Source organism: Enterococcus termitis (genome assembly GCF_001730305.1).
Classification (GTDB): domain Bacteria; phylum Bacillota; class Bacilli; order Lactobacillales; family Enterococcaceae; genus Enterococcus_L; species Enterococcus_L termitis.
The window spans coordinates 173015-224079 of sequence record NZ_MIJY01000046.1 but is presented as its reverse complement, the minus strand read 5'-3'; the positions used below and the strand labels follow the sequence as shown (position 1 = coordinate 224079).

The 51065-nt window shown below is 36.1% G+C and carries 57 protein-coding genes (1 of these 57 cut by a window edge); 7 read left to right on the top strand and 50 right to left on the bottom strand.

Annotated features, from left to right (window positions below):
• Nucleotides 1-413: 413 nt before the first annotated feature.
• The 10 genes from BCR25_RS20245 to BCR25_RS18830 all read right to left on the bottom strand — a co-directional run bounded on the left by BCR25_RS20245 (nucleotide 414) and on the right by BCR25_RS18830 (nucleotide 6644).
• The gene (locus BCR25_RS20245; RefSeq protein WP_139124627.1) at nucleotides 414-620 is read right to left on the bottom strand and encodes a hypothetical protein; all 207 of its coding nucleotides are present in this window, start codon (nucleotides 618-620) and stop codon (nucleotides 414-416) included.
• A gap of 2 nt (nucleotides 621-622) precedes the next feature.
• The gene (locus BCR25_RS18870; RefSeq protein ID WP_069665153.1) at nucleotides 623-808 is read right to left on the bottom strand and encodes a hypothetical protein; all 186 of its coding nucleotides are present in this window, start codon (nucleotides 806-808) and stop codon (nucleotides 623-625) included.
• 107 nt (nucleotides 809-915) lie between these two features.
• A complete protein-coding gene (locus BCR25_RS18865) occupies nucleotides 916-2067 on the bottom strand; it encodes a replication initiation factor domain-containing protein (protein WP_069665152.1) in 1152 nt (383 codons plus the stop codon).
• Nucleotides 2068-2189: 122 nt separating this feature from the next.
• A complete protein-coding gene (locus BCR25_RS18860; RefSeq protein ID WP_069665151.1) occupies nucleotides 2190-2462 on the bottom strand; it encodes a hypothetical protein in 273 nt (90 codons plus the stop codon).
• Nucleotides 2463-2471: 9 nt separating this feature from the next.
• Nucleotides 2472-3230, bottom strand: coding sequence for a hypothetical protein (locus BCR25_RS18855; protein ID WP_069665150.1), 759 nt, complete (start codon nucleotides 3228-3230; stop codon nucleotides 2472-2474).
• 72 nt (nucleotides 3231-3302) lie between these two features.
• Complete coding sequence (locus tag BCR25_RS18850; RefSeq protein WP_069665149.1) at nucleotides 3303-3554, bottom strand: hypothetical protein; 252 nt, start codon at nucleotides 3552-3554, stop codon at nucleotides 3303-3305.
• Nucleotides 3554-5377 carry a hypothetical protein gene (locus tag BCR25_RS18845; RefSeq protein WP_139124626.1) on the bottom strand — a complete coding sequence of 608 codons (1824 nt, stop codon included), beginning with the start codon at nucleotides 5375-5377 and terminating at the stop codon, nucleotides 3554-3556. Before BCR25_RS18845 ends, BCR25_RS18850 begins: the two co-directional genes overlap by 1 nt.
• A 271-nt stretch (nucleotides 5378-5648) precedes the next feature.
• Nucleotides 5649-5861 (bottom strand): hypothetical protein, encoded by a 213-nt coding sequence (locus BCR25_RS18840; protein WP_069665147.1) that lies wholly within the window; start codon nucleotides 5859-5861, stop codon nucleotides 5649-5651.
• Nucleotides 5862-5879: 18 nt separating this feature from the next.
• The gene (locus tag BCR25_RS18835; RefSeq protein ID WP_139124625.1) at nucleotides 5880-6356 is read right to left on the bottom strand and encodes a hypothetical protein; all 477 of its coding nucleotides are present in this window, start codon (nucleotides 6354-6356) and stop codon (nucleotides 5880-5882) included.
• 33 nt (nucleotides 6357-6389) lie between these two features.
• Entirely contained in the window at nucleotides 6390-6644 is a 255-nt protein-coding gene (locus tag BCR25_RS18830; RefSeq protein ID WP_069665145.1) for a hypothetical protein, read from the bottom strand.
• A gap of 283 nt (nucleotides 6645-6927) precedes the next feature.
• On the opposite strand from BCR25_RS18830, the gene BCR25_RS18825 reads away from it, so the two are divergent.
• Nucleotides 6928-7269, top strand: coding sequence for a helix-turn-helix domain-containing protein (locus BCR25_RS18825; RefSeq protein ID WP_069665144.1), 342 nt, complete (start codon nucleotides 6928-6930; stop codon nucleotides 7267-7269).
• The gene (locus BCR25_RS20525) at nucleotides 7262-7435 is read left to right on the top strand and encodes a hypothetical protein (RefSeq protein ID WP_169819041.1); all 174 of its coding nucleotides are present in this window, start codon (nucleotides 7262-7264) and stop codon (nucleotides 7433-7435) included. The genes BCR25_RS18825 and BCR25_RS20525 overlap by 8 nt, the downstream gene beginning before the upstream one ends.
• A 360-nt stretch (nucleotides 7436-7795) precedes the next feature.
• On the opposite strand, the gene BCR25_RS20240 is transcribed toward BCR25_RS20525, so the two are convergent.
• From BCR25_RS20240 to BCR25_RS18780, 10 genes are all read right to left on the bottom strand, one after another.
• Complete coding sequence (locus BCR25_RS20240) at nucleotides 7796-8002, bottom strand: hypothetical protein (protein ID WP_139124627.1); 207 nt, start codon at nucleotides 8000-8002, stop codon at nucleotides 7796-7798.
• 2 nt (nucleotides 8003-8004) lie between these two features.
• Complete coding sequence (locus BCR25_RS18820) at nucleotides 8005-8190, bottom strand: hypothetical protein (protein WP_069665153.1); 186 nt, start codon at nucleotides 8188-8190, stop codon at nucleotides 8005-8007.
• 107 nt (nucleotides 8191-8297) lie between these two features.
• Nucleotides 8298-9449: a replication initiation factor domain-containing protein gene (locus BCR25_RS18815; protein WP_069665152.1), complete on the bottom strand. Its 1152-nt coding sequence runs from the start codon at nucleotides 9447-9449 to the stop codon at nucleotides 8298-8300.
• 122 nt (nucleotides 9450-9571) lie between these two features.
• A complete protein-coding gene (locus BCR25_RS18810) occupies nucleotides 9572-9844 on the bottom strand; it encodes a hypothetical protein (protein ID WP_069665151.1) in 273 nt (90 codons plus the stop codon).
• Between the two features lie 9 nt (nucleotides 9845-9853).
• Nucleotides 9854-10612, bottom strand: a complete 759-nt coding sequence (locus BCR25_RS18805; protein ID WP_069665150.1) for a hypothetical protein — start codon at nucleotides 10610-10612, stop codon at nucleotides 9854-9856.
• Nucleotides 10613-10684: 72 nt separating this feature from the next.
• Nucleotides 10685-10936: a hypothetical protein gene (locus tag BCR25_RS18800; RefSeq protein WP_069665149.1), complete on the bottom strand. Its 252-nt coding sequence runs from the start codon at nucleotides 10934-10936 to the stop codon at nucleotides 10685-10687.
• Nucleotides 10936-12759 (bottom strand): hypothetical protein, encoded by a 1824-nt coding sequence (locus BCR25_RS18795; protein ID WP_139124626.1) that lies wholly within the window; start codon nucleotides 12757-12759, stop codon nucleotides 10936-10938. The genes BCR25_RS18800 and BCR25_RS18795 overlap by 1 nt, the downstream gene beginning before the upstream one ends.
• A gap of 271 nt (nucleotides 12760-13030) precedes the next feature.
• Entirely contained in the window at nucleotides 13031-13243 is a 213-nt protein-coding gene (locus BCR25_RS18790) for a hypothetical protein (RefSeq protein ID WP_069665147.1), read from the bottom strand.
• A gap of 18 nt (nucleotides 13244-13261) precedes the next feature.
• Nucleotides 13262-13738, bottom strand: coding sequence for a hypothetical protein (locus BCR25_RS18785; protein WP_139124625.1), 477 nt, complete (start codon nucleotides 13736-13738; stop codon nucleotides 13262-13264).
• Nucleotides 13739-13771: 33 nt separating this feature from the next.
• Complete coding sequence (locus tag BCR25_RS18780; protein WP_069665145.1) at nucleotides 13772-14026, bottom strand: hypothetical protein; 255 nt, start codon at nucleotides 14024-14026, stop codon at nucleotides 13772-13774.
• A gap of 283 nt (nucleotides 14027-14309) precedes the next feature.
• Here BCR25_RS18780 and BCR25_RS18775 point away from each other — a divergent pair, with 283 nt between their 5' ends.
• Together BCR25_RS18775 and BCR25_RS20520 are read left to right on the top strand one after the other, a co-directional pair.
• The gene (locus BCR25_RS18775; RefSeq protein ID WP_069665144.1) at nucleotides 14310-14651 is read left to right on the top strand and encodes a helix-turn-helix domain-containing protein; all 342 of its coding nucleotides are present in this window, start codon (nucleotides 14310-14312) and stop codon (nucleotides 14649-14651) included.
• On the top strand, nucleotides 14644-14817 hold the full coding sequence (locus tag BCR25_RS20520; RefSeq protein WP_169819041.1) for a hypothetical protein: 174 nt from the start codon (nucleotides 14644-14646) through the stop codon (nucleotides 14815-14817). Before BCR25_RS18775 ends, BCR25_RS20520 begins: the two co-directional genes overlap by 8 nt.
• A 148-nt stretch (nucleotides 14818-14965) precedes the next feature.
• Here BCR25_RS20520 and galU read toward each other — a convergent pair whose 3' ends face one another.
• The 11 genes from galU to BCR25_RS18720 all read right to left on the bottom strand — a co-directional run bounded on the left by galU (nucleotide 14966) and on the right by BCR25_RS18720 (nucleotide 24903).
• A complete protein-coding gene (gene galU, locus BCR25_RS18770) occupies nucleotides 14966-15844 on the bottom strand; it encodes a UTP--glucose-1-phosphate uridylyltransferase GalU (protein WP_069665143.1) in 879 nt (292 codons plus the stop codon).
• A gap of 25 nt (nucleotides 15845-15869) precedes the next feature.
• The gene (locus BCR25_RS18765; protein WP_069665142.1) at nucleotides 15870-17039 is read right to left on the bottom strand and encodes a nucleotide sugar dehydrogenase; all 1170 of its coding nucleotides are present in this window, start codon (nucleotides 17037-17039) and stop codon (nucleotides 15870-15872) included.
• Complete coding sequence (locus BCR25_RS18760) at nucleotides 17036-18451, bottom strand: oligosaccharide flippase family protein (RefSeq protein WP_069665141.1); 1416 nt, start codon at nucleotides 18449-18451, stop codon at nucleotides 17036-17038. Before BCR25_RS18760 ends, BCR25_RS18765 begins: the two co-directional genes overlap by 4 nt.
• Entirely contained in the window at nucleotides 18452-19582 is a 1131-nt protein-coding gene (locus BCR25_RS18755) for a polysaccharide pyruvyl transferase family protein (RefSeq protein WP_069665140.1), read from the bottom strand.
• Between the two features lie 3 nt (nucleotides 19583-19585).
• Complete coding sequence (locus BCR25_RS18750; RefSeq protein ID WP_139124624.1) at nucleotides 19586-20716, bottom strand: hypothetical protein; 1131 nt, start codon at nucleotides 20714-20716, stop codon at nucleotides 19586-19588.
• A gap of 77 nt (nucleotides 20717-20793) precedes the next feature.
• Nucleotides 20794-21531, bottom strand: a complete 738-nt coding sequence (locus BCR25_RS18745; RefSeq protein WP_069665138.1) for a glycosyltransferase family 32 protein — start codon at nucleotides 21529-21531, stop codon at nucleotides 20794-20796.
• A gap of 7 nt (nucleotides 21532-21538) precedes the next feature.
• A complete protein-coding gene (locus BCR25_RS18740) occupies nucleotides 21539-22618 on the bottom strand; it encodes a glycosyltransferase (RefSeq protein WP_069665137.1) in 1080 nt (359 codons plus the stop codon).
• A 29-nt stretch (nucleotides 22619-22647) separates the two neighbouring features.
• Complete coding sequence (gene pssE, locus BCR25_RS18735) at nucleotides 22648-23127, bottom strand: PssE/Cps14G family polysaccharide biosynthesis glycosyltransferase (RefSeq protein WP_069665136.1); 480 nt, start codon at nucleotides 23125-23127, stop codon at nucleotides 22648-22650.
• On the bottom strand, nucleotides 23124-23582 hold the full coding sequence (gene pssD / locus BCR25_RS18730; RefSeq protein ID WP_211272524.1) for a PssD/Cps14F family polysaccharide biosynthesis glycosyltransferase: 459 nt from the start codon (nucleotides 23580-23582) through the stop codon (nucleotides 23124-23126). Before pssD ends, pssE begins: the two co-directional genes overlap by 4 nt.
• 45 nt (nucleotides 23583-23627) lie before the next feature.
• Nucleotides 23628-24281, bottom strand: coding sequence for a sugar transferase (locus BCR25_RS18725; protein WP_069665134.1), 654 nt, complete (start codon nucleotides 24279-24281; stop codon nucleotides 23628-23630).
• A complete protein-coding gene (locus BCR25_RS18720) occupies nucleotides 24265-24903 on the bottom strand; it encodes a YveK family protein (protein WP_069665133.1) in 639 nt (212 codons plus the stop codon). The genes BCR25_RS18725 and BCR25_RS18720 overlap by 17 nt, the downstream gene beginning before the upstream one ends.
• A 222-nt stretch (nucleotides 24904-25125) precedes the next feature.
• Here BCR25_RS18720 and BCR25_RS18715 point away from each other — a divergent pair, with 222 nt between their 5' ends.
• Entirely contained in the window at nucleotides 25126-25725 is a 600-nt protein-coding gene (locus BCR25_RS18715) for a response regulator transcription factor (protein WP_069665132.1), read from the top strand.
• A 120-nt stretch (nucleotides 25726-25845) separates the two neighbouring features.
• On the opposite strand, the gene cls is transcribed toward BCR25_RS18715, so the two are convergent.
• Nucleotides 25846-27306: a cardiolipin synthase gene (cls, locus tag BCR25_RS18710; protein ID WP_069665131.1), complete on the bottom strand. Its 1461-nt coding sequence runs from the start codon at nucleotides 27304-27306 to the stop codon at nucleotides 25846-25848.
• Between the two features lie 202 nt (nucleotides 27307-27508).
• On the opposite strand from cls, the gene BCR25_RS18705 reads away from it, so the two are divergent.
• A complete protein-coding gene (locus BCR25_RS18705; protein ID WP_069665130.1) occupies nucleotides 27509-28042 on the top strand; it encodes a DUF2179 domain-containing protein in 534 nt (177 codons plus the stop codon).
• An 83-nt stretch (nucleotides 28043-28125) separates the two neighbouring features.
• Here the strand turns inward: BCR25_RS18705 and BCR25_RS18700 are convergent, their stop codons facing one another.
• The 7 genes from BCR25_RS18700 to BCR25_RS18670 all read right to left on the bottom strand — a co-directional run bounded on the left by BCR25_RS18700 (nucleotide 28126) and on the right by BCR25_RS18670 (nucleotide 38620).
• Nucleotides 28126-29112, bottom strand: a complete 987-nt coding sequence (locus tag BCR25_RS18700; RefSeq protein ID WP_083242754.1) for a DUF1803 domain-containing protein — start codon at nucleotides 29110-29112, stop codon at nucleotides 28126-28128.
• 24 nt (nucleotides 29113-29136) lie between these two features.
• Nucleotides 29137-30063 carry a manganese-dependent inorganic pyrophosphatase gene (locus tag BCR25_RS18695; RefSeq protein ID WP_069665129.1) on the bottom strand — a complete coding sequence of 309 codons (927 nt, stop codon included), beginning with the start codon at nucleotides 30061-30063 and terminating at the stop codon, nucleotides 29137-29139.
• Nucleotides 30064-30159: 96 nt separating this feature from the next.
• Nucleotides 30160-30924, bottom strand: coding sequence for a pyruvate formate-lyase-activating protein (gene pflA, locus BCR25_RS18690; RefSeq protein WP_069665128.1), 765 nt, complete (start codon nucleotides 30922-30924; stop codon nucleotides 30160-30162).
• Nucleotides 30925-30991: 67 nt separating this feature from the next.
• Nucleotides 30992-33238: a formate C-acetyltransferase gene (gene pflB, locus BCR25_RS18685; RefSeq protein ID WP_069665127.1), complete on the bottom strand. Its 2247-nt coding sequence runs from the start codon at nucleotides 33236-33238 to the stop codon at nucleotides 30992-30994.
• 285 nt (nucleotides 33239-33523) lie between these two features.
• Nucleotides 33524-35989, bottom strand: coding sequence for a DNA topoisomerase IV subunit A (parC, locus tag BCR25_RS18680; RefSeq protein WP_069665126.1), 2466 nt, complete (start codon nucleotides 35987-35989; stop codon nucleotides 33524-33526).
• A 13-nt stretch (nucleotides 35990-36002) separates the two neighbouring features.
• Nucleotides 36003-38072, bottom strand: a complete 2070-nt coding sequence (gene parE, locus BCR25_RS18675; protein ID WP_069665125.1) for a DNA topoisomerase IV subunit B — start codon at nucleotides 38070-38072, stop codon at nucleotides 36003-36005.
• 122 nt (nucleotides 38073-38194) lie between these two features.
• Nucleotides 38195-38620: a CoA-binding protein gene (locus BCR25_RS18670; RefSeq protein ID WP_069665124.1), complete on the bottom strand. Its 426-nt coding sequence runs from the start codon at nucleotides 38618-38620 to the stop codon at nucleotides 38195-38197.
• Between the two features lie 117 nt (nucleotides 38621-38737).
• On the opposite strand from BCR25_RS18670, the gene plsY reads away from it, so the two are divergent.
• Nucleotides 38738-39370 carry a glycerol-3-phosphate 1-O-acyltransferase PlsY gene (gene plsY / locus BCR25_RS18665; protein WP_069665123.1) on the top strand — a complete coding sequence of 211 codons (633 nt, stop codon included), beginning with the start codon at nucleotides 38738-38740 and terminating at the stop codon, nucleotides 39368-39370.
• Between the two features lie 49 nt (nucleotides 39371-39419).
• Here the strand turns inward: plsY and BCR25_RS18660 are convergent, their stop codons facing one another.
• From BCR25_RS18660 to lepB, 11 genes are all read right to left on the bottom strand, one after another.
• Nucleotides 39420-40295, bottom strand: a complete 876-nt coding sequence (locus BCR25_RS18660; protein WP_069665122.1) for an aldose 1-epimerase family protein — start codon at nucleotides 40293-40295, stop codon at nucleotides 39420-39422.
• A 12-nt stretch (nucleotides 40296-40307) separates the two neighbouring features.
• Entirely contained in the window at nucleotides 40308-41099 is a 792-nt protein-coding gene (codY, locus tag BCR25_RS18655; protein WP_069665121.1) for a GTP-sensing pleiotropic transcriptional regulator CodY, read from the bottom strand.
• Nucleotides 41100-41156: 57 nt separating this feature from the next.
• Nucleotides 41157-42560, bottom strand: a complete 1404-nt coding sequence (gene hslU, locus BCR25_RS18650; protein ID WP_069665120.1) for an ATP-dependent protease ATPase subunit HslU — start codon at nucleotides 42558-42560, stop codon at nucleotides 41157-41159.
• A 16-nt stretch (nucleotides 42561-42576) separates the two neighbouring features.
• Nucleotides 42577-43125 carry an HslVU peptidase proteolytic subunit gene (gene hslV, locus BCR25_RS18645; protein WP_069665119.1) on the bottom strand — a complete coding sequence of 183 codons (549 nt, stop codon included), beginning with the start codon at nucleotides 43123-43125 and terminating at the stop codon, nucleotides 42577-42579.
• 377 nt (nucleotides 43126-43502) lie between these two features.
• On the bottom strand, nucleotides 43503-44402 hold the full coding sequence (gene xerC, locus BCR25_RS18640) for a tyrosine recombinase XerC (RefSeq protein ID WP_069665118.1): 900 nt from the start codon (nucleotides 44400-44402) through the stop codon (nucleotides 43503-43505).
• A 216-nt stretch (nucleotides 44403-44618) separates the two neighbouring features.
• Nucleotides 44619-45938 (bottom strand): FADH(2)-oxidizing methylenetetrahydrofolate--tRNA-(uracil(54)-C(5))-methyltransferase TrmFO, encoded by a 1320-nt coding sequence (trmFO, locus tag BCR25_RS18635; RefSeq protein ID WP_069665117.1) that lies wholly within the window; start codon nucleotides 45936-45938, stop codon nucleotides 44619-44621.
• A gap of 91 nt (nucleotides 45939-46029) precedes the next feature.
• Nucleotides 46030-48108: a type I DNA topoisomerase gene (gene topA, locus BCR25_RS18630; RefSeq protein WP_069665116.1), complete on the bottom strand. Its 2079-nt coding sequence runs from the start codon at nucleotides 48106-48108 to the stop codon at nucleotides 46030-46032.
• Nucleotides 48109-48228: 120 nt separating this feature from the next.
• Nucleotides 48229-49110: a DNA-processing protein DprA gene (dprA, locus tag BCR25_RS18625; protein ID WP_069665115.1), complete on the bottom strand. Its 882-nt coding sequence runs from the start codon at nucleotides 49108-49110 to the stop codon at nucleotides 48229-48231.
• Nucleotides 49111-49176: 66 nt separating this feature from the next.
• Nucleotides 49177-49944, bottom strand: coding sequence for a ribonuclease HII (locus tag BCR25_RS18620; RefSeq protein ID WP_069665114.1), 768 nt, complete (start codon nucleotides 49942-49944; stop codon nucleotides 49177-49179).
• Entirely contained in the window at nucleotides 49934-50797 is an 864-nt protein-coding gene (gene ylqF / locus BCR25_RS18615) for a ribosome biogenesis GTPase YlqF (protein ID WP_069665113.1), read from the bottom strand. Before ylqF ends, BCR25_RS18620 begins: the two co-directional genes overlap by 11 nt.
• Nucleotides 50798-50805: 8 nt before the next feature.
• Nucleotides 50806-51065: the end of a signal peptidase I gene (gene lepB, locus BCR25_RS18610; RefSeq protein ID WP_069665112.1), read on the bottom strand. It continues 295 nt past the right edge of the window; 260 of the gene's 555 nt are visible here — the last part of the coding sequence; its start codon lies beyond the right edge, outside the window — the gene reads right to left on this strand; the stop codon is at nucleotides 50806-50808.

Genomic DNA, 51065 nt, shown 5'->3' with positions numbered 1-51065 from the left:
TTATAACGGATAAAATATACGGCATTTTTTCATTAACTAGACTAAGGAATGTTATTTTAAAGGACTTTATTTGTCGCATTTGATACTGAAATTCAGCAAATGAATCTACTTTGTATAATGTATATTATGTTAACTAGAATAAATTGAAATCCCCACAGTAGCAAGCTTTATGGTTTGTTGCCTGTTTTCATGTCCAAGTAGATTAATAATAGAAAAATAATAGAAAAAAACAGTCCGACAGATAAAGCAATATACAAAATAAATTCTTTCCAAAACATTTATTTCCCTCCTGAAATTCGTGCTTAGATCAAAAAAGTTTAGTGCCGGTTAAATCATTGTACGTGTTTTATATCGTTTTGATCGTGAGATCTTCGACTGCAGCAATCAAAAATGGTGTAAAAACACGAACGTTATCAACTAGCTTTTTCATGATATTTGCATGATTCGCAGTCGCTAGGATCACGCTTGATCCCGACACCACAACCGCAAGTTGGACATTCGGGCACACGATCAGCAAGCACAAGCAATTCTAGGCAGTAATCGCATAGAATTGCGCCGATTGTATAATCAAATACTTTTTCGCTTTCTTTTAGTTGTCTTCTGCAATGTTCACAATTCATTTTTAGCCCTTCCCTTCTATCTTCCTGATCACCCTATCGTCAGCAATCATTTTCGCTAAAACGTCACTTTTCGTGAATTTCCCTCGGTAGAAATAACCATTTTTCTCTGATGCACGTTTCTCTAAATACTCCCAATCTGCATTGTCTAGCGTGATACATTGCCTTTTTCTTCCCTCTGAAACCGCCATTCTTTTTCCTCCTATTCCTGGTTAAAGTGAATCACTTGTTCTTCAGCAAAGGTGATTCGCACCCCCTGGGATGGTGATTCACTAAAATCGATTAAAAAAAATATACTTCAGTTGAAAACTTTTGATCGTTTTTTATGATCTTGCCAAAAATCAGCATGATTATTTTCCCAGCTATAGCCCGTATTTTGGTTGATAGAATCAAGTTTCTTTTGATTTTCGAGCATAGTGAAATGTTTCTCGGTCATTTTTTCTTTTCCAATTTGAATAATTGCGTCAAGTCCTTCTCGTCCTGAATATTCGCCGATCATAGCAAGTACAGCACTAACTTGATCAATCACCCATTCTTGAGAGTGCATAAGTGTTTGTTCGGGATATTCCATGGTTAAGTGTAACGGTTCAACCTCATTAATAAAATCCGTCCAAAACTTACATTCTGCCCACCTAGAGCGGTTACTATCGTTTTTATTGGGTACCCTAAAAGACAAATATTCCGTCATAAGTCCTTTGGCAATTTCACCGATAGTCCGCCCACCGTCAGCGATCGCCAACATTAATTCGTGGGCTTGTTCGTGTCTAACCTGTATTTCGTAACGTTGCCAACTATTGATATTATGATCTACTGCAAAGCCTTTAGATTCACGTTCCTGTAATTTATTATAAAATCTAAACTGGATTCGCTTAGCACTGCCGATATAAAGCGTTTCGCCATGTACTTTTTTACGCTTATAAATGTCACCTGAAAGAAAATATTTCCAGTTGCGAAAACGTGTCACAAGTTCGTCACGATCAGCCTTTTTAAAAAGTGTTTTGATCTTTAAGCGTTCCTTAAAATCGTCAAGCGCTAGATCGACACGAGTTGCCTTTTTGAGATCATACAAGAAAGAAAGTTGGAAGAAATCAGCCCAAGAAAACTCGTTTTTCCAATTGGTTTCCAAGAAACGGCACCCTTGACCACTGATTTCTAAATGTATGCCCATGTCTTCGGTAGCTTTTGGCGGTGTGCCGTAATGAATATGGATAATATCAAGGTAACTAGCTTTTTCCATATAGCCTAAGTTTGAACCGATCGTTATTTTAAAGTCGAAAAAATCTAAGTGTAAGAGTTCAATCAGCTTTTTCCAGTTTATTTTACTTGAGAAAGTAAGTCCGACCCAATCTATTAAAGCGTTTAGCTTGTTTGTATCTAGAGTAGTTCTAGTATTAGCTGGGGGGGTGTTACAGCACCCCCCACATACAGGAATTAACGTTTCTTTTGTCATTTTTTCCCAACTCCGAATGTTATTTATTTAGTATCGGCTTAACGCCGAGGCACCGACTTTTCAAATTCAAAAATAAATTTTTAAATTTGAAAAATCAGCGAATTGGACAAAGTGAATCGCCATTACTGCAGTAGTTCAACAGCGAGTATTTTGATCTCTGCTTTGCGGTTATATCCTCTAGTAAAAAGATCAATGATTAACCGTACTTTGTCATTACGGCGCAATTCAGGCACCTCTATGGATCTATTAAGAATGAAGCTGTAAGTTTTAACTGATTTAGGCGGACGAATCACAAGATACCGATAAGAGCGATCCACAGCATACCCCGCTTTATTCTTCCTTGCTTGATAGCTGACAAACTTTTCAACAAAAACAAATTCATAACTAGTAAACATAGGTCACCCTCAATTAAGTAGTATTCTTTCAGTTTCGGAAGCATGCCCAATAATTGGAGCATTTTTGCCATATCCCATGCGAATGCGCTCTTCAAGAGATAATTCTACTTGCTTACCTAAATTATCAATAACTGCATAGGAATCATACAGTTCACGCTGCTCGTCTGTTTGGATAAAATTGAATTTCGTTTTTACCGGTAATTTTTGATCTTTATTAGCGTTAGCAATATAGTACTCATATTCAACTGGATCATACCACTTCTGAAAGACCCAGCGACTTAACAATGTTTTACATTGTACGACCTCAAAAGTCTGTTCTCTGATCGCTTTAGACACCCGAGTAAAGACTTGACTAGTTGCCAATATTTTGATCGATTGTTTCCTCTGTTGTGTGATTGTGCGTAGAATTGTAATAGGGAATGTTCGAACAGTGTTATCAAAATCATTTTGAATCTCGTCCCACCCGATCACAAGACCGATATAGCCCCTTTCTCGAACGATTTTAGGTAGATCAACAAGATCGTCTAAGGTTTCCAGTGCTAAGTCTTGATATATGTATCCGAAGTTTGTGGCAATGAATAATTGACCGCCGTATTCAAGCCGATAACGTTCAAGCTGTTCAACCATGCTTGACGTTTTCCCCGACCCTTGACACCCACTATAAAGCCTTAAACCATACTCATTAAACTGTTTAACGCCCGATTTACGGAGATCATGATTTCGTTTGATATCGATAGCTTTATATTTTATAAACTGTGCTAATTTCATAGGCTATTTACCTTTCACATTTCTTTTTGAATTGGTGCAATCCTTGTGATTAGTGGCTCAAGGTTTGAGCCACTAATCAACAAAAGGAATCTTGCGGACAATCGCAAAAAAGATATTTTTGATCAGTGTAAAATTATCTCTAATGAAAATGATCGCAAGTATGGATAAAATTAATGAAACACTAACTGCATTATCTAAAAAAGCAAATACTTCTTTTACTGGATTCAGCATGCCTAAATCGATTTGGAAATCAAAGGACGGAATCAAAGAAATAATAATATCAATCAACCCAAATAAGAGTTTAAAAAGAAGTTCCACAAGCATTACTCAACCACCGCATTTCTTTCATGAATCCATTTATACATGTCAATTAAAAACCAAAGCAAAACAAAACCGCTCACAATAGGTCTAACTACTTGTAAAAAAGTATTCAAATGACTTACTGGCAATTTCACAGAACCAAGACTGATAGTTTTACCACCTAAATTCCCGCCATTAAGTTGAATATCTAAATCCTCAAATTTTTTACTTTTCGCACCGAATAACGATTTAAAAGAATCAACGCTATCGAAAATAAATGAAAATTTAAGTCGTATTTTATCCGCTGGTTTCCCCCACTGAGAATCTAAAAAATCTAAATTTTTTGGAATGATCAAGTGAAGGATTGTATCAAGAAATTTGTCAAAGATTTCTAAAATCTGTTTTAAAACTTGAAATATTCCGTCTAAGCCTTTTCCTAATATGTCACCCAAATTATCAATAAGACTTTTTAGAAAATCCCAGAGATTAGTGCCAGCCTCATTAGTGACATTTCCGAAATTTAAACTTTTAAGAATCTGTTCAAGTCGATTAAAATCGAATGGCGGTGCAACTATCGTACCAACAGGCTTATCAAAAATGGCTTTTAACCAATTATTAACAGCAGTTAAATTCAAATTAACTGTATTTAGACTGTTTCTAATACCTAGCGTATCAGTATTAATCAATTTTAAAACCTCTTCTATCTCTCCAAATCCAGCAATTATTGTATAACGTAATCTGTACATTTGATCAGCTAAAAATTTAGCAAAAACCCCTGTAGGTGTAAAAAGCCCTCCGCTTTCTTCTACGTCAAAGTATTCTTTAAAAAGGTCTCTCAAATCGTTTCTAAGCGCAATAAATTGCGATTTAATCATACGTGTAAAGATACCTTCATAAGCATTTAAACCGACTAAATCGTCAACCTCGAACATTTTCCTGAAATTATCGATACTATCTTTGACAACAACTAAAGCGGTGATAATACCAACGTCAGACCAACTCACATTATTTTTCAAATTATCAATTTGTGTTTGTAAATTAATATTTTTTGTATTTTGGTTCGTTATAAACGTTTCAAACTTTTGGTTCGTCGTTGCTTGTTTCGTATTCAAAGCCCATTGAGTTTTCCAGTGTTCCCAGTTATCATTGTTTTTTTTCCATTGAGATTCCCAATTCGCTTTGTTTGAATCATTCAAAGCCCATTGAGTTTTCCAATGACCCCAATTATCATTATTTTTATTCCATTGGTCTTTCCAGTGTCCATAATTGTCATCGTTTTTACTCCATTGAGTTTTCCAATGACCCCAGTTATCATTATTTTTATTCCATTGGTCTTTCCAGTGTCCATAATTGTCATCGTTTTTACTCCATTGATCTTTCCAATGACCCCAGTTATCGTTATTTTTTCGGTATTGGTCAGACCAGCGATTATTTTGAACGTTAAATTGATCAATAGCCCAGTTGTAAATCGAAGTCACTCGATTAGAAAGGTTATTCGCCCAACTATCATGACCATTTTTCCACGTTTCTAAATTTCCTAACCTACTCCAAATACTGTTAAATTGAGGTAATGCCCAGTTACTTATCCAATTTTCAATAGCCGAAACACGGTTCGATAAACCACCAGCCCAGCTATCATGACCAGTACGCCAACGTTCAAGTGCGCTTACACGTGTGTCAATACCGCTTATACTAGCACCGCCTCCGCCCGAAGAACCACCGCCACCCACAAAATCACGAACTATCATTCTAGGAGGTTGTTCTTGTTCTTCGAGCTGTTCTTCATTTTCATGTAAATCTTCTTTTTGAATAATTTCAGAAAAGTAAAGTCGCCATGCCTCACCCAACGGATCAGACTCAAACAAGTCTTTAACGTCACCGCCATTAACGTAAAGTCCACTATTATCATTACTGCTTCCGCTGTGTAAATCCTCACTAGCGTCAGCAACGGCATAAACGCTATTACAGCTAAAAACAGTATTAACAATAAAAAAAATACACCTAACCACTTAGCGATTTTTTTAATATTTAGCATATTTTCTCCTTTCCTATTCTAGCGAATCACTAGAAATTTGATTAAAAAAAAGGCTCAACTCGTTAAAGCTAAGCCTTATAAAATTATCCCTTCATTGCGGATTTCCCGAAACGTTTTGCGATCGCTGGTGCGGCAAACAATGCGGAAATAGCTAAACCAGCCCCAATGATAATTAGAGCGTTATCGGTAAAAATAGAAGTAGCAAAATCAACAATCCATTGGATACCCGCTGATAAATCAACTTTAGGAGCTGTCGGCATTGTAATGGCACCTACTGCGCTAAATAATGAGTGCATGATATTCTCCTTTCTACATTACGTTGTAATTATTGAAATTATCTTTTTAGCAGTACCAGCACAAAATTTTATAGCAAAATATATTGCAGGAAAGACAACGACTGATAAAGCAATAATAGATAAAAACCAATCTTGATTTGTGTTATTTTGGGCTTGATTTTTTTGATATTCGATCAAGACCTCAATATTTTTATTAAGCTTAGTGATCGAATCATTCGTGAGAGTATTTTCTTCACTTTTATCGAGCTTTTCCAATGATTCCAAAACGGACAATCGAAAATTTTCACTAGCTTCTTTTTCTTTCGCTTCTGATTCAATCTTCAACTTTTCCGCTTCGGCTTCTTTTACCGCCTCGTCAGCAAGTATTTTAGACTGTTCAGAATCCTTAGTAGCTTGTATATCACGTTCAGACTGTTCACGCTCTAGCTCCTTTTGATAAGCTTCTTTAAGACCTCTTAAATCTGTTTCAAGCTGTTTCAAATCTTCTTTGGTCAACTGTTTCGGTTCGTTCTCCATAGAGAAACCTCCCTACTTTAGAACACCCTTAGAAACGTCAACAAGACTAGGCGCTAAATTAAAACCACGTTTATTTAATTCGATTGTACAAACAATCTTATCGTTAACTTGTAAGGGCGGCAGTACTACATTACTTCCAATAAAAAATTCATAATTTTCATACTTCGCAGGATTTCCCACAATTAAAACCTCATAGGGTTCTTGTGTTGACTTGCTTTTCCCTCTTCGTGTACCTAGATAGATCAATTCGGTTGTGTTTTCAAACATTTTAGCTTCTCCTTCCGTAATCCATATTTTTTATAATTAAGCCTAACGGCGAAATTCTCGTCAGAGTATGTGGTGCTTTGTCTGAGTACATAATCATTAAACCATTCAGAACTAAAGTTCCCCTTTTAACTATCTGTCAAAAGTCTCCCACGTTTTAACTATATATCAGTAACACTTATTAATATAAACTATCTTTCGGTATGTGTCAACTATATAACGGTAATACATCATTTGATATATCGTTAAACTTTATATAGAATTAACAAAAATGAGGTGTGAAAAAATGAATGAAATCAGGCATAGCGAGCTAATTTCAAAAAGAATCCAAGAGATAGCAAACGAAAAAAACCTAACTATAAATAGAATAGCGGTACTAGCGAATCTTAAACAAAGTACTGTCAATTCAATCTATACAGGTCAAAGTAAAAATCCAACAATCAAAACGATTTTCAGTATTTGTAAAGCTTTAGATATATCAATAACTGACTTTTTAAACTTTCCACCATATAACACAAAATCTAGTGAAATAGAGCAATCACCAGAAGCCATAATGAAGCAAGTTAGACAACTTTCAAATGAGTTATATGAATTAGAAAAAAAGTTGGAGGACAAAATAAATGATTAAAAAAAATGTTAGTATGAAACAAATAAAGAATTTCATAATGAATGAAGCCACTGAAAAAGATATGATTGATATAGTGGAATTAATGCGGGCTAGAAAAGCGAGTATGGATCTAGAGAAAATCGCTCAAGAAAAGAAAAAAATCGTTGATAAAGTGAAACACATATAAAAAAGACAGCCCTATTCTTTTCAGGTTGTCTTTTTTTATATATAATCACATGTTCAAATGCGCAATGTATATTATGTTAACTAGAATAAATTGAAATCCCCACAGTAGCAAGCTTTATGGTTTGTTGCCTGTTTTCATGTCCAAGTAGATTAATAATAGAAAAATAATAGAAAAAAACAGTCCGACAGATAAAGCAATATACAAAATAAATTCTTTCCAAAACATTTATTTCCCTCCTGAAATTCGTGCTTAGATCAAAAAAGTTTAGTGCCGGTTAAATCATTGTACGTGTTTTATATCGTTTTGATCGTGAGATCTTCGACTGCAGCAATCAAAAATGGTGTAAAAACACGAACGTTATCAACTAGCTTTTTCATGATATTTGCATGATTCGCAGTCGCTAGGATCACGCTTGATCCCGACACCACAACCGCAAGTTGGACATTCGGGCACACGATCAGCAAGCACAAGCAATTCTAGGCAGTAATCGCATAGAATTGCGCCGATTGTATAATCAAATACTTTTTCGCTTTCTTTTAGTTGTCTTCTGCAATGTTCACAATTCATTTTTAGCCCTTCCCTTCTATCTTCCTGATCACCCTATCGTCAGCAATCATTTTCGCTAAAACGTCACTTTTCGTGAATTTCCCTCGGTAGAAATAACCATTTTTCTCTGATGCACGTTTCTCTAAATACTCCCAATCTGCATTGTCTAGCGTGATACATTGCCTTTTTCTTCCCTCTGAAACCGCCATTCTTTTTCCTCCTATTCCTGGTTAAAGTGAATCACTTGTTCTTCAGCAAAGGTGATTCGCACCCCCTGGGATGGTGATTCACTAAAATCGATTAAAAAAAATATACTTCAGTTGAAAACTTTTGATCGTTTTTTATGATCTTGCCAAAAATCAGCATGATTATTTTCCCAGCTATAGCCCGTATTTTGGTTGATAGAATCAAGTTTCTTTTGATTTTCGAGCATAGTGAAATGTTTCTCGGTCATTTTTTCTTTTCCAATTTGAATAATTGCGTCAAGTCCTTCTCGTCCTGAATATTCGCCGATCATAGCAAGTACAGCACTAACTTGATCAATCACCCATTCTTGAGAGTGCATAAGTGTTTGTTCGGGATATTCCATGGTTAAGTGTAACGGTTCAACCTCATTAATAAAATCCGTCCAAAACTTACATTCTGCCCACCTAGAGCGGTTACTATCGTTTTTATTGGGTACCCTAAAAGACAAATATTCCGTCATAAGTCCTTTGGCAATTTCACCGATAGTCCGCCCACCGTCAGCGATCGCCAACATTAATTCGTGGGCTTGTTCGTGTCTAACCTGTATTTCGTAACGTTGCCAACTATTGATATTATGATCTACTGCAAAGCCTTTAGATTCACGTTCCTGTAATTTATTATAAAATCTAAACTGGATTCGCTTAGCACTGCCGATATAAAGCGTTTCGCCATGTACTTTTTTACGCTTATAAATGTCACCTGAAAGAAAATATTTCCAGTTGCGAAAACGTGTCACAAGTTCGTCACGATCAGCCTTTTTAAAAAGTGTTTTGATCTTTAAGCGTTCCTTAAAATCGTCAAGCGCTAGATCGACACGAGTTGCCTTTTTGAGATCATACAAGAAAGAAAGTTGGAAGAAATCAGCCCAAGAAAACTCGTTTTTCCAATTGGTTTCCAAGAAACGGCACCCTTGACCACTGATTTCTAAATGTATGCCCATGTCTTCGGTAGCTTTTGGCGGTGTGCCGTAATGAATATGGATAATATCAAGGTAACTAGCTTTTTCCATATAGCCTAAGTTTGAACCGATCGTTATTTTAAAGTCGAAAAAATCTAAGTGTAAGAGTTCAATCAGCTTTTTCCAGTTTATTTTACTTGAGAAAGTAAGTCCGACCCAATCTATTAAAGCGTTTAGCTTGTTTGTATCTAGAGTAGTTCTAGTATTAGCTGGGGGGGTGTTACAGCACCCCCCACATACAGGAATTAACGTTTCTTTTGTCATTTTTTCCCAACTCCGAATGTTATTTATTTAGTATCGGCTTAACGCCGAGGCACCGACTTTTCAAATTCAAAAATAAATTTTTAAATTTGAAAAATCAGCGAATTGGACAAAGTGAATCGCCATTACTGCAGTAGTTCAACAGCGAGTATTTTGATCTCTGCTTTGCGGTTATATCCTCTAGTAAAAAGATCAATGATTAACCGTACTTTGTCATTACGGCGCAATTCAGGCACCTCTATGGATCTATTAAGAATGAAGCTGTAAGTTTTAACTGATTTAGGCGGACGAATCACAAGATACCGATAAGAGCGATCCACAGCATACCCCGCTTTATTCTTCCTTGCTTGATAGCTGACAAACTTTTCAACAAAAACAAATTCATAACTAGTAAACATAGGTCACCCTCAATTAAGTAGTATTCTTTCAGTTTCGGAAGCATGCCCAATAATTGGAGCATTTTTGCCATATCCCATGCGAATGCGCTCTTCAAGAGATAATTCTACTTGCTTACCTAAATTATCAATAACTGCATAGGAATCATACAGTTCACGCTGCTCGTCTGTTTGGATAAAATTGAATTTCGTTTTTACCGGTAATTTTTGATCTTTATTAGCGTTAGCAATATAGTACTCATATTCAACTGGATCATACCACTTCTGAAAGACCCAGCGACTTAACAATGTTTTACATTGTACGACCTCAAAAGTCTGTTCTCTGATCGCTTTAGACACCCGAGTAAAGACTTGACTAGTTGCCAATATTTTGATCGATTGTTTCCTCTGTTGTGTGATTGTGCGTAGAATTGTAATAGGGAATGTTCGAACAGTGTTATCAAAATCATTTTGAATCTCGTCCCACCCGATCACAAGACCGATATAGCCCCTTTCTCGAACGATTTTAGGTAGATCAACAAGATCGTCTAAGGTTTCCAGTGCTAAGTCTTGATATATGTATCCGAAGTTTGTGGCAATGAATAATTGACCGCCGTATTCAAGCCGATAACGTTCAAGCTGTTCAACCATGCTTGACGTTTTCCCCGACCCTTGACACCCACTATAAAGCCTTAAACCATACTCATTAAACTGTTTAACGCCCGATTTACGGAGATCATGATTTCGTTTGATATCGATAGCTTTATATTTTATAAACTGTGCTAATTTCATAGGCTATTTACCTTTCACATTTCTTTTTGAATTGGTGCAATCCTTGTGATTAGTGGCTCAAGGTTTGAGCCACTAATCAACAAAAGGAATCTTGCGGACAATCGCAAAAAAGATATTTTTGATCAGTGTAAAATTATCTCTAATGAAAATGATCGCAAGTATGGATAAAATTAATGAAACACTAACTGCATTATCTAAAAAAGCAAATACTTCTTTTACTGGATTCAGCATGCCTAAATCGATTTGGAAATCAAAGGACGGAATCAAAGAAATAATAATATCAATCAACCCAAATAAGAGTTTAAAAAGAAGTTCCACAAGCATTACTCAACCACCGCATTTCTTTCATGAATCCATTTATACATGTCAATTAAAAACCAAAGCAAAACAAAACCGCTCACAATAGGTCTAACTACTTGTAAAAAAGTATTCAAATGACTTACTGGCAATTTCACAGAACCAAGACTGATAGTTTTACCACCTAAATTCCCGCCATTAAGTTGAATATCTAAATCCTCAAATTTTTTACTTTTCGCACCGAATAACGATTTAAAAGAATCAACGCTATCGAAAATAAATGAAAATTTAAGTCGTATTTTATCCGCTGGTTTCCCCCACTGAGAATCTAAAAAATCTAAATTTTTTGGAATGATCAAGTGAAGGATTGTATCAAGAAATTTGTCAAAGATTTCTAAAATCTGTTTTAAAACTTGAAATATTCCGTCTAAGCCTTTTCCTAATATGTCACCCAAATTATCAATAAGACTTTTTAGAAAATCCCAGAGATTAGTGCCAGCCTCATTAGTGACATTTCCGAAATTTAAACTTTTAAGAATCTGTTCAAGTCGATTAAAATCGAATGGCGGTGCAACTATCGTACCAACAGGCTTATCAAAAATGGCTTTTAACCAATTATTAACAGCAGTTAAATTCAAATTAACTGTATTTAGACTGTTTCTAATACCTAGCGTATCAGTATTAATCAATTTTAAAACCTCTTCTATCTCTCCAAATCCAGCAATTATTGTATAACGTAATCTGTACATTTGATCAGCTAAAAATTTAGCAAAAACCCCTGTAGGTGTAAAAAGCCCTCCGCTTTCTTCTACGTCAAAGTATTCTTTAAAAAGGTCTCTCAAATCGTTTCTAAGCGCAATAAATTGCGATTTAATCATACGTGTAAAGATACCTTCATAAGCATTTAAACCGACTAAATCGTCAACCTCGAACATTTTCCTGAAATTATCGATACTATCTTTGACAACAACTAAAGCGGTGATAATACCAACGTCAGACCAACTCACATTATTTTTCAAATTATCAATTTGTGTTTGTAAATTAATATTTTTTGTATTTTGGTTCGTTATAAACGTTTCAAACTTTTGGTTCGTCGTTGCTTGTTTCGTATTCAAAGCCCATTGAGTTTTCCAGTGTTCCCAGTTATCATTGTTTTTTTTCCATTGAGATTCCCAATTCGCTTTGTTTGAATCATTCAAAGCCCATTGAGTTTTCCAATGACCCCAATTATCATTATTTTTATTCCATTGGTCTTTCCAGTGTCCATAATTGTCATCGTTTTTACTCCATTGAGTTTTCCAATGACCCCAGTTATCATTATTTTTATTCCATTGGTCTTTCCAGTGTCCATAATTGTCATCGTTTTTACTCCATTGATCTTTCCAATGACCCCAGTTATCGTTATTTTTTCGGTATTGGTCAGACCAGCGATTATTTTGAACGTTAAATTGATCAATAGCCCAGTTGTAAATCGAAGTCACTCGATTAGAAAGGTTATTCGCCCAACTATCATGACCATTTTTCCACGTTTCTAAATTTCCTAACCTACTCCAAATACTGTTAAATTGAGGTAATGCCCAGTTACTTATCCAATTTTCAATAGCCGAAACACGGTTCGATAAACCACCAGCCCAGCTATCATGACCAGTACGCCAACGTTCAAGTGCGCTTACACGTGTGTCAATACCGCTTATACTAGCACCGCCTCCGCCCGAAGAACCACCGCCACCCACAAAATCACGAACTATCATTCTAGGAGGTTGTTCTTGTTCTTCGAGCTGTTCTTCATTTTCATGTAAATCTTCTTTTTGAATAATTTCAGAAAAGTAAAGTCGCCATGCCTCACCCAACGGATCAGACTCAAACAAGTCTTTAACGTCACCGCCATTAACGTAAAGTCCACTATTATCATTACTGCTTCCGCTGTGTAAATCCTCACTAGCGTCAGCAACGGCATAAACGCTATTACAGCTAAAAACAGTATTAACAATAAAAAAAATACACCTAACCACTTAGCGATTTTTTTAATATTTAGCATATTTTCTCCTTTCCTATTCTAGCGAATCACTAGAAATTTGATTAAAAAAAAGGCTCAACTCGTTAAAGCTAAGCCTTATAAAATTATCCCTTCATTGCGGATTTCCCGAAACGTTTTGCGATCGCTGGTGCGGCAAACAATGCGGAAATAGCTAAACCAGCCCCAATGATAATTAGAGCGTTATCGGTAAAAATAGAAGTAGCAAAATCAACAATCCATTGGATACCCGCTGATAAATCAACTTTAGGAGCTGTCGGCATTGTAATGGCACCTACTGCGCTAAATAATGAGTGCATGATATTCTCCTTTCTACATTACGTTGTAATTATTGAAATTATCTTTTTAGCAGTACCAGCACAAAATTTTATAGCAAAATATATTGCAGGAAAGACAACGACTGATAAAGCAATAATAGATAAAAACCAATCTTGATTTGTGTTATTTTGGGCTTGATTTTTTTGATATTCGATCAAGACCTCAATATTTTTATTAAGCTTAGTGATCGAATCATTCGTGAGAGTATTTTCTTCACTTTTATCGAGCTTTTCCAATGATTCCAAAACGGACAATCGAAAATTTTCACTAGCTTCTTTTTCTTTCGCTTCTGATTCAATCTTCAACTTTTCCGCTTCGGCTTCTTTTACCGCCTCGTCAGCAAGTATTTTAGACTGTTCAGAATCCTTAGTAGCTTGTATATCACGTTCAGACTGTTCACGCTCTAGCTCCTTTTGATAAGCTTCTTTAAGACCTCTTAAATCTGTTTCAAGCTGTTTCAAATCTTCTTTGGTCAACTGTTTCGGTTCGTTCTCCATAGAGAAACCTCCCTACTTTAGAACACCCTTAGAAACGTCAACAAGACTAGGCGCTAAATTAAAACCACGTTTATTTAATTCGATTGTACAAACAATCTTATCGTTAACTTGTAAGGGCGGCAGTACTACATTACTTCCAATAAAAAATTCATAATTTTCATACTTCGCAGGATTTCCCACAATTAAAACCTCATAGGGTTCTTGTGTTGACTTGCTTTTCCCTCTTCGTGTACCTAGATAGATCAATTCGGTTGTGTTTTCAAACATTTTAGCTTCTCCTTCCGTAATCCATATTTTTTATAATTAAGCCTAACGGCGAAATTCTCGTCAGAGTATGTGGTGCTTTGTCTGAGTACATAATCATTAAACCATTCAGAACTAAAGTTCCCCTTTTAACTATCTGTCAAAAGTCTCCCACGTTTTAACTATATATCAGTAACACTTATTAATATAAACTATCTTTCGGTATGTGTCAACTATATAACGGTAATACATCATTTGATATATCGTTAAACTTTATATAGAATTAACAAAAATGAGGTGTGAAAAAATGAATGAAATCAGGCATAGCGAGCTAATTTCAAAAAGAATCCAAGAGATAGCAAACGAAAAAAACCTAACTATAAATAGAATAGCGGTACTAGCGAATCTTAAACAAAGTACTGTCAATTCAATCTATACAGGTCAAAGTAAAAATCCAACAATCAAAACGATTTTCAGTATTTGTAAAGCTTTAGATATATCAATAACTGACTTTTTAAACTTTCCACCATATAACACAAAATCTAGTGAAATAGAGCAATCACCAGAAGCCATAATGAAGCAAGTTAGACAACTTTCAAATGAGTTATATGAATTAGAAAAAAAGTTGGAGGACAAAATAAATGATTAAAAAAAATGTTAGTATGAAACAAATAAAGAATTTCATAATGAATGAAGCCACTGAAAAAGATATGATTGATATAGTGGAATTAATGCGGGCTAGAAAAGCGAGTATGGATCTAGAGAAAATCGCTCAAGAAAAGAAAAAAATCGTTGATAAAGTGAAACACATATAAAAAAGACAGCCCTATTCTTTTCAGGTTGTCTTTTTTTATATATAATCACATGTTCAAATGCGCAATGTATATTATGTTAACTAGAATTAAAAAATAAAGAATGCAGCAGATTTTTATCTCTCCCACATCCCTTTACCAACTATACTGGCTATTTCATGCCAATATCTAATTGCATATTTTTTATATAGTTTTCGAGTTTACTTTTTACTTCATCGTGTTCCAATCCATATTCTATGGTCGTTTTAATGAACTCAAACTTATCACCGATATCATATCGTTTTCCTTTATATATATGAGCAAATACGCGTTGCATTTGATTTAATGAAGCAATGGCATCCGTTAATTGAATTTCATTGCCAGCTCCCGGTGGTTGTTTTTCCAAACATTCGAAAATTTCCGGAGTTAACAAGTAGCGACCTATAATCGCTAAATTACTAGGTGCTGCTTCAGTATTAGGTTTTTCTACCAAATCTTGAATATTGATCAAATTAGAAGAAATGCTACTACCAGGATTGATTATTCCATATTTATCTGTCTCTTTTTCCGGTACTTCCATTACCGCAATCACGGAAGTAAGAATAGTATTGTATTGATTAATAAGTTGTTTTGTTAGAGGGACCTCATCTTTTGCTATATCGTCTCCTAGCATGACTACAAAAGGTTCATTGCCTACAAAAGACTTTGCTTGTAAGACAGCATCACCAAGCCCTCTAGGATAAGATTGTCGTATAAAATGTAAATTTACATTGGTAGTGTCCTCAACTATTTTTAGCAGCTCATGCTTCTCTTTATTTCTTAACATTCCCTCCAATTCTGCATTAGCATCAAAATGATCTTCAATCGGTTTTTTCCCTTTTCCTGTAACAATAAGTATATCTTCGATCCCTGATTCTAGCGCTTCTTCAACTATAAATTGAATAGCAGGTTTATCTACTATCGGCAGCATTTCTTTGGCAATCGCTTTTGTTGCAGGTAAAAAACGAGTACCTAATCCTGCTGCGGGAATAATTGCTTTTCTTACATTCATTTTGTTTCTCCTATTCATTATTTTATTAATCACGACCAAATAGGTCTCTTGTGTAAACTTTTTCTAGAACATCTGATAAGTCCGTGGAAATTCTATTCGCTACAATAATATCTGAGGATTGTTTAAAATAATCTAAATCATCACAAACTTCACAGTCAAGATAGCTTTCTTCGGCTGATGTAGGCTCATAAATCAATACAGGAATACCTAATGAGTGAATCCGCTCAATTATCTCTAGAACAGAGGAATATCGATAATTGTCAGAATTTGATTTCATAATCAATCGATAAATCCCTACAGATTGCGGCTTCTGTGCTATAACATTATTAAAAATAAACTCTTTCCTAACATCATTAGCTGTTACAATGGATGTAATAATGCTGTTGGGGATGTAATTATAGTTTGCTAATAGTTGCTTTGTATCCTTGGGTAAACAATAGCCGCCGTAGCCAAAGGACGGATTATTGTAATGTGTGCCAATTCTTGGATCTAATCCAACACCATTGATTATTTGTTTCGAATTTAAGCCTTTCACTTCTGCATATGTATCCAATTCATTGAAATAAGCGATTCTCAATGCTAAATAAGTGTTAGAAAACAGTTTGATTGCTTCTGCTTCATTGGCTCCTGTTAATAGAACTGGCGCTGTTTTACTCTTAGAATTACCTAAAAACATATCAGCAAGTCGTTGTCCTCTGTCTGACTCTTCTCCAACAATAATCCTACTAGGGTACAGATTATCCCAAAGGGCTTTTCCCTCTCTCAAAAACTCAGGTGAGAAAAGAATATTTTTCGTATTTAATTTTTCTTTTAAACGTTGTGTATGCCCAACAGGAACAGTCGATTTGATAACACAGACTAAATCGGGATCGATCGATAGTACTTGTTCAATCGTTTCATCTACTGAAGAAGTGTTGAAAAAATGTTTTTCTTCATCATAATCTGTTGGTGTTGCAATAATCATGTAGTCTAATTTGCATGTAAACAGCTTTGAAAAATCATCAGTAAACATTAGATTTTTGTTGTCTTTAGCTAAATACTCTATGATCTCCAAATCCTTTATAGGAGATTTAGCCTTTTTTAAATCAGAAATTTTTTCTTTTGAGATATCATATGCAATCACATATTCGTTCTGTGATAGTAATAATGCATTGGCTAAACCAACATAGCCCAATCCTATAATTCCAATTTTCATTTTGTCTCCCTCTTTCCCCTTTTCAAAAAAATAGTTAAAACATTTGATAGAAACTCTTTATTCGTAAAACAATTAGCTAAAAATAGGCAAAATTGCAATGAAAATAAAACTAGATTATCTCTAACAACGTAAATCAAACAGCATTGTAAAAAAAATAGCAAATGATTCATCACAAATTTCTTCCTATCAACGGACAGTTCAACAATTTTTTTTGTGTCTTTTGACCGAATATACCAAATAACGAAAAAGCTAAGCCATGAACCAATACCAGCACCGATTCCCCCTAGAAAAGGAATCAACAATAGATTCAGAATTATATTAGCTGCCCCACCAACAATCGTTGTAAACAGAATTCTAGTCGTTTGCTCAGCAGCAATATATATCGTTCCCAAAAAACTGGAAAGACTTGAATACAACGTCGCAGCTAACAACGGCGGTATGTAAAGCCATGAGTCAAAAAATTTTTTTGATACAAAAAATGGAATCAGTAGCTTTAAAATAAGCAGCAAAAACGAGATGGCTAAAAAGAGCATTTGATAGTAGTTTGCGTAAACAGTCGAATAGTATTCCTTTTTTTGATATGAGTCATATTCTTCTATTGCGGATAATTGCCATGATTGAAAGAATATGGTGTTTAGCATGGTTAGTAAGGTCGGAATTTTGTTCGCTACGGCAAACAAGCCATTGATTTGCACGCCGCAAAAAAACAGAATAAAGAAGCGACTAGAAGCGTTACTTAACCACCACGAAAAAGCATTCGGAATCAATGGTATGCTATAATAAAGCATTTTTTTGATTAACGTCTTATTTATATTCGTAACTCTTATATGCTTTCTTAATGATAAGAATAGGAACAAAAAAATGACCGATAAACCATTCGCTAAAACGATAGAAAGGAGATAGCCTTTTACCCCCAATTTAAAATATGCAAGTAAAATGACAGCCGAAAAAGCAGTAACAATTGTGGCTATGATACCATTGACTGCATACAGCTTGATCCTCCCTACCCCTCTGGCATATTGAGCAAACAGTGATTGGAATGATTGTGTTATCAAAATCAAATAAAAATAAATTAAGTGTTCATTTTCAAGTACGCCAAATTTTTTCAACATGACCATAAAAATTGACAGAAAGATCGAACCGATAATTGTGATCATCGTACCGTTTGAAATAATCTCTGATTCATCATACGCCTTGTCTAATACATAGCGCAAAACAGCTTCGTAAACACTAAACGATACAATCGGAAGCAACATACTAGTAGTCGTTGTCACCAAGTCAACCGTACCAAACTCTCCAGGTGTTAAATAGCGTGTGTAAAACGGCATCAAAAAGATAAGGATCAATTTGCTGCCAACATTTCCTACAGCAAATATGATTGAATTATTGATCAACTTTTTGTATTTGTTCATTTAATCTGACCCCATCTTCTTGGTCCTACAAAGGGTTACAATCGTTTGTAGATTTTCAAGCACCTCTTTTTTTAACATTTCTTTCACCTGTCTATCTGCTTCAGTGAATTTGATTGCATCTAAATCATTCAATAATAAATTGGAGTCATAGTTATGGTAATCATAACAGCGCTGTGGATGATCTATTTTTTCGAAAAACTTCCTGACTTTATCATCCCAAACGATTGATATGCTAGGAATTTCTAATGAATAAGAAATAATATGACTATGCAGACGAAAAGAAATGATTTTTTCAAACAATGAGATAACCTCAATTAACTCTTTCGGTGTTTCAGGACGTGGGCATAAGTACTCCTCTACATCAGTACAGCCGTGTAATGCAAGGATTTCTTTGGCAAAAAGATAATCTTCGATGGAACCGTTAACAAAGAATTTCCAGTTCGTTCCTTTTTTATCTAACAACAGCAATGTGTCTCTCCAAAAAGAGATAAGTGTTTGACGCTTATTTTCAATATACATAATCCCTAAACCGATCACTTGGCTGTTTTCCACTTTTTTAATGTCATAAATTTCACTAGCCCAAACCGCATTATCACAAACAGTATGAACTTGTTTTTTTACTAAGGTTCGATCAAGCATGCGTTCACCATCTCTAATTGAAAGATGCTGAACGGAACAATCATCAATAATAGTTGAAAGTTTCTTGATTAAAGCTTTACTATAAAATTTGCCATAGCCAACTGCATTATAAATGATTTTTATATTCTTCTTTTTTAGAAGTTGATTGATCGTGATCATTTGCTTTAAAAAGTATGGCATCAACAGCTGTCCCCCAGCGTAAATAGCTGCATCGTAATGATCGTTGATCTCATAATTTGGAAGTGATGTTCGTTGATAAGAAATAGTTTCGTTGATAACTGATGGTAATAAGCCTTTAATTTCTTTTTTGAGACGATTTTTATTGTAAAAATGTGTACGGTTGTCCGCAAAATCTTGTCGACCGCTTATATCTAAAATATCTATAGTTTGAATTTCTTTGAAATTTGAGCGAAATAGAGCCTCTACCGTTTGACAGATCACCCCATCACCAAGATTACTCGAGTAGTAATCTCCTATTAGTAAAATTTTCATAGTTTAGAACTTCCCCTTTTTATTCCTAGTTTCTCCTAAAAAGATACTAAGGAGCGTAATAATATAGACACCTGTCTCGTTTGTAAAAATGGCCTCAGCACTGCTTGCAATTAATAGATAAAAAAAGAGTAACAACGAAGCAATATAATATTTTTTATGCATAAATTTTGTTCTTTGACAAATAGAAAGATAAATCGTAGCAAGCAATCCCAAAAAACAAAGTGCGCCTATATAACCCCATTGCCCAATAATGTATGGCCAAAAAACATCCGACAACGGAAAATCCCCTGTTCCTTTTCTGAACCCTTGAGAGTAAATTAAATCATATGCTACATAAATAGGTGAACCAGCTTTTTTCGATAGATTTGACCCATATGTGCCATAGCCTGTACCAAAAGGAAAATAATCATTGGCAATGCTGAAGCCTACAATATACAATCCCGTCCGTAAATTATAGATTCCCCAGCTTAAATAATCGGCTATTTTGCTTTTTACCATACCAGCTGAAAATAAGATGGCTATGAGTAAATGTTTCAATTTCAATCGATCGAAATACTTGATAAACCCGTTTAAGAAAAAATAAAATCCTACAAATACGAATGCCTTACTTCTTAATGTTAAAATTAAAATACCAACAGCCATAAGCTTGTAAGAGTAGTTCGCTTCTTCAGCGATTGTCAAAATGCTCAACATAATAACGATCGAGTACACAAGATACGTATAGTGTGGAAATAAAAATTGATAGGATCTAATGCCATATCGGATGCTGGAACCCATATTCAGATTGACAAAAATTGATAGGATGCCAAAGAAAAATATGATGACTATGCTGACTTTAATTATTTGTCCAATCAATTTAAGCGCTCTTTGTTTATCTACATTATCAAACACTGCCATTCCACCTGCATAACAAATAAAAAATTTACTAAACAACATCAAATCTTTAATGATAATCGATGTACTATGTTGTATTTTAAATAAGACAGTTGGGATAAGACCGATCAAAAAGAACACGAGCAATAAAATCAGTGACACTTTTGTCCATCTATCTAATCTTTTTTTTAAAATTCTAATGTCCAGTAGTAAAACGGCATACATGTACATCGCTAATACAATTGTCAGCAATTCATCCATAAAGTTTATACCTGGTAAAAATAAGAAGATTGGAAAATAAGTGAGAACTAAAAATATCGCCACAAGAATAAAGGTCGTCATCTCTTCTGGTTACTCATGAACCGGTAGATATTTTTATATTGTCCATGACCAATAAGACGAATAATCTTTCGCTTTAACCAAAATCTGGCTCTATTTTTAGAAGGCATCCACGAAGCATAACAATGATGAACGGTATAGGTTGAATGATCGCTGATTTCTTCCATATACTTAAAATTGTAAGCACTAAAAAAATTCTCTGGGTAAATACAAATCTGACTTGCCAATGTTTGCAAGTGATTATTACACTGTAAGCCTCTAGCTACCAAATAATCCGTCAAAATCTTAGTATTTGGGGTTAAATCTAAGCCCCCATCCTTTTGGATAAATGACTGCTTTTTATAATAATCTAGTAGATCTTGCCAAATAAAATGATTCTTTTTCCCTGCCATAAATCCTGTCATAAGATATTTCCCTTTATTTTCAAAACCTAAGATAACTTCCTTATTTGTCAACAAGTTGGAAAAGCTCTTTTTTATCTCTATGTCTGTATCTAAATAAACACCACCATAATGTTGCAAAGCATATATTCTAGCAACATCACTTACAAAAGCCATTTTCCCTTCCTTATAGGCTTCTTTTGCATAGGAGAAGGATTCTACATCAAAGTTCTGCTCATTCCATTCAATGAATTCATAGTCTGGCAGTTTCTCTTTCCATAGACTGATTGCTTGCTGAATAGCCTTGTTCTTTTCTTTTTTCCCAAACCAGCAATAGTGAATGATCTTAGGAATCATAGACTTCTCAACTCCTCTCCAATACTTTTTCATAAAATGAAAAATGCGCCTGTAAATAGTTTTCTTTGGTAAATTTAGCTTCAAATGATTTAAGAGCTTCTTTTTTCATCTGTTGAAACACCTTTGGATTTTGAACTAAAAATATTATCTTTTGTGCAAATTCAGAAGTGTCTTTTTGAGGGATCAAAAAACCATTGATTTCATGCTCAATCTCTTCTTTTGTCCCGTCGATATTACTGCCGATGACAGGTATTCCTTTGTAAAAAGCTTCAATAGGTGCTAAAGGCAAGCCTTCTTTACTGGAACACAAAAGCATTAGATCAATTGCTTCAAGCTGTTTTAACACGTTTTTCTTAGCGCCAAGTACAAAGACCGTTTTTTCTAAACCTAATTCTTTTATTCTCTCTCTGAGATTTTGTTTTTCCGGACCGTTTCCGATCAAACAAAACTTGATTGTTGAATGACTTTTAGCCACCTTATTCGCGATTTCTATAAATTCATAGACCCCTTTATAGTCCACCAGCCGACTAACTTGAGTTACGACAAAATTACCATCTTCTTTTAGTTGTTCCAACTGCATGTCTACTGTGCCAAAAGACGTTTGATCATCGATCGTGTTGTAGATCGTCTGGATATCCTTTTCAGCGAGTTTACTTTTCGTGGCAAGGATTCTTTTAGCTGCGCTACTCACACAAATGACTGGCATCTTTCTTAATGTAATTCCAGTAGAAAAAAATTTGTTTTGAATATTTAAGTGTTGTGTATGAACGATTTTAGTAGACATGCCGAGGATAGCGATTCTACCGAGGAACGTTGTCATGCGATGATGACTATGGATCAAGGTTATTTGTTCTCGTTTCACTAGTTGTCGAAGTTTAAAAAGTGTGAGCAACCAGAGGAAGGGATTTTTTTTTTCGACATTGGGGATTTTATAAACTGGCATACCTAATCCAGTAAAATCCTCTTTCAAAGCTCCTCCGTTAGAACAAATAATTGCATCTTCTGCCCGAATATTTTGGCATAGATTGTAGATACACTTTGTGACACCACCAATACTGAGTTCTTTTGTAAGATACATGATTTTCATGATAGTAAATGTTTCCTCCAATTTAGCTATTATTGCTCTTGAATAAATCCGTCGATTTCAGCAATTATTTTTTCTGTATTCGATTCAAACGTTTCAAATGTTTGCTGATGAATAGTGTCGATTGCTTGATGCAATTCATGGACATCTAGAACTGCTTTTATATAGTTTTGTTGCTGAAAAAGAGCGATGATTTCTTTTTGATGATCATCCACGTGTTCTTTAAACTGGGACAATCTGGGAATCGCGATGACTTTCTTTTTCATTTTCAATGCGTTAATGATTGCTCCGCTGCCGCCATGAGTAATGACTAGTTCGCTTTTTTTTAATGTTTGCTCAAAGACACTATGCTCCATAAATTTTTGGTATTCAAAGTACTGAGGCAGATAGTTACTATAGCCGATTTGGCCAACTATTTGGTCTGAAATTTTCTGTTCTTGAACAAGTTTATCTACTTCTTTCAGCAGACGGTCAAATTGAAATTTTTGAGACCCTACTGTTAAAAAAATCAATAGATTCCCCCCTTATAGATTCCTTTTGGATAAAGCATTTGCAAAGACTCCCATTGAATATAAAATCGATCTGCTATGTAATACATTAGCTGTCCAGTCTTCGTTTTTGATGTTGTTTTAGCAAAGGATTCAATATAAATGATCTTTTTTCTGCAAAGTTTTCCGACTAAACAAATAGGAATTGTTGATAGCACACCCGTGGAAATAATCACATCTGGCTTTTCTTTTACCATAATTTTCACAGATAGATACAAGTTATATAGTAAATAAATGAACCAAAGTAACTCACGTCGATTTATTTGCAGCAGCTTATATGATCGGCATGACACATTTACTTCATAGGCCGTTTTTTCAGTTACTATAAAACAGGCATATTTGTTCATTAAGGGCTTCAACATAAGTAATTGTTCTAAATGACCTCCAGAAGAACTCGTAAAGCAAATTTTTTTTGTCATAGTCAATTCCTCCAGTTTAATTCTTTCATTCCAAAAAATAATGCGTTAATACACATCATTGGGCAAAAACATCACTTTTATTGTTTTGATGATCAAGTAGCAATCAAAAATAAGAGATTGTTTTTGAATATAGTAAACATCTAGTTTGATCATTTCTTTAAACGTAAGATTATTTCTACCTGTAACTTGCCACAAGCCAGTGCATCCAGGCTTTATTAATAGTCTTTGAACATCAAAAGGATCATACTGTTCTACTTCATGCTCCAAAGGCGGTCGTGGTCCGACTAAACTCATTTCACCTTTTAAAACATTAAAAAATTGAGGGAGTTCATCTAAGCTTAGTTTTCGAATCACCTTACCAACCTTTGTTACCCTAGGATCATTTTTCATTTTAAACATAATGTTGTTTTGCTTTTCGTTATATTGTTTGATCTCCTGTAATCGTTCATCCGCGTTCACATACATAGAACGAAATTTATACATTCTAAATTTTTGGCTGTATTTTCCCATACGCCATTGAGAATAAATAATTGGACTTGACGGCTCTTCCAGTTTTATTGCAATTGCAACTACAAGTAATAAGGGAGAAAAAATAATAATGCCGATTATGCTGCCGCAAATGTCTATGATTCGCTTAAAAAAAGTATAGGTGTTGTTTCTTTTCCATCTAATCTGGGAATATTCATTGATGAACTCCATGGGTTGCCTCTCTCCTTTTTCGTATTTCTACAAATTGTGCTTGAATAAATAGAATGGACACACTGAATATAAATCCTACTATCGCTCCTACAGTTGTATTCACGATTACTTTGGGATAAATACTCTGTTCATTTATTTGGGCTTTTGAAACTATTTTTAGCTGCTCCGTTGGATTATAGATTGTTTTTATGAATGCTATAGATGATTGTGCAAATCCATCTGCCAGAACCGCAGCATTTTCAGGAGAAGTTGCTTCTACCTTTATCGTTAACAGTAATTCATCCTGCTCTTGGGTAATCGTAATCATGTTTTTAAGAGTATTCAGACTGAGTAAGTGTCCCGTTTCTTTCATAAAAATTTCTTGAGTCTCTTTTAGATTTATGTTGCTATACATCATCCTTTTGTAGGTTTTTAAAAGAGTCGTTTTAGCTGTTACTTCGTCTTTTAAAGCTGTATTTTCAATAACATAGACGATTTGAATGCTGGAACTGTATTTTTTCTGTAGAAAATAGGTTGAAATGACGTAGGAAAATATTCCGCCTAAAAGCATACTGATCAAAATAACAAGAACCTTCTTTTTTAATAGTCTCCATATTCTTAAAATAACAACTTTATTGCCCATCAAAACCCTCTCTCTTCATTTGACTCTCTTTATTTCAGTATCTTATCATATCTTTTTTATTATCGAATGAGCAAAAAGTGCAATTTATATTATATATAGATTACTATTGATTATAACGGGTTAATTTGTAATTTTTTTATATTAATATGGTATATAAGTGCGAAATATTATACTACGTCAAAAGTAACAAGGCCAAAATTGGCATAAAGTGAGGGATTAGGTATGAATATATTATTTTTTTTGCATAGTGAAATTTTAGGAGATAGTCTTACCTATTCACTACAAGATAGATTTTCATCAGTTCGATGTGTTTATTCTTTTGAAGACTTATTCACGTCTATTCATTCTGATTGTCCTGATATCTTAGTTATGGGCATTGGCTCAAAAGTAAGTAAGTGTTTTAGTACTACAAAAACGCTAAAGAAACAATTTCCAAGATTATTAATCATCTTTCTTTCAGATAAAAATTGTTATGAATATTGCAATTTCGCTATCAACAATGGTGTAAATGCATTCGTTTCTCATTCGATTAGTTTGAAAAAAATGATTGAGATTTTAGATTTAGTTTATGTGAGAGGTACGTTCTTTCAAAAGCAACGATGTCCGGTAAAAAAGACACTAACAGAAAAAGAAAGAGAAATTTTGCAATTACTTGCAGATGGCAACACACAATCTCAAAGTGCAGAAAAACTGTCCTTAAGCCGTAGAACGATCAACAATCACTTACATTCTATCTTCAAAAAATTAGAGGTATTTTCCTCGATTTCTGCTGTTCTTAAAGGCGTTAAGCTAGGTATAATTGAAATAGACAGTGATTCTTAAACTGATTATTAAATGCTTTTGATTCACATGTATATGTATTCCGCTCAACATAAATAGAGTATGCGACTTAAAGTAATTTTACTTTAGATCGCATACTCTATTTAGGATAAAGCCCTATTTTTATAATATCGGTGATAATAGCCGTGAAAAATTTTGTTTAAATCGTAACCAATGAGATTGATCCTGAATCATTTTATCGGTCAACAAAATGCTTTCTTCAATGTCATTTTTGAATAGTTGTGATAATTTCCAAGCAAATTTTGTATCGTAAATAAATGTACTAACTTCAAAATTCAACGCATAACTGCGAATATCTTGATTAGTGGTACCTACCATACAGATTTCATTATCGATAATCATCGTTTTCGCATGTAAAAAACCATGCTGATACATATAGATTTTGACGCCACGTTTATGCAAGTAGTTCGCATAGTATTGTGTTGCACGATAAATAAATGGGTGATCAGGCATACAAGGGATCATGATACGAACATCAATTCCAGAACGTACTGCAATCAAGAGTGCATTGATCATACTATCATCTGGGATCAAATACGGCGTTTGGATCCAAACTGATTTTTCAGCAGCTAAAATCATCTTGATAAACCCACTTTTTAAGATCTCTTCTTCTGTATCAGGTCCGTCTGAAACGATTTGTAAAGATAGATCTTCCAGCTGACTATCTTCAGAAAGCTGGAAATATTTTTCTAAATAGTCCATTTTATGATCTGGATTTGATACTGAAGCATTCCAATCCATAATAAAAATTTCTTGAAGCGAGAATACTGAAGCACCCAGAATACGAATGTGCGTATCTCTCCAATAACCAAATTTTTTACTCTCTCCCAAATACTGATCCCCTACGTTGAAACCACCTGTCCAACCCATTTTTCCGTCAATTACAACAATTTTACGATGCAAGTGGTAATTTAAACGAGTTTTACTGATCATATTTTTGGAAGTGATAAAAGGAGCAACGTTCCCTCCAGCAGCTACAAAAGAAGCGAAAAATTTCTTATTTGCTCCTGGTGATCCCCATGGGTCATAAATCAAATAGACTTCTACCCCTTCTTTAACCTTCTCTTCTAAAAGACTAAGAAACTCTCCACCAATTTTATCATTGAAAAAAGAATAATATTCTACGTGAACCGTTTCTTTTGCCTGACGAATATCTTCAAACAATGCGGCGAATTTTTCTTTTCCATCTGTATAAATTTTTAAGCTGTTGCGTTTACTTAATGGCGAGGCATCCATGTTTCTAAAATACCGATTAAGTACACGTGCATCGGTCAACAGGTTTATATCTAACCCGCTATCTGCTTTTAAGTTGTCCTCATCCACCATTTTTTTGATGTCTGTTATTTTTTCTCTGTCATAATCAGTCAACTTGAAAACCTTTTGACCATCGATTCCTCTTCCGCAAAAAAGATAAATAATAAAGCCAATACCTGGTAAAAATAATAATGTCATGATCCATGCAAGAACACTAGATATGCTCCGCTGTTTTCTAAATACAGTGATAAGTGCGGCAGTCGTATTCAACAACAATAAACCCACAACTATGAGGATAAAAATTCTCATCTACGTTCATTTCTCCCTTAAATTACATAATATACTGATTATAGCAAAAAGTTGTGATCTCTCCAACATATATCATTTTTTATTGTATTTTTAAAAATTTAATCCTTGTTTTTTCAATTTGTTTTAGTATTTCTATTTAAATTCTGATGTTCTTGTACTATAATATGCTGATATCTTTAATGGAAAAGAGGAATTAGCTGCAATGGATGTAAAAATGCTCGTAACGATTTTTGTAGTAAATTTTTCGTATATCACATTAAATACGATCAGATTCATGTTAACGATGAAAGGCTATCGCTTGATCGCTCCACTTGTTAGTATGGCGGAGATTACTATTTATGTTCTAGGACTAAGTATGGTCTTGAATCGTCTCGATGAGCCTATCAATTTGATTGTGTACGCACTTGGTTATGCAGTCGGCATCAGTGTAGGCATTAAAATCGAGGACTATTTGGCTTTGGGCTATATTATGGTAACCGCGATCCTCCCCTCATCTACGGAGCAATTGAATTTACCGGAGATTTTGAGGGAGCATGGTTACGGAGTGACGCAAAGCTTCGGTTCAGGTCGTGAAGGTGAACGGATGATCCTTGAAATCCTTTCTCCCAGAAAAAACGAAAGAAGTTTGTACAAGCTAATCAATGAAAAGGAACCTAGAGCTTTTATTATCTCTTATGAGCCAAAATTTATTTCCGGCGGCTTTTGGACTAAAAAAGTTCGAAAACGAAATAATTAGATAAAAAATCAACTGCTGTATTTTTCAGGAGTTGATTTTTTAATTCTGAATCTAGTTTACATAATAAAATTATGGGAACCTATCTACTTTTTAAAATAGTGTAACATTTCTTTTTCAGCTAGATATTTATGAAAAAGTTGGTTATACAACTGCTTTTTCATAAATACTCGTTGATTTTTATCCTCGATCTCCTGCCAAAGTTGAATCAACATCATTTTAATACGTGTAAATTTCTCTTCTTCTATCGCCAGAGTGTCCTTTTGAATGATTGGTGAAACTAGTTTGTAGGCTCCTTCTTCTGTTTTGACTAGATCCTCCGTAATCACCAATGCTTCTTGAAAAATATTCCTTTTAAGCTGTTTTGTTTTTACTCTTCGGATAGATCGAATGATTTTTTGAACTTGCGCAACAAAATAATCGATATCTACATCGCCAATCGACTGTTCAAGTGGTTTAAATGTCTTAGGAAGAGAGGAATTTGTCTTAAGTAATGAAAAATAATCAGCTAACGCAAGCGGGCTAGCTGTATCGGAATGCAAAGAAATAAATTGTAATTCATCATTACCAGAAGTCACCTTGTTCACAAAGCTTAGTGCTTCGTCCTGATTCTCCACACCAAAAAAATAGTGCGTGTCCTCATCTTCAAAGAATGCAGGCCACAATACTTCACCAAAGATCAATGCGTCACTATCTATTTCTTTCACTAATTTATCTAATGCAGTGTAAATCGTATCTGGTATTTTTAGTGCCTCAGTTCGACTAAATATCGGGATCGACAATGAGTAGCGCCGATTTTCCCGTTTGATCAAACCGTAAGCAATCATTTGATCCAATAGTAGTTCTAAATTTTGGGTTGTTGGTATTGCTGCTTTCAGTTGACGCAAAATTATTTCTTGGTCTCGTTGTTCAAAAAGATAATTCATAATTTGCTTGAACAAAGGCTCTGATAAAAGCTTATTTATCTCTTTCGTATGTTCTCCTCTAAAATAGTACGTTATCTTATCCAAACGCATAATCCACACTTTCTTTCGTTTATAATAGGAAAAACTGCAGACAGCTCTTAAAGCCATCTACAGTTTTCCTACATGTTCAGCTTAGCCGAATACTTCAGTTAATTGAGGAACGATTTGCTTTTTACGTGAAACTACGCCATTTAAGAAAGCGCGGTTATTCGTTAGTTTTACATTGAAAGCAGACTCAACTTTGTCTAAAGAATCTCCGATCACTATTAATTCAGAATCACTGTTTAAAATGTCTGTGATGATCAGAACAAATAGATCATAGCCGTTTGAAGCATTCTCATTCTTCATAGCCGTTTCCAGCTCATCTTGGCGGCTCAAAACTTCTTCTAGGTCAACTGTGTTGACTTGTGCAATACGCACGTTTTTAGCGCCCATAGGGAAGCTTTTAGCATCTAAATCTAGTAATACTTCGGCAGCTTTATTACTTAGGTTCGTACCAGCTTTTAACATATCTAAGCCATACTCCTCTAGATTGATTTCAGCGATCTCAGCTAGTTCATGAGCAGCATCGATATCATCTTGGGTACAAGTTGGTGATTTAAATAGTAATGTATCAGAAATAATCGCAGATACCATCATTCCTGCTATTTGTTTAGGGATGACCACGTTGTTTTCTTTAAACAATTTTAATACGATCGTACTCGTACAACCAACTGGTTCCGCACGATAATACAATGGATCAGCCGTTTCAAAGTTAGCGATACGATGATGATCCACAACTGCTAAAATCGTCATATCAGCAATATCTGATATACTTTGCTGAAATTCATTATGATCGACAAGCATGACTTGGTTCGTCTCTGCTGCTGCGCTTTCTACCACACGTGGCGCTTCCACATGAAAATAATCAAGTGCGTATTGTGTTTCTTCGCTAGGCGTACCTAAAGCTACTGCTTCTGTATCTTTTCCAAGCTCTTTTTGTAAATATGCAAAACTAATCGCTGCCCCGATTGCATCAGTATCAGGATTTTGGTGTCCAAAAACAAGAATTTTTGACATAATAAAGGTTCACTCCTTCTTTTTTCTTCCTTATTAATAATAACAAAAAATAGAAAAGAAACAACAATATTTGCTGGACTTTTCTATTTTTAAGGATTATCTTGCCATGTAGCCGTTGTAATCTGCAACATGTAATAGTTTTTTCGCATTCGTTACACGATCTTCTGTTGGTGGTTCGATTCCTTGTAAAGGATACTCCAAACCTAGTTCATCCCACTTGTATTTTCCCATTGTATGATAAGGTAATACTTCTACTTTATCTACATTTTTAAGTGTTTTGATAAATGTATCCAAGCGAACTAAGTACTCATCATAATCGCTGCGCTCAGGAACTAAGACATGTCTGATCCAAACCGGCTTGCCGATTTCGGAAAGATACTGAGCCATTTCCAAAATATTTTCGTTTCCTAAGGAAGTCAATAATTTGTGTTGTTCATTATCGATATGTTTGATATCAAACAATAGCAGATCAGTATAGTTCATTAATTCTTGAAATTGGCTGAAAAATGGTTCTTCTCTTGTAAATGGTTTTCCGCAAGTATCGATCGTTGTATGTATGCCTTTTTCTTTAGCTTTTTTAAATAGGTCAGTTAAAAATTCTAACTGTAGTAAAGGTTCGCCACCACTCACAGTGATGCCGCCCTTCTCTCCCCAGTAAGAACGATATTTGATGGCTTCATCTAAAACTTCATCAGTCGTTACTTCACGGCCGCCAGAACCGATTTTCCATGTATCAGGGTTGTGGCAAAATTGGCAACGCATGCGGCACCCTTGTGTAAATACGATGAAGCGAACTCCAGGTCCGTCAACGGTTCCAAAATTTTCTGTAGAGTGAATTCTACCGATCACAGGTGTCGTCATTTTGATTCCTCATTTCTTCTTTTAGAAAAAAGGGATGACACGAGGTCACCCCTTCAATTTTATGTTCTTACAGTCTGTCATGTGAAGTTCTAGAAATAACATCTGCTTGTTGCTCAGGAGTTAAGTCACGGAATTTCACGGCATATCCAGATACACGGATTGTTAAGTTAGGGTATTTTTCTGGATGTGCTTGTGCATCTAATAATAATTCGTTTGTGAACACGTTAACGTTCAAGTGGTAGCCGCCTTTATCAAAGTAGCCGTCCATTACGTTACGTAAGTTATCGATTCTTGTTTCATCATCTTTACCTAAACCATTAGGGTTGATTGTTTGTGTATTAGAAATTCCATCTAATGCACTTGTGTACTCTAATCTAGCAGTTGAGTTAAGTGATGCTAAAAGTCCATTTTTCTCACCTAAGAATTTACCATCTTGGTAACTTGGGTTAGCACCTGGTGCCAATGGTTTACCTGCACGACGTCCATCTGGTAAGTTACCAGTTGCTTTTCCGTAAACAACATTAGAAGTGATTGTTAACAATGAAGTTGTAGGTTTAGCGTTACGGTACGTATGTTGACGTCTGATTTGTGTCATGAAGTATTCAAGAATCCAGTTAGCCATCGCATCTGCTTCTTCATTGTCGTTACCATAAGTTGGGAACTCATTTTGAGGAACGTAGTCGATTGCTAATCCGTCTTCGTCACGGATTACTTGTACATTACCATGTTTGATGGCCATTACTGAGTCAGCAGCATGTGAAATCCCTGCAATACCAGTAGCGAATGTACGTTGTAAGTTGCTTTCCATGAAAGCTAATTGAGCAGCTTCATAAGAGTATTTATCATGCATGTAGTGGATAACGTTCAATGTATTTACATACAATTCAGCTAACCAGTCCATGATATCTTTGTAACGATCGATAAATTCGTTGTAGTCTAAAGTATCGCCAGTCATTGGACGGAATTTAGGAGCTACTTGCATTTTCGTTTTTTCGTCTACCCCACCGTTGATTGCATAAAGAACAGCTTTTGCTAAGTTGGCACGAGCACCGAAGAACTGCATGTCTTTACCCATCACTGTTGCAGATACACAACATGCGATCGCGCAGTCATCTGATCCCCAGTTAGCACGTAGTAAATCGTCATTTTCAAATTGGATTGAAGAACTTTGTTTTGCGATTTTAGATGCAAAAGTTCTGAATCCTACTGGTAAATGAGATGAGTACAATACAGTCAAGTTTGGTTCTGGAGATGGTCCCATGTTTGTTAAAGTGTGTAAGATACGGAAATCGTTCTTAGTTACTAATGAGCGTCCATCTAAGCCCATACCAGCGATTGATAATGTTGCCCAGATTGGGTAACCAGAGAATAATTGGTTGTACTCAGGTGTACGGGCAAATTTAACCATACGTAGTTTCATAATCAAGTGATCGATCATTTCTTGTGCTTCAAATTCTGTGATCAATCCAGCTTCTAAATCACGTTGGATGTAGATATCTAGGAATGCTGAGATACGTCCGATAGACATAGCAGCACCATTTTGTGATTTGATTGCACCAAGATAACCGAAGTATAACCATTGGATAGCTTCTTTTGCATTTTCAGCTGGTTTAGAAATATCAAAACCGTATGTTGAAGCCATTTCTTTAAGATCAGCCATCGCTCTGATTTGTTCAGAGATTTCTTCTCTTAAACGGATAACATCGTCAGTCATGACTTTGTTACCAGTGTTGCTTAAATCTTTTTTCTTCTCAGCAATCAAGAAGTCCATACCGTATAAAGCGATACGACGATAGTCACCGATGATACGGCCACGACCATAAGCATCTGGAAGACCTGTGATGATTTTGTTTTTACGAGCTGATCTCATTTCTGGTGTGTAAGCATCGAAAACACCTTGGTTGTGTGTTTTTCTCCACTCTGTAAAGATTTTAGACATTTCAGCGTCTACTTCGTAACCATTTGAAGTTAGAGAGTTGTTTGCCATGTTGATACCGCCAAATGGCATGAATGCTTGTTTCAATGGTACGTCAGTTTGTAGACCTACGATTGTTTCTTCTTCTTTAATCAAGTAGCCAGGTTCATGAGAAGTGATTGTTGCAGGAATGTTATTATCCATGTCGTACACACCATTTTTCTCGTGTTGTACTTCAAATAATTCCTGTAATTTTGTCCATAATTTGTCTGTGCTTGGTGCGATTGGTTCTAGGAAAGAATCATCACCTGTGTATTCAGTATAGTTTCTTTGGATGAAATCACGTGTATCTACCGATTTTTTCCATTTGTCGCCTTTAAAGCCTTTCCATTGCTCCATTGATGGGCCTCCTTAGTATGCTGACAGTTACTGTAACAGCTTTATGTGATTAGTATAACACATAGTGATTTTTATGCAAGCCTTTCCTTATTATATTTTGAGCGAAATCGCTATTTTTATAAAAAAAAGCATCAGAATCGTTGATAAATAAGCATTTGATATTTGTGATTTGATTAACGAACTACAATTACTTTTATATAAAAAGTAAGAAATCTGTAATATAAAAAGCCGAAACTGTACTAATACAGTTTCAGCTTTTGGCAACTTCTATAGAACAGATAGCCTTTAATTGGTTTCTTCTTTCTGATCTAATTCTGCTGTGTGCATTTCATGCACTTCTAAAATTTCTCCATCTTGCTTTTCGTCCAACATAAAGGAACCGTTAGATGTTCGATCGTTGATCGGATATTTCTCAGAATCGATCGTATATTGTTTACCATTCTGAGTAGTAACCAATAGCTCCAAAGCGCTACTTTCAGACATGAACGTTACACGATGCGGATTTTTCTTCAATTCTCTAAGCACCATCAACCCACGTTTGGCTCGACCAAGTTGAGTCAACTCTTGTGCCAGCATTCGTTTGATGCTTCCGCGTTGCGTTAATATGACAACAGGTGTATCTCCTTCTTGATAAACCAACAAGCCATTAACTACGTAGTCCTGATCTTTCAAGTTCATTGCTTTTACTCCAGCAGCTTTCGCTCCTACAACTGGCACTTCTTCAAGCGGATAGCGTAAACCAAAGCCACGATGACTAACTAAGAATACATCTAATAATTTTTGTTCGTTCGTCAGATACACATTTACAATTTCATCGGTATCTGATTTTAGTTTCATACAGTTAGTCGGACGACTCTTGTATGTTCTCCACGGTTCAAAGTCTGTCATTTTCGTTTGTTTGATCATACCTTCTTTTGTCATGAAAACAAAAGTTTTCGTTGGTGACAACTCTTTATAGGTATAAACAGCGATAATCGATTCATCTACAGACAGATTTAAAATAGTTTGTGAAATATGTTCACCTATTTCCTTCCATTTTAGATCTGGTAGTTCGTGGATCGGTCGATAAATCACATTTGCTTTATTTGTAATCAGCAGGATGTGATCTAGTGTATTGACTTCTCCTGTATAAAGGAGGAAGTCCCCTTCTTTCATACCGATTTCTTCTGGTTTAGATGCACTGTAAGAACGTAAACTGCTTCGTTTGATATATCCTTCATGAGTGACTGTAACTACAACGTCCTCTTGCGCAACCAATACTTGGGTATCGATTTTGATTTCTTGGATCTCATCTTCGATTTGTGTTAGTCGTTCATTCCCGTATTGTTTTTTGACTTCCCGCAATTCTTTTTTCATTAGGTTGAACAATTCTTTTTCATCATTTAAGATCGTAGTTAATTCTGCAATCAAACGACTAAGTTCATCGGCCTCTTTTTCAAGCTGCGTGATATCCGTATTCGTCAAACGATACAATTGTAGTGTTACGATAGCTTCTGCTTGTGCTTCTGTAAAAGCATATTCTTTCACTAAATTATTCTTGGCGTCTTTTTTATCTTTTGAGCCGCGAATCGTTTCAATCACTTGATCCAAAATAGATAATGCTTTGATCAAACCAGAAACAATATGCTGACGCGCTCTCGCTTTGTCTAGTTCAAATTGACTTCTGTTTGTGATAACGTCTTTACGATGAGCAATATAGCTATCTAAAATCCGCTTTAAGCCCACTTGATGCGGCGTCATATTATCAATAGCAACCATATTGAAGTTATAGTTGATCTGTAATTCTGTGTTTTTGAAGAGGTAATTCAAAATTCCTTCAGCGTTGGCATCTTTTTTTAGCTCGATTGCAATTTGTAACCCTGTACGGTCACTTTCGTCACGAACTTCAGCGATCCCTTCGATTTTCTTATTCAAACGAACTTCGTCGATCTTCTTAACCAATGTCGCTTTATTCACTTCATAAGGGATTTCTGTTACGATAATTTGTTGTTTTCCGCCTTTTAGCGGCTCGATTTTTGTTTTAGATCGAAGAATAACTTTGCCTCTTCCAGTTTCGTAGGCTTTCTTGATTTCTTCTTTTCCCTGTAAGATTCCCCCTGTTGGAAAATCTGGCCCTGGGATAAATTCCATCAATTTGTCCAACGAAGCATTCGGATGATCGATCAGGTAAATCGTCCCATCAATGATTTCTACCAAGTTATGTGTAGGAATTTCCGTCGCATATCCGGCAGAGATCCCAGTTGATCCATTGACCAAAAGATTGGGATATTTCGCGGGCAAAACAGTTGGTTCTTTTTCAGTGTCGTCAAAGTTCCAAACAAAATCTACTGTATCTTTTTCGATATCCTTTAATAATTCACCACTTAATTCAGATAAACGAGCCTCAGTATAACGCATTGCAGCAGGCGGATCTCCGTCCATACTTCCATTATTCCCATGCATTTCAATTAGAACTTCACGTAATTTCCAATCTTGGCTTAAGCGGACCATCGCTTCATAAATACTGCTGTCGCCATGAGGATGATAATTCCCCATGATATTTCCGACCGACTTAGCAGATTTTCTAAAGCTCTTTTCAAAGGTATTTCCATCTTTGTTCATTGAAAATAAAATTCTACGTTGTACTGGTTTTAAACCATCACGAATATCCGGTAGGGCACGCTCTTGAATGATATATTTGGAATATCTTCCAAAACGGTCGCCCATTACCTCTTCAAGTGTTAGTTCTTGAACTTCTTGGCGTTTTTCCACATTCGTCACTCCCCTACTCTAAGTCAAATAAACTGATTTCTTCAGTTTCTTCATTTGTTTGTCTTTTTTCTGCTTCTTTTTCTTCATCCAATACTTCATTTGAAATGGACGGTGAGATGTCTGTTTCTCCATCTTTGCGATCTAAAATACTGCCGTCCTCTTCCATAGTAAATTGAACGTGACGTTCGATCCATTTTCTTCTTGGTTCAACTTTGTCACCCATCAAGGTCGTAACTCGACGTTCAGCTTGTGCAGCATCATCGATCCGAACACGAATCAATGTCCGAGTTTCCGGATCCATCGTCGTTTCCCATAATTGATCAGCGTTCATTTCACCAAGACCTTTGTATCGTTGCAGCATGTAGCCTTTGCCGACTTGCTGTGTCACATTGGCTAACTCTTCATCTGTCCATGCGTATTCTGTGACTGCTTTCTTACCAAGCCCTTTTGATACTTTATACAGTGGCGGTAAAGCAATATAAACTTTGCCAGCTTCAATCAATGGCTTCATGTAACGATAGAAGAAAGTCAACAACAGTACTTGAATATGTGCACCGTCAGTATCCGCATCGGTCATGATGATCACTTTATCATAGTTGCAATCTTCTACTGAAAATTCAGGGCCTACACCTGCACCGATCGTGTAGATCATGGTGTTGATTTCTTCATTTTTCAGAATATCTTGCATTTTAGCTTTTTCTGTATTCAAAACTTTCCCACGAAGTGGTAATATTGCTTGAAATTTTCTGTCCCGTCCTTGTTTTGCTGAACCGCCGGCAGAATCTCCTTCGACTAAATATAGTTCGTTTTTCTTAGGATTCCGAGACTGCGCTGGAGTCAATTTACCAGATAAAAGAGATTCACCTTTTTTACGTTTTTTACCATTTCTACTTTCTTCACGAGCTTTACGAGCAGCTTCACGGGCTTCGCGGGCCTTGATTGCTTTACGAACCAATTGTTGACTCATCTCACTATTTTCTTGCAAGTAAAAACCCATTTGCTCGCCCACAACGTTATCAACTGCATTTCTGGCTTGTGGTGTTCCCAGTTTTTCTTTCGTTTGTCCTTCGAATTGTAGAAGATTTTCTGGTACACGGATTGATAAGACCGCAGCAAGGCCTTCACGAAAATCGCTACCTTCTAGGTTTTTATCTTTTTCTTTTAGCAAGCCAACTTTACGTGCATACTCATTGTAGGCTTTAGTCATTGATGCTTTCATTCCTACTTCATGTGTACCGCCGTCTTTTGTACGAACGTTATTTACGAAAGATAAGACGTTTTCTGAATAACCATCATTGTATTGATAAGCTAGTTCAACTTCGATCCCTTCTTTTTCACCTGAAAAATAAACAACTGGCGTCAACGTATCTTTTTCTTCATTCAAATAAGCGACGAATTCTTTAATCCCTTCTTCATAGTGGAACACTTCTTCTTTTGGTTCTTCTCCTCGAAGGTCAGTAAGTGAAATTTTTACTCCTTTTAATAAGAAGGCTGACTCACGTAGTCTTTCTGCTAGTGTTTCATAAGAAAAATGGATAGTAGAAAAAATCGTATCATCCGGTAAAAAAGTAACTGTGGTTCCGTTCTTTTTGTTTGTTTTCCCGATTTTTTTCAGCGTTCCGACAGGTTTTCCGCCATTTTCAAAACGTTGTTTATATTCAACACCATCTCGAACGATGGTTACTTCCAGCCATGATGATAAGGCATTTACAACACTGGCACCTACTCCGTGTAAGCCTCCAGATGTTTTATAACCGCCTTGTCCGAACTTTCCTCCAGCGTGTAGAACTGTGAAAATCACTTCTACTGTAGGAATCCCTGAAGCATGCATACCGACTGGCATTCCTCGTCCAGAATCGGCGATTTTGATACTATTATCTTTTTGGATGACCACTTTAATTTCATTTCCATAACCGGATAATGCTTCATCGACCGCATTATCAACGATTTCATAAACTAAATGATGTAACCCCCGACCATCTGTCGAACCGATATACATCCCTGGTCTTTTACGTACTGCTTCCAATCCTTCTAGGACTTGGATGGAGGCGTCATTGTATTCATTGTTTACTTTTTTCGCCAAAGAAAAAACTCCTTATACTTGAATTGTAGGGCTTTTAGCCACATCATTACAATAATACTCTAAAAACTCTCAAAAAAAAAGAGCTTTCCTATTCGGTAACTCTTTCTTAAGATCATTTGTACCTATTTCGGCATTTTTGCAAGTTCGATCTTAATACAACGATTCATTATGATAGCATCTCTGCCAGCATTTTTCAATAAATCCGCCGCCTCTTCACTTTCTAAACCCAACTGCGCCCAAAAAACGGTAGCATTTGTTTCTAAAAAATCATGAGCAACTTCAGGTAAAAATTCACTTCTACGGAAAATATCAACGATATCGATGTGACCAGGGATATCTTGAAGTTTTTCATAAACTTGTTCACCAAGAATTTCTTGACCTGCCAACAAAGGATTGACTGGAAGGATCTCATACCCATAATCTTGTAATAATTGGGCAATTTGATAACTGGTTCGGTCAGGTTTGTTGCTTAGGCCAACAACGGCGATTCGTTTTGCTTCTTTCAAATAAGTATAAATTTGTTCTTGTGATGGATTTTCTACAGGCATCTTTGTCATCCTTTCTACTTTCGCTTCTTTTTTATTATACAACGAATAGTTAATTATTGTTAGCTGTTTCTATTCATGATAAAATATAGGCTAGTTTGAAGAGAAAGAGGTCACTCTATGAAATTTTTATTCTTATTGATTATTGCTTATTTATTAGGCTCGATTCCTTCCGGTGTTTGGATCGGAAAACTTTTCTTTAAAAAAGATATTCGCCTTTTTGGCAGTGGAAATACTGGTACGACGAATACTTTTAGAGTTTTAGGAAAAAAAGCTGGAACCACAGTTTTATTGATGGATATATTGAAAGGTACACTGGCCACAAGTTTGCCCCTAATCTTTTCTTTAAATGTTAATCCATTGGTTTTTGGTGTAGCAGCTGTATTGGGACATACCTTTCCAATTTTCGCTAATTTCAAGGGAGGAAAAGCTGTTGCAACCAGCGCTGGGATGATCTTAGCCTATAGTCCAACCTTTTTTGTCTATTCTGCCTTGATTTTTATTATTATGCTATATATCACCAGCATGGTAAGTTTGACCAGTATGATCAGTGCAATTTTGATCACCTTATCAACAATTATTCTTCCTTTTGCGATTCCACAGATTTTGCCTAAATTTGACTGGTTACTGACAGTAATTGCTGTGGCTTTGACGATTTTCATTTTTATTCGACATAAGGACAATATCAAACGAATCAAAGATGGAACGGAAAGTCGTGTTTCCTTTGGATTAGGCGCTAAAAATAATAAATAAAAACAGCCAAAGATAAGGTGCTTTACGCTTTTATCTTTGGCTGTTTTTATTAGTTGGCCGTTAACGTGTATTGCGTTTTGAAAATAGCCTCGCTGGACAATTGATTGATACCGATTTTATCAACCAAATTTCCAGTAGCTTCTACGCCATCTGCTATACCGCACCACGGTTCGATACAAACGAATGGCGCTTCTTGAGGATAAGGAGTCCAGATTCCGACATAAGGCATGTCAGAGTAGCTTAAACTAATGCTGTGAGGACTTTCGTCGGTCGCAATGGTAAAGCTATTGATCCCCTTTGTTTCGAAAATGATCGCATCTTCATTAAAAAGATCTCTACGTAAGTCCAAACTAGTATTTGTCTGACCTAAGGTTTTATGAGCAAAATCCGCATATGGTCCTTTTAGCGGGATTTGAATACGTGATTTTTGTGGTGAAAAACCTAAGTAATAATCTTCAAAAGTTAATTCTTTCTCTAAAGGTACATTGAAAGCTGGATGACCACCGATTGAAAAATACATCTCTTCTTTCCCTGTGTTTTCAACTTGATACTTCACACTCAAATTATTATCTTCCAGCACATAAGAAAGAATCAATTCAAAATCAAAAGGATAGATCTTTTTAGTTTCTGCCGTACTTTTCAGTGATAACGACACGAGTTCAGCACCATGCTCAATCACTTCAAATACTTGATCTCTTGCAAAACCATGCTGTCCCATTGGATAGGTTTTGCCTGCGTACGTATACTGATCATCTTTTAAACGTCCTACAAAAGGGAAAAGAACAGGCGCGTGACGACCCCAAAAAGCTGGATCTCCATGCCAAATATACTCTATATCGTTCTTTTTAGATTTTAAGCTGACAAGTTCAGCACCCTCTTCTGCAATTGTTGCAATCAAGTAGTCATTTTCAATTTTTACAGTCATTCGCCGCGCCTCCTATGAGTTCTCTTTTTCAAGTTCTTTGATAAATTGTTTGTTTAAAACTTTTAAATAGGTTCCCTTCATGCCTAATGAACGAGATTCAATAATTCCAGCTGACTCTAATTTTCTTAAAGCATTTACGATGACGGAACGAGTAATCCCTATTTCATCTGCAATGCTTGACGCAGTCAACCGGCCTTCTTCTCCATCCAAAGCTTTAAATATTGCGTGGACAGCTTTCAACTCACTATAAGATAAAGTGTTGATCGCCATTTGTACCGCGGTTGCGCTGCGAACACTTGCTTCGATAGATCTTGATTGTTGATAAAGAATCTGCATACCAACAACTGTCGCGCTGTATTCAGCCAAAACTAAATCTTCATCATCAAAGGACTGCTCCACTCTTGCCAAAATAATCGTCCCCAAACGTTCACCTGCACCAAACATAGGAACAATAGTCGTTAAACCAAACGGATATTTTTCACGTAACTCAACTGGAAAAGCGGTTAAATCGCTTGTAATGGAAATATTTGCTTCTGTTTTTGCTAAATTATCTGCGGCATCAGTATAACTTTGAGGAAAACGTTTTTCTTCAAACATATGCTTAACACGAGCATTGTTCACATCCAATTTTTCATTGTACCCTAACAAAACACCCTCGCTACTGATGATGTATGCATTGCTTTCTAAAACATCACCTAAAATCATTGCCATCTTGTCATAAGGTAATTCAGCCTTTTGATCAAAAGTATTTTTTTGCTGCAATAATTTGTTGATCTGACGTGTTTTTTCTAATAAAGTAGTCATTTTTACTCCTCCTAATTTTGAAACGGAAACTTGTTCAGCTTGTGAAGTGACGTAATATTAAAGAATATAGCGACTTAAATCTTCATTTTGGACGATACTGTTTAGTTTTTCATTTACGTACGCTGCAGTGATCGTAATTTCACCCATTTGCATATCTGGCGCTTCGAACAATAGATCTTCCAGCAAACGCTCTAAAATAGTGTGTAATCGACGTGCTCCGATATTATCGGTATCTCTATTCACATCAAATGCTATATTCGCAATCCGTTCAATTGCTTCTTTTGTGAAAATCACAGTGACATTCTCTGTACCAATCAAGGCAATGTATTGTTTGATCAAGGCGTTGTTTGGTTCTGTTAAAATACGTACGAAATCTTCCGCAGTTAAATCATCTAATTCTACACGAATCGGAAAACGGCCTTGTAATTCTGGAATCAAATCACTTGGTTTAGATAAGTGGAATGCACCAGAAGCGACAAATAAGATGTGGTCGGTTTGAATAGGTCCGTATTTTGTATTAACTTGTGATCCTTCAACGATTGGTAAAATATCACGCTGCACACCTTCTCTGGATACTTCACCAGAATTTTGTTGGCTTTTAGACGTAATTTTATCAAATTCATCAATAAAAATTATCCCACTACTTTCTGCTAAGCGAATCGCTTCACTATGAATGTCAGCATCTTTTACAATTTTAGCCGATTCCTCTTTTACCAACAGTTCTTGAGCTTCTTTTACAGTTACTGTGCGTTCTACTTTTTTCTTAGGTGATAAAGCGCCCAAAGTTTCGTTTAAATCAATCCCCATTTGTTCCATTCCAGCATTCATTGCCGGCATATTCTTTTTGGGTTCATCGATTTCGATCGTCACTTCTCGATTATCTAATAGTCCTTTTTCTAGTTGCTCTAAAATCGTTTTCCGATTGACTTTGATTTCTTCAGTCACTTCTTCCTGCGATTCTTGAGGTTGTTGAGTTGCAGAAAACATTTGCATCATTTGTTCGAATTGATTGTTCGATGTTTGTTTTTGCTCTTTTTTGATTCCTGGGACTAACACTTTTACCAAACGGTTATTCGCTTTTTTCAAGGCTTGTGAATACACTCGGCTGTATTGTTGTTTTTCAACGATTTGGATCGCATTCTCAACAAGGTCACGAACCATTGATTCCACGTCGCGGCCAACATAGCCGACTTCCGTGAATTTTGTTGCTTCTACTTTGATAAAAGGAGCATTGACAATTTTTGCCAGGCGACGGGCAATCTCGGTTTTACCTACCCCAGTCGGACCAATCATCAGCATATTTTTCGGTGTCACGTCCTGTTGCATCTTTTCTTCAAGCTGCAAGCGGCGATATCTATTTCTTAAAGCAACCGCAACAGATTTTTTTGCAGTTTCCTGTCCAATAATATATTCATCTAGTTCTTTGACGATTTCTCTTGGTGTTTTATTTAATTCGCTCATGGCTATAATCCTCCATTTATAATTCTTCTACAATGATATTATGATTTGTAAATACGCAAATATCAGCTGCGATATTTAAGGCATTTTCAGCAATTTTTTTAGCAGACATGTCTTTATCTCCGTAATGCTTCATTGCTCGAGCAGCAGAAAGTGCAAAATTACCACCAGAGCCAATAGCTAAAATCCCATCGTCTGGTGTGATGACCTCGCCAGTTCCTGAGACTAAGAGCATTTCTTTTTTATTCATCACGATCAACATCGCTTCTAATTTTTGCATTGATTGCTGTGTCCGCCATTCTTGTGCTAGTTCAACAGCAGCACGCGTTAAATTTCCATTATATTCATTTAATTTTCCTTCGAATTTTTCTTCTAAAGTAAAGGCATCCGCAACACTTCCAGCAAAACCTACAACAACTTCATCGTTATAAATTCTACGGACTTTTTTGGCAGTTCCTTTCATCACGACAGATTCACCCATCGTTACTTGGCCATCACCCGCCATAGCAAATTTTCCATCTTTTTCAACAGCACAGATTGTTGTTGAGTGAAATTGAGATTCAACCATTTTAGTTCCTCCTAAATTTAAAAGCGTAGTGGGCTCGTATGGCTCTGACAGAAAAATAGCAAATTTTGAGAGTGGCGCTTTCCGCCTCGATCACAATTTGTCTTTTTTCCGAAGAGTTAGCCCACAAAGCTAGATAATAAAAGCGTAGTGGGCTCATTTTGTCTGGACAGAAAAATAAAAAATCGAGAGTGGCGCTTTCCGCCTCGATCATAATTTATCTTTTTTCCAAAGAGTTAGCCCACAAAGCTAGATAATAAAAGCGTAGCGGGCTCGTTTTGTCTGGACAGAAAAATAAAAAAACGAGAACGGCCTATTTGCTTCAACCCATTTTCATTTTTCTGAAAGACTAGCCCATGAATCTTATCAACCTTTCCCCATTACGCACGGGGATGGAAGGTTCGGTAATTCTTTTGTAAGCTCTCTTTTGTTACATGAGCATAAATCTGAGTGGTCGATAAATCCGAATGTCCTAGAAGCTCTTGAACTGTCCGCATATCAGCTCCATTATTCAATAAATGCGTCGCAAACGTATGTCGAAGCATATGTGGATGGATATCTCCATTGAGTGTACTTTTTTTGATCAGTTGATTTAACACATATTCGATTCCTGTAGGAGTGATTTGATCCCCATGATGGTTCACAAAAACAAAAGCATGCTCTTTTCCATGTTTTTCCATCAAAATCGTCCGTCCATTTTCAAGGTATTCCTTCAAGGCATCTTGTGCAAATGAACCAAAGGGAACATAGCGATCTTTATTTCCTTTTCCATGAATCAATAAGACATTGGCTGAAAAATCAACAGACTGTAGTGTTAGATTCGCACATTCACTGACACGAATTCCAGTTCCATAAAGTATTTCCAGTAATGCTTGGTTTCTTAAATCTAGAGGCTTCGATCCTTTAGCACTTTCGAATAATGCATCCATCTCTTTTTCATAGAAAAAACGTGGGAGTCGTAACTGTTTTTTTTTCATATGGACATAAGAAAAAGGATTTTCCTTGATTACTTCGTTTTTTAATAAAAATTGATAGAATGACCTTAGACTAGCAATTTTTCGACTAATTGAATTCCGACTATATTCTTTATCATAAAGAAAACTCAGATAGGTACGGATATCGAGATGATCCACACTTAAATAATCGGCATTACCAGAATCGCTCAGGAAATCAAAAAAGTTATGCATATCTTCTTCATAGGCTATTTTTGTTTTTTCAGAATAACCGCGTTCAACGATTAAATAGCTCATAAACATCTGCGGCCAGTTTTTTTCCTGCATAGATTGTCCCTCCATAAATTACAAAGTAACTGTAGCATAACCATTTTGAAAAAACAAATGAATTGTCAGAATTTAATTAATATTTTCAAATTTAGTAACAATTTATTCATATTTGACCTTAAAGACTCAGAATCTATAAGGAAAATTTAATCTTATAACAACAAAAAAAGTTAAGAAGCAGACATTTCTGTCAAACACTCCTTAACTTTTGATCCTTTACTCGCTAAGATGCCACTCTTGCTTTACTTCGGCTAATGTTGTTAACGCTCTATTAGCAATTGCTTCATAACGTTCTTTTTTATCACGAATTCTCTCTGGCATTTCTGGGAAAAGTCCAAAGTTCGCATTCATTGGCTGAAAATGTTTTCCTTCTGCATGTGTGATGTAATAAGCCATGCTGCCCAGTGCTGTCTCTCTTGGGAAAACGATTGGTTCTTCATTCTTGGCTAAACGAGCCGCATTCATACCAGCTAATAATCCACTAGCTGCACTTTCAACATAACCTTCAACACCCGTCATTTGTCCCGCAAAAAATAGATTCTCTCTTTTTTGAGATTGATACGTCGGTTTTAATAACTCAGGTGAATTCATGAAACTGTTTCGATGCATCACACCGTATCGTACAAATTCAGCATTTTCCAATCCAGGAATCATTTGGAATACTCGTTTTTGTTCGCCCCATTTTAGATGCGTTTGGAATCCTACTAAGTTGTATAGTGAAGCCGCAGCATTATCTTGACGTAATTGAATAACAGCATATGGTCGTTTACCAGTTTTAGGATCTTCTAGCCCCACTGGCTTTAAAGGACCAAATAGCATTGTTTTGATTCCGCGTTTTGCCATCACTTCGATAGGCATACACCCTTCAAAGAATTTTTCTTTTTCGAACGTCTTCAAAGGAACAACTTCAGCGGCAATCAAGGCTTCATAAAATGCATTAAATTCTTCTTCTGTCATTGGACAATTCAGATAAGCAGCTTCCCCTTTATCGTAGCGAGATTTTAAATAAACTTTATCCATATCGATCGTTGACTTATCTACGATCGGCGCTGCTGCATCGTAAAAATAAAAGCCGTCTGAGCCATTGAATTCTTTGATTTGTTCAGCTAAAGCTTCTGATGTTAATGGACCTGTTGCGACGATCACAATTCCTTCTGGAAGTTCAGTGATTTCTTCATTTTTCACCGTGATCAACGGATGGTTCTTAATGCGACTTGTGATTTCTTGAGAGAATGTATCGCGATCGACTGCTAATGCACCACCTGCAGGAACCGCTGTTAAATCAGCACTGCTAATGATGATTGAATCTAAACGGCGCATTTCTTCTTTTAAGACACCCACTGCGTTAGTCAAATTATTTCCTCTTAAAGAATTTGAACAAACTAGCTCAGCAAAATTTTCTGTTTGATGTGCCGGTGTTTTTTTCACTGGTCTCATTTCATAAAGTGTAACTGGAACACCAGACTGAGCAACTTGCCATGCCGCTTCACTGCCCGCTAAGCCAGCACCAATAACTGTTACAGAAGTAGTAGTCATCTATATCCTCTTTTCTTTTAAGTAGATACAGCAACAATTGCTTGTTTGACAATCGTTGCTGTATGATCATTCATTTTTTTTACTTAGGTGGTTACTTTTGAATATCTTCTTCGTAGTCACCGTTGATACAGACCACTTGTTTACCACCTTTGACCTTTTTCTCAACAAGATACTGTCCACATTTTGGACATGGACGTCCGATAGGTTTATCCCAAGAAGTAAAGTCACAATCTGGATAACGGCTGCATCCATAAAACAAACGATTTTTCTTCGATTTGCGTTCAATAACTTGTCCCTCTTTACAAACGGGGCAAGTAACGCCTATCTCTTTCACGATAGCCTTCGTATTCCGACACTCTGGGAAATTACTGCAGGCATAGAATTTTCCATAACGCCCTAGTTTGATCACCATTGGATTTCCACAAAGATCACAGTCGAAACCTGCAGGCTCATCTTTGATTTGGATTTTTTCGATTTTTTCTTCAGCGTTAGTCAATTCTTTCTCAAATGGCTGATAGAAGCGGTCAACAACTTCTACCCATTTCTGCTGACCAATACCGATCTTATCCAAGTCCCCTTCCATTGATGCAGTAAAATGCACATCAACGATCTGCGGGAAAAATTCGACAATCAATGAATTAACGATTTCACCAAGTTCAGTTGGTTCGAACCGTTTGTTTGTTAATTTGACATAATAGCGACGCTGGATCGTTTCCAAAGTCGGTGCATAAGTCGAAGGACGACCCACACCATTTTCTTCCAACGCGCGAATCAATGTCGCTTCGCTAAACCTTGCTGGCGGCTGAGTGAAATGCTGCTTCGGTTCGATATCGACAGATTTAACTTTATCTCCTTCAACAAGATCCGGCAAGATGTTTTCTTTGTCTTCTTTACCGTCATCACGACCTTCAACATACACTTGCATAAAGCCTTTAAATTTCACTTTTGCACCGTTTGCTATGAATGTAACGCCATTTTGTTCTAAAGTTACTTTCATTGTATCTAAAACGGCTGGTGTCATCTGACTTGCAACAAAACGTGACCAAATCAAGGTATATAATTTTAGTTGGTCTTTATCTAAATATTGTTTGATTTCATTAGGTGAACGTAAAACACTTGATGGACGAACAGCTTCATGGGCATCTTGAGCACCTTGGGCATTTTTAGCTTTACGCCCACCATGCGCTGAGAATTCACGACCATAATTTTTTTCAATATATTCAGCTGCTTCCTCTTTAGCTGAATCTGCAATTCTAGTAGAATCTGTACGCATATAGGTGATCAGCCCGATCGTTCCTTGTTTCCCTAAAGCGATACCTTCATATAGTTGTTGAGCAACCATCATCGTTTTTCTGGTTCTAAAATTTAATTTTCTAGCAGCCTCTTGTTGCAAACTACTAGTAGTAAATGGTAACGCAGGATTACGTTTGCGTTCTTTTTTCTCAACTTTGGTAACATCGTACTCTTTTCCTGTAATACGTGTGGTCACTTCTTTTACAGCTTCGGCATTCGGCAGTTTTTTCTTTTTCCCGTCTACGCCCCAGAAATTCGCTTTGAATTTTTTCTTGGCTTTTTGGAAATTACCATCAATGCTCCAATATTCTTCAGGAATAAACTTACGGATATCATTCTCACGGTCGATAATGATTTTAAGCGCAACAGATTGCACACGACCGGCACTCAATCCTTTTTTTACCTTACGCCACAAAATTGGGCTAAGTGAGTAACCAACAAGGCGATCTAAAATTCGACGAGCCTGTTGTGCATCCACTAAATCTAAATTGATCGTTCGCGGTTCTTTAAAGGCAGCTTTTACTGCTTCTTTGGTAATTTCATTGAATACAACACGATTTTTGTCTTTCAAGTCTAGGCCAAGAAGAAAAGATAAATGCCAAGCAATTGCCTCTCCTTCTCGGTCCGGATCGGCTGCGAGATAAACTTTATCTGCTTTTTTTGCAGCGGCTTTCAAGCTTTTGATCACGTCACCCTTACCTCGGATAGAGATATAGTGAGGTTCATAATTATTTTCAATGTCGATACCCATTTTACTCTTGGGTAAATCACGGATATGTCCAACGCTGGCAACTACCTTATAATTTTTTCCTAAATATTTTTCAATCGTTTTGGCTTTAGCTGGGGATTCTACAATAACTAGATATTTATACGCCATTCAACGTGTGGCTCCTTTCGGTTTTTGTGTTTCTTCTATTATATATATCAAAATGTAGAGAACTCACAAATCGTACTTCATCATATCTATTCATCACAGGTTTGTCAAGGATTGATATAATTAAATTGAAAAATTTTGGATTTCTTCTAAGATATCTTGGGGGCAAATCGTGCATTTCGCCCCTTCTTGAATCAAGGTGTGACAACCATCTGAACGAAAATCAAGTGAATTTCCGGGAACAGCAAAAACTTCACGTCCATATTCGAGAGCAGCTTGTGCGGTAATTAGGGAACCACTTTTTTTGCTTGCCTCGATCACACATGTACCTAGACTGATACCAGCAATAATTCTATTTCTCATTGGAAAATGATATCTTCTAGGTTTGGTGCCATTAGGATATTCACTAATAACAAGTTGACTCTCCATCATTTTACGTTGGGTATGTGCTGTTTCCTTAGGATAGCAGATATCAAGACCTGTTCCAATCACACCGATCGTGCGTCCAGCCTGCTGCATCGTCACTTGATGACTCACACTATCGATTCCTTTAGCTAAGCCGCTAACAATCGTCAACTTGTGAGCAACCATTTCAGGGATCAATTGGCGTACAACATTGATGCCGTAAACTGAAGCAGATCTGGCACCGACAAAAGACAAACAAGCATCTTCTAATAATCCAATATCTCCTTTATAAAAAAGTAAAACTGGACAATTATAGATTTGCTTCAGATAAAAAGGATACGTAGCATCTAAAATCGTTATAAAATTGTGTTGTGCTTGATATACCTTTAGTTTTTCAGCTTCGTTTGTCCAATAGTCCCAGGATTGCGAAAACAGTCGTTGGTATGTATTGATTTCAGCAATATGAATAATTTCTTCTTTGGAAAAATTGGTCGTATTGTTGTAATTTATTGAAAAATCTAAAACTTTTAACATACCTAAATTGCCGATGCCTTGGCACACTGCTAATTTAAAAAATAACTCTCGTTGCTCTTCATTCATAAAAAAACCTTCCTTTGTAAATACTTGTTATAATAAGTATTCGCAAAAAAAGGCGGTTTGTTTTTTTTAAAGCATATCTTTTATCGGTGCAAACGTTTTTCGATGGATTGCACAAATACCTTGCTCTCTTAATCCATTTAGATGTTCTTTTGTACCATATCCTGCGTTATTTTCAAATCCATACCCCGGATACATTTTAGCATAATCTTCCATCAATCGATCACGAATAACTTTTGCCACAATACTGGCTGCTGCAATCGATACCGAGCGAGCATCCCCTTTGATGATACTTTCTTGCGGGATTTTGACATCCAGTTTCATCGCATCAATCAATAAATAATCTGGAATAAAACTAAGATCTTCTAAAGCGATACTCATAGCAAGTTTGGCAGCTTGATAGATATTGATATCATCGATTTGATTATGATCTACCATGCCAATTCCAATTGAGATAGCTTGGTTTTGGATTTCGTTATATAGTTCATCTCTTTTTTTAGCAGATAGTTTTTTTGAATCATCGACTCCGAGCAACTGAAATTTCTCAGGTAAAATGACCGCAGCAGCAACAACTGGTCCAGCTAAAGGTCCGCGTCCGACTTCGTCAATACCGACAATTAGACGGTGTCCCTGTGCGCGAGCATTCTTTTCAAACTGCTGCATTTCTTCTAGGTGTGCCAGTTCTTTTTCATGACGCTGAATTCTTCGCTCCCATTGTTTTAGGGCCTGTTGAACACCGCTTCGTTCATCTTGCTGCCATTCCTTGATTCGTTCGTCATCTCTTGTATTGATCTCAGTTAATGTTTTTTTTATCTGTTGAATTGACTCAGCTTTCATCTTCTATAGCTCCTAATTCTTCCCAACGATCTAATGTATAGGGTCCCAGCTTACCACTACGAATCTCCTGAATGATCATTTCACTTGCTCGATCATAGTCGTCACGGTATCCACGCTTTTGACTGATCAACATCAACAGCTCAGCTGGCGGTAAAAATGTTTCTTCTTCTGATAGATTGTATCGTTCCGCTAGACGGTCTGGATAAAAACGAGAAAAAAATGAGAGTCCGTATATTGCGAGATCATCCAAATGGAGCAGTTGATCTTTGATTGCTCCTGTCAACGCCAACTTTTTCCCAATTTCTTGATCTTCAAACTTTGGCCATAAAATTCCCGGTGTATCCAACAGTTCTAATTCGGTTCCCGAACGCAGCCACTGTTGACCTTTAGTAACGCCCGGTTTATTCCCTGTCTGAGCGATTTTTTTTCCAACTAGTCGATTCATAAGTGTTGATTTTCCAACATTTGGAATACCGATACACATGGCGCGGATCGCTCTTGGTTTTAATCCTTTTGAACGTTCACGATCTAACTTTTCTTTCAATGCTTTTTTTGCTTCAGGAATAATTTTATTGACTCCTTTATTTTGTTGCGCATTGATAACCAAAGTATGATAACCTTTTTCTTGAAAGTAATGTTGCCACTTCTGATTTTGCTCTTTATCAGCCAAATCGCCTTTATTCAATAATATCAACCGCGGCTTTTGCTGTACAATTTGATCCATCATTGGATTTCTTGACGAAAGCGGCAGCCGAGCATCGATCAACTCAAAAACGATATCGACAAATTTTATTTTTTCTGATACTTCTCTTCTGGCTTTCGCCATATGTCCTGGAAACCATTGTATTGTCATGTTATCACCTATCTTGGTATGAATTTCATATGTGTAAATGGATAGTACACAAACTGTGCTTTTCCTAAAATATATTTACTTTCAACTGCGCCGAAAGAACGACTGTCCTTTGACATCCGCCGATTATCACCGAGCACAAAATAATTATTTTCGGGCAGTTTTTTTTCAGTAATCAGATTGCTTAAATCAAAATTCGTTGTATAAGGGACTGTTTCATGGTCTTTTTTGATATTTTTCTCTAAAAAAGGCTCTGCAACAGGTTTTTCAT

What these genes read in the sequence shown, in the direction of transcription:
- BCR25_RS18850 (WP_069665149.1), bottom strand. Translation starts at nt 3,554, where the DNA reads ATGCTTGTGGAACTTCTTTTTAAACTCTTATTTGGGTTGATTGATATT.
- BCR25_RS18815 (WP_069665152.1), bottom strand. Translation starts at nt 9,449, where the DNA reads ATGACAAAAGAAACGTTAATTCCTGTATGTGGGGGGTGCTGTAACACC.
- BCR25_RS20520 (WP_169819041.1), top strand. Translation starts at nt 14,644, where the DNA reads ATGATTAAAAAAAATGTTAGTATGAAACAAATAAAGAATTTCATAATG.
- BCR25_RS20525 (WP_169819041.1), top strand. Translation starts at nt 7,262, where the DNA reads ATGATTAAAAAAAATGTTAGTATGAAACAAATAAAGAATTTCATAATG.
- dprA (WP_069665115.1), bottom strand. Translation starts at nt 49,110, where the DNA reads ATGAATGAAGAGCAACGAGAGTTATTTTTTAAATTAGCAGTGTGCCAA.
- BCR25_RS18620 (WP_069665114.1), bottom strand. Translation starts at nt 49,944, where the DNA reads ATGAAAGCTGAGTCAATTCAACAGATAAAAAAAACATTAACTGAGATC.
- BCR25_RS18750 (WP_139124624.1), bottom strand. Translation starts at nt 20,716, where the DNA reads ATGGATGAATTGCTGACAATTGTATTAGCGATGTACATGTATGCCGTT.
- xerC (WP_069665118.1), bottom strand. Translation starts at nt 44,402, where the DNA reads ATGCAGGAAAAAAACTGGCCGCAGATGTTTATGAGCTATTTAATCGTT.
- topA (WP_069665116.1), bottom strand. Translation starts at nt 48,108, where the DNA reads ATGGCGTATAAATATCTAGTTATTGTAGAATCCCCAGCTAAAGCCAAA.
- BCR25_RS18860 (WP_069665151.1), bottom strand. Translation starts at nt 2,462, where the DNA reads ATGTTTACTAGTTATGAATTTGTTTTTGTTGAAAAGTTTGTCAGCTAT.
- pflB (WP_069665127.1), bottom strand. Translation starts at nt 33,238, where the DNA reads ATGGAGCAATGGAAAGGCTTTAAAGGCGACAAATGGAAAAAATCGGTA.
- BCR25_RS18820 (WP_069665153.1), bottom strand. Translation starts at nt 8,190, where the DNA reads ATGGCGGTTTCAGAGGGAAGAAAAAGGCAATGTATCACGCTAGACAAT.
- ylqF (WP_069665113.1), bottom strand. Translation starts at nt 50,797, where the DNA reads ATGACAATACAATGGTTTCCAGGACATATGGCGAAAGCCAGAAGAGAA.
- BCR25_RS18725 (WP_069665134.1), bottom strand. Translation starts at nt 24,281, where the DNA reads ATGGAGTTCATCAATGAATATTCCCAGATTAGATGGAAAAGAAACAAC.
- BCR25_RS18660 (WP_069665122.1), bottom strand. Translation starts at nt 40,295, where the DNA reads ATGACTGTAAAAATTGAAAATGACTACTTGATTGCAACAATTGCAGAA.
- BCR25_RS18790 (WP_069665147.1), bottom strand. Translation starts at nt 13,243, where the DNA reads ATGCACTCATTATTTAGCGCAGTAGGTGCCATTACAATGCCGACAGCT.
- galU (WP_069665143.1), bottom strand. Translation starts at nt 15,844, where the DNA reads ATGAATGTAAGAAAAGCAATTATTCCCGCAGCAGGATTAGGTACTCGT.
- BCR25_RS18865 (WP_069665152.1), bottom strand. Translation starts at nt 2,067, where the DNA reads ATGACAAAAGAAACGTTAATTCCTGTATGTGGGGGGTGCTGTAACACC.
- BCR25_RS20245 (WP_139124627.1), bottom strand. Translation starts at nt 620, where the DNA reads ATGAATTGTGAACATTGCAGAAGACAACTAAAAGAAAGCGAAAAAGTA.
- BCR25_RS18705 (WP_069665130.1), top strand. Translation starts at nt 27,509, where the DNA reads ATGGATGTAAAAATGCTCGTAACGATTTTTGTAGTAAATTTTTCGTAT.
- BCR25_RS18775 (WP_069665144.1), top strand. Translation starts at nt 14,310, where the DNA reads ATGAATGAAATCAGGCATAGCGAGCTAATTTCAAAAAGAATCCAAGAG.
- BCR25_RS18715 (WP_069665132.1), top strand. Translation starts at nt 25,126, where the DNA reads ATGAATATATTATTTTTTTTGCATAGTGAAATTTTAGGAGATAGTCTT.
- BCR25_RS18720 (WP_069665133.1), bottom strand. Translation starts at nt 24,903, where the DNA reads ATGGGCAATAAAGTTGTTATTTTAAGAATATGGAGACTATTAAAAAAG.
- BCR25_RS18740 (WP_069665137.1), bottom strand. Translation starts at nt 22,618, where the DNA reads ATGAAAATCATGTATCTTACAAAAGAACTCAGTATTGGTGGTGTCACA.
- codY (WP_069665121.1), bottom strand. Translation starts at nt 41,099, where the DNA reads ATGACTACTTTATTAGAAAAAACACGTCAGATCAACAAATTATTGCAG.
- plsY (WP_069665123.1), top strand. Translation starts at nt 38,738, where the DNA reads ATGAAATTTTTATTCTTATTGATTATTGCTTATTTATTAGGCTCGATT.
- pssD (WP_211272524.1), bottom strand. Translation starts at nt 23,582, where the DNA reads ATGACAAAAAAAATTTGCTTTACGAGTTCTTCTGGAGGTCATTTAGAA.
- pflA (WP_069665128.1), bottom strand. Translation starts at nt 30,924, where the DNA reads ATGACGACACCTGTGATCGGTAGAATTCACTCTACAGAAAATTTTGGA.
- BCR25_RS18765 (WP_069665142.1), bottom strand. Translation starts at nt 17,039, where the DNA reads ATGAAAATTGGAATTATAGGATTGGGCTATGTTGGTTTAGCCAATGCA.
- BCR25_RS18695 (WP_069665129.1), bottom strand. Translation starts at nt 30,063, where the DNA reads ATGTCAAAAATTCTTGTTTTTGGACACCAAAATCCTGATACTGATGCA.
- BCR25_RS18800 (WP_069665149.1), bottom strand. Translation starts at nt 10,936, where the DNA reads ATGCTTGTGGAACTTCTTTTTAAACTCTTATTTGGGTTGATTGATATT.
- hslU (WP_069665120.1), bottom strand. Translation starts at nt 42,560, where the DNA reads ATGAGCGAATTAAATAAAACACCAAGAGAAATCGTCAAAGAACTAGAT.
- hslV (WP_069665119.1), bottom strand. Translation starts at nt 43,125, where the DNA reads ATGGTTGAATCTCAATTTCACTCAACAACAATCTGTGCTGTTGAAAAA.
- BCR25_RS18840 (WP_069665147.1), bottom strand. Translation starts at nt 5,861, where the DNA reads ATGCACTCATTATTTAGCGCAGTAGGTGCCATTACAATGCCGACAGCT.
- BCR25_RS18760 (WP_069665141.1), bottom strand. Translation starts at nt 18,451, where the DNA reads ATGAACAAATACAAAAAGTTGATCAATAATTCAATCATATTTGCTGTA.
- BCR25_RS18670 (WP_069665124.1), bottom strand. Translation starts at nt 38,620, where the DNA reads ATGCCTGTAGAAAATCCATCACAAGAACAAATTTATACTTATTTGAAA.
- BCR25_RS18780 (WP_069665145.1), bottom strand. Translation starts at nt 14,026, where the DNA reads ATGTTTGAAAACACAACCGAATTGATCTATCTAGGTACACGAAGAGGG.
- BCR25_RS18870 (WP_069665153.1), bottom strand. Translation starts at nt 808, where the DNA reads ATGGCGGTTTCAGAGGGAAGAAAAAGGCAATGTATCACGCTAGACAAT.
- BCR25_RS18755 (WP_069665140.1), bottom strand. Translation starts at nt 19,582, where the DNA reads ATGAAAATTTTACTAATAGGAGATTACTACTCGAGTAATCTTGGTGAT.
- BCR25_RS18700 (WP_083242754.1), bottom strand. Translation starts at nt 29,112, where the DNA reads ATGGCTTTAAGAGCTGTCTGCAGTTTTTCCTATTATAAACGAAAGAAA.
- BCR25_RS18825 (WP_069665144.1), top strand. Translation starts at nt 6,928, where the DNA reads ATGAATGAAATCAGGCATAGCGAGCTAATTTCAAAAAGAATCCAAGAG.
- BCR25_RS18810 (WP_069665151.1), bottom strand. Translation starts at nt 9,844, where the DNA reads ATGTTTACTAGTTATGAATTTGTTTTTGTTGAAAAGTTTGTCAGCTAT.
- BCR25_RS18830 (WP_069665145.1), bottom strand. Translation starts at nt 6,644, where the DNA reads ATGTTTGAAAACACAACCGAATTGATCTATCTAGGTACACGAAGAGGG.
- BCR25_RS20240 (WP_139124627.1), bottom strand. Translation starts at nt 8,002, where the DNA reads ATGAATTGTGAACATTGCAGAAGACAACTAAAAGAAAGCGAAAAAGTA.
- BCR25_RS18745 (WP_069665138.1), bottom strand. Translation starts at nt 21,531, where the DNA reads ATGATTCCTAAGATCATTCACTATTGCTGGTTTGGGAAAAAAGAAAAG.
- BCR25_RS18805 (WP_069665150.1), bottom strand. Translation starts at nt 10,612, where the DNA reads ATGAAATTAGCACAGTTTATAAAATATAAAGCTATCGATATCAAACGA.
- BCR25_RS18855 (WP_069665150.1), bottom strand. Translation starts at nt 3,230, where the DNA reads ATGAAATTAGCACAGTTTATAAAATATAAAGCTATCGATATCAAACGA.
- trmFO (WP_069665117.1), bottom strand. Translation starts at nt 45,938, where the DNA reads ATGACTACTACTTCTGTAACAGTTATTGGTGCTGGCTTAGCGGGCAGT.
- cls (WP_069665131.1), bottom strand. Translation starts at nt 27,306, where the DNA reads ATGAGAATTTTTATCCTCATAGTTGTGGGTTTATTGTTGTTGAATACG.